52 protein-coding genes and 1 tRNA gene (2 of these 53 cut by a window edge) are annotated in these 57671 nt (G+C 32.4%); 26 read left to right on the top strand and 27 right to left on the bottom strand.

Features of this window, described 5'->3' with window-relative positions; translation table 11 throughout:
• The 7 genes from accC to ABD859_RS03610 form a co-directional block, all read left to right on the top strand.
• Positions 1-671, top strand: partial view of an acetyl-CoA carboxylase biotin carboxylase subunit gene (gene accC, locus ABD859_RS03640; RefSeq protein ID WP_345140392.1) — the 3' end only. Its footprint begins 679 nt before the window's first position; 671 of the gene's 1350 nt are visible here — the last part of the coding sequence; its start codon lies off the left edge, out of view; the stop codon is at positions 669-671.
• 308 nt (positions 672-979) lie between these two features.
• On the top strand, positions 980-1279 hold the full coding sequence (locus ABD859_RS03635; RefSeq protein WP_345140389.1) for a hypothetical protein: 300 nt from the start codon (positions 980-982) through the stop codon (positions 1277-1279).
• Positions 1280-1350: 71 nt separating this feature from the next.
• Entirely contained in the window at positions 1351-1647 is a 297-nt protein-coding gene (locus ABD859_RS03630) for a hypothetical protein (protein ID WP_345140386.1), read from the top strand.
• Between the two features lie 26 nt (positions 1648-1673).
• Entirely contained in the window at positions 1674-1964 is a 291-nt protein-coding gene (locus ABD859_RS03625) for a hypothetical protein (protein ID WP_345140384.1), read from the top strand.
• Between the two features lie 18 nt (positions 1965-1982).
• Positions 1983-2276 carry a PepSY-like domain-containing protein gene (locus tag ABD859_RS03620; RefSeq protein WP_345140382.1) on the top strand — a complete coding sequence of 98 codons (294 nt, stop codon included), beginning with the start codon at positions 1983-1985 and terminating at the stop codon, positions 2274-2276.
• Positions 2277-2292: 16 nt separating this feature from the next.
• Entirely contained in the window at positions 2293-2589 is a 297-nt protein-coding gene (locus ABD859_RS03615) for a PepSY-like domain-containing protein (RefSeq protein WP_345140380.1), read from the top strand.
• 129 nt (positions 2590-2718) lie between these two features.
• A complete protein-coding gene (locus ABD859_RS03610) occupies positions 2719-4083 on the top strand; it encodes a sigma-54-dependent transcriptional regulator (protein WP_345140378.1) in 1365 nt (454 codons plus the stop codon).
• On the opposite strand, the gene ABD859_RS03605 is transcribed toward ABD859_RS03610, so the two are convergent.
• The gene (locus tag ABD859_RS03605) at positions 4080-6521 is read right to left on the bottom strand and encodes an ATP-binding response regulator (RefSeq protein ID WP_345140376.1); all 2442 of its coding nucleotides are present in this window, start codon (positions 6519-6521) and stop codon (positions 4080-4082) included. The two genes, ABD859_RS03610 and ABD859_RS03605, sit on opposite strands and share 4 nt — an antisense overlap.
• Positions 6522-6791: 270 nt before the next feature.
• Here ABD859_RS03605 and ABD859_RS03600 point away from each other — a divergent pair, with 270 nt between their 5' ends.
• From ABD859_RS03600 to ABD859_RS03585, 4 genes are all read left to right on the top strand, one after another.
• Entirely contained in the window at positions 6792-8852 is a 2061-nt protein-coding gene (locus tag ABD859_RS03600; protein ID WP_345140374.1) for a M23 family metallopeptidase, read from the top strand.
• Between the two features lie 43 nt (positions 8853-8895).
• Positions 8896-9657 carry a hypothetical protein gene (locus tag ABD859_RS03595; RefSeq protein WP_345140372.1) on the top strand — a complete coding sequence of 254 codons (762 nt, stop codon included), beginning with the start codon at positions 8896-8898 and terminating at the stop codon, positions 9655-9657.
• Positions 9658-9812: 155 nt separating this feature from the next.
• The gene (locus ABD859_RS03590) at positions 9813-10832 is read left to right on the top strand and encodes a hypothetical protein (RefSeq protein ID WP_345140370.1); all 1020 of its coding nucleotides are present in this window, start codon (positions 9813-9815) and stop codon (positions 10830-10832) included.
• A gap of 58 nt (positions 10833-10890) precedes the next feature.
• Complete coding sequence (locus ABD859_RS03585) at positions 10891-12051, top strand: hypothetical protein (RefSeq protein WP_345140368.1); 1161 nt, start codon at positions 10891-10893, stop codon at positions 12049-12051.
• 115 nt (positions 12052-12166) lie between these two features.
• Here the strand turns inward: ABD859_RS03585 and ABD859_RS03580 are convergent, their stop codons facing one another.
• Positions 12167-14068, bottom strand: a complete 1902-nt coding sequence (locus ABD859_RS03580) for a S9 family peptidase (RefSeq protein ID WP_345140366.1) — start codon at positions 14066-14068, stop codon at positions 12167-12169.
• 288 nt (positions 14069-14356) lie between these two features.
• Here ABD859_RS03580 and ABD859_RS03575 point away from each other — a divergent pair, with 288 nt between their 5' ends.
• The 4 genes from ABD859_RS03575 (at position 14357) to ABD859_RS03560 (ending at position 18490) form a co-directional block, all read left to right on the top strand.
• Positions 14357-15469, top strand: a complete 1113-nt coding sequence (locus ABD859_RS03575; protein ID WP_345143856.1) for an NAD(P)/FAD-dependent oxidoreductase — start codon at positions 14357-14359, stop codon at positions 15467-15469.
• A 4-nt stretch (positions 15470-15473) separates the two neighbouring features.
• Positions 15474-16256 (top strand): monofunctional biosynthetic peptidoglycan transglycosylase, encoded by a 783-nt coding sequence (mtgA, locus tag ABD859_RS03570; protein WP_345140364.1) that lies wholly within the window; start codon positions 15474-15476, stop codon positions 16254-16256.
• Positions 16240-17202: a lipid A deacylase LpxR family protein gene (locus ABD859_RS03565; RefSeq protein ID WP_345140361.1), complete on the top strand. Its 963-nt coding sequence runs from the start codon at positions 16240-16242 to the stop codon at positions 17200-17202. The genes mtgA and ABD859_RS03565 overlap by 17 nt, the downstream gene beginning before the upstream one ends.
• Before the next feature lie 76 nt (positions 17203-17278).
• Positions 17279-18490 (top strand): hypothetical protein, encoded by a 1212-nt coding sequence (locus ABD859_RS03560; protein ID WP_345140359.1) that lies wholly within the window; start codon positions 17279-17281, stop codon positions 18488-18490.
• 331 nt (positions 18491-18821) lie between these two features.
• On the opposite strand, the gene ABD859_RS03555 is transcribed toward ABD859_RS03560, so the two are convergent.
• The 5 genes from ABD859_RS03555 to ABD859_RS03535 all read right to left on the bottom strand — a co-directional run bounded on the left by ABD859_RS03555 (position 18822) and on the right by ABD859_RS03535 (position 23122).
• Positions 18822-19982 (bottom strand): leucine-rich repeat domain-containing protein, encoded by a 1161-nt coding sequence (locus tag ABD859_RS03555; RefSeq protein ID WP_345140357.1) that lies wholly within the window; start codon positions 19980-19982, stop codon positions 18822-18824.
• 30 nt (positions 19983-20012) lie between these two features.
• Positions 20013-20582, bottom strand: a complete 570-nt coding sequence (locus tag ABD859_RS03550; protein ID WP_345140355.1) for a hypothetical protein — start codon at positions 20580-20582, stop codon at positions 20013-20015.
• A gap of 35 nt (positions 20583-20617) precedes the next feature.
• Positions 20618-21646, bottom strand: coding sequence for an oxidoreductase (locus tag ABD859_RS03545; RefSeq protein ID WP_345140354.1), 1029 nt, complete (start codon positions 21644-21646; stop codon positions 20618-20620).
• A gap of 107 nt (positions 21647-21753) precedes the next feature.
• The gene (locus ABD859_RS03540) at positions 21754-22500 is read right to left on the bottom strand and encodes a hypothetical protein (protein WP_345140351.1); all 747 of its coding nucleotides are present in this window, start codon (positions 22498-22500) and stop codon (positions 21754-21756) included.
• A gap of 169 nt (positions 22501-22669) precedes the next feature.
• On the bottom strand, positions 22670-23122 hold the full coding sequence (locus ABD859_RS03535; RefSeq protein ID WP_345140348.1) for a hypothetical protein: 453 nt from the start codon (positions 23120-23122) through the stop codon (positions 22670-22672).
• Positions 23123-23282: 160 nt separating this feature from the next.
• Between ABD859_RS03535 and ABD859_RS03530 the strand changes: the two genes are divergently transcribed.
• Together ABD859_RS03530 and ABD859_RS03525 are read left to right on the top strand one after the other, a co-directional pair.
• Positions 23283-23459 carry a hypothetical protein gene (locus tag ABD859_RS03530; protein WP_345140345.1) on the top strand — a complete coding sequence of 59 codons (177 nt, stop codon included), beginning with the start codon at positions 23283-23285 and terminating at the stop codon, positions 23457-23459.
• Positions 23460-23656: 197 nt separating this feature from the next.
• Positions 23657-24838, top strand: a complete 1182-nt coding sequence (locus tag ABD859_RS03525) for a tyrosine-type recombinase/integrase (RefSeq protein ID WP_345140342.1) — start codon at positions 23657-23659, stop codon at positions 24836-24838.
• A 96-nt stretch (positions 24839-24934) separates the two neighbouring features.
• On the opposite strand, the gene ABD859_RS03520 is transcribed toward ABD859_RS03525, so the two are convergent.
• From ABD859_RS03520 to ABD859_RS03490, 7 genes are all read right to left on the bottom strand, one after another.
• Positions 24935-27952 (bottom strand): type I restriction endonuclease subunit R, encoded by a 3018-nt coding sequence (locus ABD859_RS03520; RefSeq protein WP_345140340.1) that lies wholly within the window; start codon positions 27950-27952, stop codon positions 24935-24937.
• Positions 27953-28468: 516 nt separating this feature from the next.
• A complete protein-coding gene (locus ABD859_RS03515) occupies positions 28469-29992 on the bottom strand; it encodes an RNA-binding domain-containing protein (protein WP_345140337.1) in 1524 nt (507 codons plus the stop codon).
• A 44-nt stretch (positions 29993-30036) separates the two neighbouring features.
• Complete coding sequence (locus ABD859_RS03510; RefSeq protein WP_345140334.1) at positions 30037-31029, bottom strand: AlbA family DNA-binding domain-containing protein; 993 nt, start codon at positions 31027-31029, stop codon at positions 30037-30039.
• 76 nt (positions 31030-31105) lie between these two features.
• Complete coding sequence (locus ABD859_RS03505; RefSeq protein WP_345140331.1) at positions 31106-31612, bottom strand: hypothetical protein; 507 nt, start codon at positions 31610-31612, stop codon at positions 31106-31108.
• 9 nt (positions 31613-31621) lie between these two features.
• The gene (locus ABD859_RS03500; protein ID WP_345140328.1) at positions 31622-32941 is read right to left on the bottom strand and encodes a restriction endonuclease subunit S; all 1320 of its coding nucleotides are present in this window, start codon (positions 32939-32941) and stop codon (positions 31622-31624) included.
• Complete coding sequence (locus ABD859_RS03495; RefSeq protein WP_345140325.1) at positions 32925-34121, bottom strand: PD-(D/E)XK nuclease family protein; 1197 nt, start codon at positions 34119-34121, stop codon at positions 32925-32927. The genes ABD859_RS03500 and ABD859_RS03495 overlap by 17 nt, the downstream gene beginning before the upstream one ends.
• Entirely contained in the window at positions 34121-35848 is a 1728-nt protein-coding gene (locus ABD859_RS03490) for a type I restriction-modification system subunit M (protein WP_345140322.1), read from the bottom strand. The genes ABD859_RS03495 and ABD859_RS03490 overlap by 1 nt, the downstream gene beginning before the upstream one ends.
• Positions 35849-36569: 721 nt before the next feature.
• Here ABD859_RS03490 and ABD859_RS03485 point away from each other — a divergent pair.
• Both ABD859_RS03485 and ABD859_RS03480 read left to right on the top strand, forming a co-directional pair.
• Positions 36570-38231 (top strand): hypothetical protein, encoded by a 1662-nt coding sequence (locus ABD859_RS03485; protein ID WP_345140319.1) that lies wholly within the window; start codon positions 36570-36572, stop codon positions 38229-38231.
• Between the two features lie 12 nt (positions 38232-38243).
• Positions 38244-38729, top strand: coding sequence for a hypothetical protein (locus ABD859_RS03480; RefSeq protein WP_345140316.1), 486 nt, complete (start codon positions 38244-38246; stop codon positions 38727-38729).
• Positions 38730-38854: 125 nt separating this feature from the next.
• Here ABD859_RS03480 and ABD859_RS03475 read toward each other — a convergent pair.
• Positions 38855-38928: transfer RNA gene (locus ABD859_RS03475), tRNA-Ala, on the bottom strand.
• A gap of 106 nt (positions 38929-39034) precedes the next feature.
• Between ABD859_RS03475 and ABD859_RS03470 the strand changes: the two genes are divergently transcribed.
• The 4 genes from ABD859_RS03470 (at position 39035) to ABD859_RS03455 (ending at position 41376) form a co-directional block, all read left to right on the top strand.
• On the top strand, positions 39035-39799 hold the full coding sequence (locus tag ABD859_RS03470; protein WP_345140314.1) for an enoyl-CoA hydratase/isomerase family protein: 765 nt from the start codon (positions 39035-39037) through the stop codon (positions 39797-39799).
• Positions 39800-39901: 102 nt separating this feature from the next.
• The gene (locus ABD859_RS03465) at positions 39902-40078 is read left to right on the top strand and encodes a hypothetical protein (RefSeq protein ID WP_345140311.1); all 177 of its coding nucleotides are present in this window, start codon (positions 39902-39904) and stop codon (positions 40076-40078) included.
• A 32-nt stretch (positions 40079-40110) separates the two neighbouring features.
• Complete coding sequence (locus ABD859_RS03460) at positions 40111-40563, top strand: 6-pyruvoyl trahydropterin synthase family protein (protein ID WP_345140309.1); 453 nt, start codon at positions 40111-40113, stop codon at positions 40561-40563.
• Positions 40564-40632: 69 nt separating this feature from the next.
• Entirely contained in the window at positions 40633-41376 is a 744-nt protein-coding gene (locus ABD859_RS03455) for a UDP-2,3-diacylglucosamine diphosphatase (RefSeq protein WP_345140306.1), read from the top strand.
• Here ABD859_RS03455 and ABD859_RS03450 read toward each other — a convergent pair whose 3' ends face one another.
• The 8 genes from ABD859_RS03450 to ABD859_RS03415 form a co-directional block, all read right to left on the bottom strand.
• Positions 41377-42588 (bottom strand): cytochrome c3 family protein, encoded by a 1212-nt coding sequence (locus tag ABD859_RS03450; protein ID WP_345140303.1) that lies wholly within the window; start codon positions 42586-42588, stop codon positions 41377-41379.
• An 83-nt stretch (positions 42589-42671) separates the two neighbouring features.
• The gene (locus ABD859_RS03445; RefSeq protein WP_345140300.1) at positions 42672-43028 is read right to left on the bottom strand and encodes a hypothetical protein; all 357 of its coding nucleotides are present in this window, start codon (positions 43026-43028) and stop codon (positions 42672-42674) included.
• Between the two features lie 215 nt (positions 43029-43243).
• The gene (locus ABD859_RS03440) at positions 43244-44158 is read right to left on the bottom strand and encodes an alpha/beta fold hydrolase (protein ID WP_345140297.1); all 915 of its coding nucleotides are present in this window, start codon (positions 44156-44158) and stop codon (positions 43244-43246) included.
• Positions 44158-45441 carry an MFS transporter gene (locus ABD859_RS03435; RefSeq protein ID WP_345140293.1) on the bottom strand — a complete coding sequence of 428 codons (1284 nt, stop codon included), beginning with the start codon at positions 45439-45441 and terminating at the stop codon, positions 44158-44160. The genes ABD859_RS03440 and ABD859_RS03435 overlap by 1 nt, the downstream gene beginning before the upstream one ends.
• Positions 45428-47131: a single-stranded-DNA-specific exonuclease RecJ gene (gene recJ / locus ABD859_RS03430; protein ID WP_345140291.1), complete on the bottom strand. Its 1704-nt coding sequence runs from the start codon at positions 47129-47131 to the stop codon at positions 45428-45430. The genes ABD859_RS03435 and recJ overlap by 14 nt, the downstream gene beginning before the upstream one ends.
• 220 nt (positions 47132-47351) lie before the next feature.
• On the bottom strand, positions 47352-47696 hold the full coding sequence (locus ABD859_RS03425; protein WP_035681760.1) for a HopJ type III effector protein: 345 nt from the start codon (positions 47694-47696) through the stop codon (positions 47352-47354).
• A gap of 197 nt (positions 47697-47893) precedes the next feature.
• A complete protein-coding gene (gene rsmI / locus ABD859_RS03420; RefSeq protein WP_345140286.1) occupies positions 47894-48610 on the bottom strand; it encodes a 16S rRNA (cytidine(1402)-2'-O)-methyltransferase in 717 nt (238 codons plus the stop codon).
• Positions 48611-48653: 43 nt separating this feature from the next.
• Positions 48654-49652, bottom strand: coding sequence for a hypothetical protein (locus ABD859_RS03415; protein WP_345140284.1), 999 nt, complete (start codon positions 49650-49652; stop codon positions 48654-48656).
• Between the two features lie 245 nt (positions 49653-49897).
• Here ABD859_RS03415 and ABD859_RS03410 point away from each other — a divergent pair, with 245 nt between their 5' ends.
• Both ABD859_RS03410 and ABD859_RS03405 read left to right on the top strand, forming a co-directional pair.
• Positions 49898-50488 (top strand): thymidine kinase, encoded by a 591-nt coding sequence (locus ABD859_RS03410; protein ID WP_345143853.1) that lies wholly within the window; start codon positions 49898-49900, stop codon positions 50486-50488.
• Between the two features lie 28 nt (positions 50489-50516).
• Positions 50517-50954 (top strand): hypothetical protein, encoded by a 438-nt coding sequence (locus ABD859_RS03405; protein WP_345140281.1) that lies wholly within the window; start codon positions 50517-50519, stop codon positions 50952-50954.
• Between the two features lie 70 nt (positions 50955-51024).
• Here ABD859_RS03405 and rpoN read toward each other — a convergent pair whose 3' ends face one another.
• The 4 genes from rpoN to ABD859_RS03385 all read right to left on the bottom strand — a co-directional run bounded on the left by rpoN (position 51025) and on the right by ABD859_RS03385 (position 57339).
• A complete protein-coding gene (gene rpoN / locus ABD859_RS03400; RefSeq protein WP_345140278.1) occupies positions 51025-52485 on the bottom strand; it encodes an RNA polymerase factor sigma-54 in 1461 nt (486 codons plus the stop codon).
• A gap of 91 nt (positions 52486-52576) precedes the next feature.
• Positions 52577-52972 (bottom strand): GxxExxY protein, encoded by a 396-nt coding sequence (locus tag ABD859_RS03395; RefSeq protein ID WP_345140276.1) that lies wholly within the window; start codon positions 52970-52972, stop codon positions 52577-52579.
• Between the two features lie 215 nt (positions 52973-53187).
• The gene (gene asnS, locus ABD859_RS03390) at positions 53188-54633 is read right to left on the bottom strand and encodes an asparagine--tRNA ligase (RefSeq protein ID WP_345140273.1); all 1446 of its coding nucleotides are present in this window, start codon (positions 54631-54633) and stop codon (positions 53188-53190) included.
• Positions 54634-54972: 339 nt separating this feature from the next.
• Complete coding sequence (locus tag ABD859_RS03385) at positions 54973-57339, bottom strand: efflux RND transporter permease subunit (protein ID WP_345140270.1); 2367 nt, start codon at positions 57337-57339, stop codon at positions 54973-54975.
• Between the two features lie 248 nt (positions 57340-57587).
• Between ABD859_RS03385 and ABD859_RS03380 the strand changes: the two genes are divergently transcribed.
• On the top strand, positions 57588-57671 hold the 5' end (the start) of the coding sequence (locus tag ABD859_RS03380) for a sensor histidine kinase (RefSeq protein WP_345140267.1). 678 nt of this gene lie beyond the right edge of the window; the window shows 84 of its 762 coding nt (coding positions 1-84); the start codon lies at positions 57588-57590; its stop codon lies off the right edge, out of view.

The raw sequence follows: 57671 nt of genomic DNA, 5'->3' as shown, positions 1-57671 counted from the left end.
GAGACTGTTCAGTGCAACGTCGTCACCAAAAACTTACTGAAGAAACACCTTCACCTTTCATGACAGACGAATTACGTACAAGAATGGGAGAAGCTGCTGTAAAAGCTGCTGAATTCATTAAATACGAAGGAGCTGGAACTGTAGAATTTCTTGTAGACAAACACAGAAATTTCTATTTCATGGAAATGAATACACGTATTCAGGTTGAGCACCCAATTACTGAACAGGTAATTGATTACGATTTAATTCGTGAGCAGATTATGGTTGCTGCCGGAATTCCAATTTCTGGAAAAAACTACCTTCCGGAATTACATGCTATTGAATGTCGTATTAATGCCGAAGATCCTTATAACGATTTTCGTCCTTCTCCAGGAAAAATTACTACGCTTCATATGCCAGGAGGACACGGAGTTCGTTTAGATACTCACGTTTACTCTGGTTACAGCATTCCGCCAAACTACGATTCTATGATTGCTAAGTTAATTACAACGGCACAATCTCGTGAAGAAGCTATCAGCAAAATGCGTAGAGCTCTTGACGAATTCGTAATTGAAGGCGTAAAAACTACAATACCTTTCCACAGACAATTAATGGATGATCCAAAATATATTGCAGGAGATTATACAACTGCATTTATGGATACTTTCAAAATGAAGTCAATTGAGGAATAACAATATTAAAGCTGTCGATTTTCGGCAGCTTTTTTTTTATTATAAACCCGACAAGCTTAAAAAGTCTGTCGGGTTTTTTATTTTCAAATCTTTGGTAAACACAATTTGTGTATACTTTTTATACACTTTTTCTGCTGGTTACACACTTTTTTACAATACTCTATTATTTTATTTTTTTGGCACGCCTTACTTAAGTCCTTTAAAAACAAGGCTTTTAGATGAATTGACAAGTTATATTGGCATTTCGGCACAATTGTTTCATTACCTAAAGCGTAAAACAAACTATTAACTATTAAAATATACACATTATGAAAAATTTATTTTTATCAGCCGCGATCGTTTTAGGAGGTTTAACATCATTTGCTTCTACAACTTCAATTACAAATTCAACAATAAAAAAAGTAATTTCAATAGCAGACGATTATACTGAAATTAAATTAGAAGAATTACCTGCACCAATTGTTGAATCTTTGAAAAAAGCATATCCAGATGCAGTAATTACTAAAGCATATAAAAACGAAAAATCAGAGTATAAACTAGACGTAACTGTAGGTGAAAAAGTTGGAAACCTTTTTGCTAATGCAGACGGAACCTGGATTAAAAAGTAATCAATAGATTCTTGTGGAAATCCAGATTAAGAATACTAAAATTAAATTAACAATATTAAAATATCACTATCATGAAAAATTTATTTTTATCAGCCGCAATCGTTTTGGGAGGTTTAACATCATTTGCTTCAACTTTACCAATTTCAAATACAATCGTAAAAGAAGTATCATTTCAAGATGATTACACAGAAGTTAATGTAACTGACGTACCGGCAGCGGTAACAGATGCACTTAAAAAAGCATATCCAGATGCAGTACTTAACAAAGCATACAAAAACAGCGCTTCTCAATACAAATTAGAAGTTACTGTTGGAGACAAAGTTGGTTCTCTTTATGCTAATGCAGACGGAACTTGGGTAAAAAAATAAAAAACTAACCCTAAAAAACTGTTATTATGAAAAAGCTAATATTATCGGCAGCAATCCTTTTAGGAGGGCTGTCAATGCAGGCAGGAAATACTGTTTTAACCACCACTACAGTAAATTCAGTTAACTATCAGGATGATTACAAAGAAGTCGATGCTGTACCAGCAGCGATTAAAAAATCTCTAGATGAAGCTTATCCAGGTGTTAAACTTGATAAAGCTTATGTGAACTCAAAAAAAGAATATAAAATTGAGGTTTCAGTAAGAGGAGAAAAATCTATTGTATATACTGATGCAGCAGGAACTATCCTTAAAAAATAATTATAAAAATTAAGCATTATGAAAAAGTTAATCTTATCAGCAGCAATTATTTTAGGAGGTTTGTCTGTACAGGCAGCTCCGGCACAGGTAAATTCAATAATTGCATCAGTAAATATCCAGGACGGATACACTGAAGTAACTGCAGATGCTGTTCCAGCAGCAGTAAAGTCAACAATTGAAAAATCATTTCCAGGTACAAAACTTGAAAAAGCTTACAAAAACGACAAGAATGAGTACAAACTTGAAATTTCAAGCGGAGACAAAAAGTATACTGTATTTACAGATGCTTCAGGAAATATCATTAAAAAATAATTAAACACAGAGCATTATGAAAAAGTTAGCCATTTCAGCAGCTATTATTTTAGGAAGTTTATCAATTCCTGCATTAGCAGAAATAACTCCCAATAAAGTAAAAACATCTATTTCTGTTCAGGCAGAATATACCGAAGTTTCTACAGATGCTGTGCCGGCGGCTGTAAAAACGGCTCTGCAAACCGCTTATCCAAATGCAAAATTGGTAAAAGCGTATATTAATGATAAAAAAGAATACAAACTAGAAATATCAGTTGGGGACCAAAAGGCTACTGTGTATTCAGATGTCAATGGCAACTGGTTGAAGATATAATTAGGTGAAATTAGATTTATGTTTTTGGTGAAAAAGAGATTGCATCGTGCAATCTCTTTTTTTTTCGCATAATTTTAAGAAATTATAACTTTAATAGTATTATTTTAGCAAAAAAGTCCCAAAAAGCAAATGCCAAAGATATTAGTAATAGAAGATGATATTTCATTCTGTAAATTATTAGAGAAATTTCTAATAAAAAATAAGTATGAAGTATCTGTCGCTTTTTCCGCTTCAGAAGCCAGAGCAATTATCAAAAATGAATCTTTTGATTTGATTTTGACAGATCTTCGTCTGCCTGATTCTGACGGTATCGGACTTATGTCTGAATTTAAAAATGAATACCCGCAGATTCCCGTTATACTTATGACCGGATATTCTGATGTTAATACTGCCGTAAAAGCAATTAAAAACGGTGCTGCCGATTATATTTCGAAACCGTTTAATCCAGATGAAGTTTTATTGGTAATTACAAATGCTCTTAAAGCAGCCCATACTCAAGAGGAAGAAGAAACCGAAACTCCGGTAAAACAAAAAAAAGCGGTAAAAAAGCCAGTTTCAGCAGAAAATGAATTTGTAAGAGGAATTTCTGTTGCTTCAAAAAAACTCTTAGATCATATTCAGTTAGTAAGTCCAACCGATATGTCGGTTTTAATTATTGGTGAAAGTGGAACAGGAAAAGAAATAATAGCCAAAAGCATTCATCAGCAAAGTCAGAGAAAAAGCAATAATTTTATTGCAGTTGACTGTGGTGCAATTCCGAAAGAATTAGCGGCAAGTGAATTCTTCGGTCATTTAAAAGGTTCTTTTACGGGAGCCATTAGTGATAAAATGGGTTATTTTGAAGCTGCAAACGGCGGAACTCTTTTTCTGGACGAAATAGGAAACCTCTCTTATGAAAATCAAATTCAGCTTCTACGTGCACTTCAGGAAAGAAAAATAAAACCTGTTGGAAGCAATAAAGAAATAAACGTAGATATACGCATTATTACAGCTACAAACGAAGATTTACGCGAGGCAGTAAAAAACGGCGATTTTAGAGAAGATTTATACCATAGAATTAACGAATTTTCTATTCAGTCTCCATCTTTAAAAGATCGTGACGAAGATTTAATGGTTTTTGCAGATTATTTTCTAGAAAAAGCCAATCAGCAGTTAAATAAAGATGTTATAGGTTTTTCGCCAGAAGTAGTTTCTATTTTTCAAAATTACAGCTGGCCTGGAAATTTACGCGAACTTCAAAACTGTGTTAAACGTGCTACACTTTTAACTCAGGGCGATTTTATAGAAAGTGATGTACTTCCAATTGAATTTTTTCAGGCAGAAAAACAAAAGACGGGTTTCAGCAGTGCCAGTTTTTCATTATCTGATAATGAAAAAGAAGCCATTATTCAGGCATTAAACAGAACTCAGAATAATAAATCTGAAGCAGCAAAACTTTTAAAAATTACCAGAAAAACACTATACAACAAATTAAAACAATATAATATCGACTAAACGATTTCTTCTTCTAAAGCTGTAAAAAGTTTAGTCGTTTTTGCTTTTAATGCTGTAAAAATATCTTTTAGATCAGTAATTTCAATATTATTCTGTTCCAGCGTTTTTAATATTATTCCAATATCGCGTGCTTCAATCTGCTTGAACATAGGCGCAATTCGGTGTGCGATTGAATTAATTTCGGGAACATTTTCTTCTAAAACAGCATTTTCAAGCAGTTCCAGATTTTCATTACTGCTTATTATAAAAGCCTTTAAAACATCATTCAACGCATCTTTATCATTTCCTAAAAACTCTTTTAAAGTTTCCAGAGAATATAGTTGAGAGGAGGCTGTTTCTTCCTTATCCTTTATGTCGATTTCAGGCAGTGTTTCGTTGTCTAAAATATGCTGAATGGTTTCTAATAACATTTTTGGAGAGTAAGGCTTTTTTACCACAGTTGTAAAACCGGCTCTGGTGTAAATAGCAGAATCTAAATCAGTTCTACCAGTTAAGGCAATAACGGGCTGATTTTTATAAATGCCTTTTTCAGAATTACGAAGTTTTTCCAAAAACATAAATCCATCAATTTCAGGCATTTGAATATCGGTAATTACAAAATCGAAATTAGTATTCTGAATTGCTTCCAAGGCTTTAGACGCACTTGTAAACGACAAAACTTCATGATTTTCCTGCCTTAAAACACCACTTGTTAAATTAAGCAGATTAATATCGTCGTCAATAACTATAAAAGTTTGTTTTTTGGTGTTTCGTACAATATTTCTTTTTATTTCTTCAACCGTAATTTCGCTGTGATCAAAAACCAGCGGAATTTTAATTTCAAAAGTACTTCCCCTTCCAAGTGTACTTTCAAGATTTATTCTGCCTCCCATAAAAGAAATTATCTTCTGGCAGATTGCAAGTCCTAAACCAGTTCCTCCGTATTTCTTTTCAATGCCTTCATTGGCCTGGGCAAACTCTTCAAAAACTAATTTTTGATTGCCTTTTTCAATTCCAATTCCGGTATCTTCAATAGTAATAATAAAGAAGTTTTCATTTTCAGATACATAAGAACTAATTTTAATATGGCCTTCTTCTGTAAATTTATATGCATTACCAATAATATTCGTCAAGATCTGTTTTAAACGAAACGGATCGCCTACTACTCTGGTATTTAGCTTATCATCGACATTAATAATTAAATCAATGTTTTTCTGCTTGTATACGGTTTGAATATTTCGCGCAGTATCTTCAATAACTTCAGGAAGATAAAAAGGTACTTTTTCGATGCTGACTTTTCCGGCTTCGATTCTTGAAAAATCCAATAAATCCTGAACAAGCTGAGTAATGTATTCAGATGAATTTTTGATGTTCTTGATAAAATACGACTGTCTTGTAGTAATATCAGAATTCCCCAAAAGTTCTGAATATCCAACAATAGTGCTTAAAGGTGTTTTTAAGTCGTGGCTTACGGTCGAGATTAGCTGTTCGCGGCTTTTTAATAAATTCTTGGTTTTAAAATTCGCAATTTCGAGCTGTTTTTTATACACCTGCGATTTTGAATAATCGCTTACAATTAAAACAGAAAAAAACAAAGTCAGAATCAAACCTGCAATTGCCGAAGCCGTTACAATTTCGTTGACTTTTTTAAGAGATTTTTCTTTTAAAGAATTGTTTTTGATTGAATTATTAATGATTTCACGTTCGATAATACGAAGTACTTTTCGAAGTTGTTCCGAAATCGCGATTTCATTTTTTAGCAGTTTGTTTTCTTCAAAATTCAGTGTTTCCTTTTTCTTTTCTGCTTTCATTTTTACATTGCTCAGCAGTTTTTTAGAATTTGCCAAAATAGAATCAGAAGCTTTTTTACTCAGCGTATTCGTGCTGTCATCCGGAATATTCTGGTTTAAATAATCAACATATTTTTGAAGAACATTTCGCTGATAACTTCCCAGTTCGTTTGGGTTTTTGGTAAAATCCTGAAGCTCGAGTTTGCGAAGATTAAACTCCATTTTGGTGATTTCATCAATCGCATTGTTTACAGAAACTTCATCTTCGGCTTTATTTTTTATAGTTTTAAGTTGTCTGATATTTTCTGTTTTTTCAGACAATAAATAATTTACACTATCAAGAAGAGTTTTTTGATATTCTGTAGTAACAATTTGTTTTAAAGTATCGATTCTGGCTTTTAAGGAATCTGTTTCAACAAGATAATTTTTAAAATCACTTTCTGAATTGGTCTGAATGGTTTTTCTCGCCAGACTTTCTGTTTTATAAACGTTAGAAAACAATTTACTAACCCTTAAAATTTTGGTTTTTTCGTGTGCAATTTTGTCTTCAAGTTTTTTGTACACCACATTTTCAGAATACAAAAACCATCCTACAGTAACAACGAGAGCCAATAATGCAACATAGCTGAATAAAACCTTTAAGGCCGTGTAACTTTTTTTGCTCTCCATAATATTTATCTGGGGTTGACGAAGTTTTTTAACATTATAAATCCATGCAATTTATTTAAAATTTCCATTTGTGGAAAGTAAAAGCAAGTCAAATATTTACATAATTCAAATGTTTATAAAATAAAGTAACCGCAGATTATGTAAAAAATTCTATTCTGATTATTTAAGATTTATTTTATTGAGAATAAATTATTGTAAGAAATTTATATTTAATTAAATAAATACTACATTTGTTTTTGTAAGATTTTATTTGTAATTAAATGAATAGATATGGCCAAACTAAAAATTTACGGTAAATCAGATCCTTCGGTGGGAATAAAAGAATATTATTCTATTTATGATCTTTTTGGTAGTTCAACTACGGTACAGCTTGCCGGACCTAATTTTCAGAATATACCTGATGATCAAATTAAATGGAGTGTATGGATATTATTGGGCGGTTCATGGATAAAAACAGAAGAAAATAATAAGACGGGAGCAACGGTAGAATATACATTTTCTCCAAAAAGCCTTAAGCGAAAAGGCATTAGAATGCTGGTTGACATCAATGGAGAAAAAGCAGTTTTAGATATTAAAACAAAGCAGGCTGTTGAAAGCAAAATAATGTTTGTAGAACTTCTCGACATCAATAAAAAGAAACCGACCCAATTATTTAGCTATGGGCAGACTATAGTTGCCCGTGTTCACTGCGTTAATATGGAAAAATTTCCCATCTACGTTACTTTATGGGAAGATGACGGAGGCAAGGGCAAAGAAAATGCAACGGATATTAAAATAGATGAAAAAAAAGGAAATATTCTGGACGGAATAGTTGATGTTGAATTTTATCTTGATCCTGCAAGAGCTTGGCTTGCCAATATAAAACCAGATGCAAATGCTTCAAACGAAGGCGCGTTTCATGAATATTATGTAACAGCAGAGTTTTACAAAAAAGTTTCCAAACCAAGCAAAAGTGTTGATGTAATCAATCCTGATTATAAAGATGATCCTTATGCGCAAAAACCTGCGCCTAAACAACAGGAGCCTGAAACTAAAAAAGAAACCCAAACTCCGGCAGAGAAAAAAGGACCTTCTCAAAAAGAACAGAAAGGAATCGCAAAATCAGACAGAAAGGCTTACGATTATGCTGAAAAGAAAGTTGCTGTAAATACTACCGTATCTTTTGATCCTACTCAAAATTTTGTAGACAGTATGATGAAGGTAGGAAGTAAGGATTCTATTTGGAACCGGAAAGATAAACTTGTGATTTTTCCATTGCTTGTTAAACCTGAAAATGATATAGAAAATAAATGGGGTAGAATTAGAAATTGGGCTTCAAAAGCAGGAACGAATATGACGACTTTTAACTCGAATAGAGATAGTGGTACTAGGAAGCATGCTGCAAGAGATTTATATACAAATGCTCTAGAAACTGTAGTAGCAATAGCAGATGGTAAGGTTTTAGAAGTAAGACTTTTTTATTGTGAAACTTATCAAGTTACTATAAGACACACACTTAAAGATGGGAGAGATTTTATTATTAGATATGGAGAATTAGATCCTAAAAGTATTACTGTAAAAGTAGGTGAATCGGTAACTCAAAAGCAAAAACTAGGTAAAACAGGAAAATTACTTAAATATTTAAAAAAGCAAAAAATATATGTTCCACTAATGGAAATTGATGATGTTACTGTTTTTATGTTGCATTTTGAACATTTTAGTAACGGATCAAAATTTGATTTAAAAAGATTTCCTACCACAAATGAATCTAAACCATATAATAGGAGAAATGATTTGATAGATTCTTTAGCTATATTACAAGAAGGTTATAACAATTCTTTCGGGTCTAATTCAGCAGAATATATTCATGAATCAAGAGAGTTTACAGAACATGATGCAAGACTCGCATTGATGAAAATTTATGATATATATGGTAAAGAAATGGCTAAAACTATAGAAAGCATTTATCGATGGGAAGCAGATCATTTTAAATCGGATCAATATAAAATTTGTGGTTCCGCTGGAATGGAAACCTCTGGAAAAAGCTCTGGTCCTAATTATGGTTGGGATGGATCGTTATATATTAAGTATCCCGAATATAAACCAATTGGGATATGGGAATCTTTTGAAAATAAAGGAAAGAGTGGGTTAGGAGGGAATGATCAAGACAAAATCAATAAGAAAAAATACATTAAATTTCCTTCTGTTGAAGCAGCGATGATGTATATAGCAGATTTTATCGATCGTCACGATGGAAACGTTGGAAGATGGCATTCTTTAACACCGAAAGTTCAAGAAGAATATGTGAAATCAATTAAAACAGCGATTCCAAGAATTGTTAATAAATTCTAATATTATGAAAAATTTATATATATACTTTTTTCTTCTAATTTTTATGAATACAAGTTGTAAAAAAGAAGAAACAATAAGTCAAATCAAAGATTTAAAACAATTAAAAAATAATAAATTATCAGAAACAAAAGATGAACTTGATTGTGGGGACGTAGTTTATCAGATTGTAAAATCAAGTAATTTAAACTTAAAAGATTATAATAACAATTATTTCGTCAGACTTGAAAAAATTATAGGAGATTCAATAAACATAAAGGTATATGTCGAAAATAATTTATCAGATGATCCTAAACAAGAGGAGATTGTTGAGAGTACAATTGCCAGACTTTTATTTTTACCTAATAAGGAGAAATTATGGAATATAACAGCAGATCCAGAACATCCAACTGAGGTAAAGTATAAATATAAAGATTTTGCTTCCATCTATAAATTATGTGGTATTTCTAAAAAAGCATCAATTGATGATTCAAAATTAATAAACACTAATAATATAGATTGTAAAACTATTACTGTTGAAATGGGAAAAGGTGAAGAATGTACTCTTAAAAATACAAATATTAATGATGTGTATGATAATATTATTAATAATCAGGAAGTTGATGACTGTAAATATCTTTTACAATCAATTCCTAAAAGTAATAAAGTTATAATAATCAATAAAGATGGATTGATAAATATTGAGTACAAAATTAAGATAGATAGATTAGAGATTACATTTTATTATGATGGAGGAATTACATCAATAAATATTGAAAAATTAAATAACGAGTCTGTCAAAAGGAGTATTATTTACTATGCTAATTAATAGAAATGAATGTCTAAAATATTATGAAAAAATATGCCTTAGTATTACTTTCTGTATTTGTATTTTTTTTAAGCTGTAAAGAAAAAGATACTGATACTTATAAAAAAAACAATAGTGAAAATATGCTCGCAAATAATGATAAAATAAAATCAGTTTTGATAAAACAAGTTGAGGCCGGCAACGATGAAGTTTATGGAGGATTTCAAGATTACGATAAAAGTGATTTAGACGCTCTAATTATAGTTGCTGAATCAATTTTAAAATCAAATGGATATAAAAATCCCGATAATAATAAATTTAATGATATTGTTAAAAAAGTATTTGTTAGAATAATTGATAATCATTCTACAAATGAATATTTAAAGATTGAAATAAACGAGAATAAATGCGATAAAAGTTTAATATATTACCCATATACTGCTGATGCTCAATATTTATATGTAGTAAAAGGTAAGTTTGTTACAAATTTTTATCCTCTACCTACTGTAATTGACTATTTAAAGTTATTTCCTGATGTTGCAAAATTTGAAAAAGAAGATATACTTATTGAAGATAAAATTGAAAATATCCAAACAAGAGCATCTCAATGGAAAGATGATTTAAAATATTTATCTGAAACAAGGGAAAATAATATTCAAACACTTGTTAACCGTAACAAATATTTATTCAACGATAGTAAAGCAAGTTTGGTCTGGCTTAAATTTCATGACGAATACTTTTTAGAATCTTTAGTTAAAGTTTTTGGTTATGTTGGAGATAAAGATTTATTAAAATGGGTTTTAGATCGAAATTTAAATGAAGAAGAATTTACTAAATTGCTATTTACTAAAACCTGCGATAATAAATATATTTTCAATAAAGAGATTTTTGAAGTGATGACTCAGGCAGATGTAAAAAGCCAAGAAAATTACCTTCTTTTTTTAAGAGGAAGAACAGATTTTCCTAAACTGGATGATCTTAGTTTTAGAGATGCGGCTAAAATCAATGCATTGTATTGTTATTATGCAACAAAGTTTACGGCAAGTATAGAACGAGGTGATGTTTATACTTTTTTTCCAAAATTAAACGATCCCAAATTTGAAGAAGAATTTAAGAAAAACAACTATTACAATCTTCCAGATTTTAAAGGATTATATGATGATACTAAGTCTGGCGGCATTGGTTTGCCTGAATAAAAATATGTTTATTAAAGATAATTAATGAAAAACAGATTATTAAGGTCAAAAGAGAAAAATGAAATTAATTTTAATTCCAATTCTACTCTGTTTGTTTTCATGTAGTAACAAACAAAATAATTCTGTAGAGAATAAGGCGAAAATAAGTGAGACTTCAACTACGAAAGAAAATATAGAAATAGAAAAAATATTATTGAGACAACTTAAAGCTGGAGGTTATGCTAGTTATTATGATACTGATTATGCTTATTATAAATATGATAAAAGTGATTTAGAAATAACATTTAAACCTATCAGACAAATATTAATCAAATATGGCTTTATATTCATAGATAAAGATGTTTTTAATAGGAAGGTCAAAACTATTTTTGGAGATATTGGTCGTTACGATGATATTTTTTATATTAATAATTCAAATAAATGTTTTAAACCACAAAAAGTGGACTATTATGATCCAGATGGTTTTAGGAACGATTTGTATTTTAGCATTGAAGACAGAATAATTTTGAATTTATATTCATTACCTGAGATTATTGATTATCAAAATGACTACAAAGAAATTGCTTCTGAAGAAGATAAAATTCCAACAGAAGTAAGTAAGATTGGAGAAACAGAAAAAATATATATAACAAAATGGAAAGATATTAAAGATTTAGCACAGCAACGAGATAATAATATTCAAACACTTGTTAACCGTAACAAATATTTATTCAACGATAGCAAAGCAAGCTTGGTCTGGCTTAAATTTCATGACGAATATTTTTTGGAATCGTTGGTTAAAGTTTTTGGTTATGTTGGAGATAAAGATTTATTAAAATGGGTTTTAGATCGAAATTTAAATGAAGAAGAATTTAGTAAATTGCTATTTACTAAAACCTGCGATAACAGATATATTTTCCATAAAGAGATTTTTGAAGTGATGACTCAGGCAGATGTAAAAAGCCAAGAAAATTACCTTCTTTTTTTAAGAGGAAGAACAGATTTTCCTAAACTGGATGATCTTAGTTTTAGAGATGCGGCCAAAATAAATGCATTGTACTGTTATTATGCAACAAAGTTTACGGCAAGTATAGAACAAGGTGATGTTTATACTTTTTTTCCAAAATTAAACGATCCCAAATTTGAAGAAGAATTCAAGAAAAACAACTATTACAATCTTCCAGATTTTAAAGAATTATATGATGATACTAAGTCTGGCGGCATTGGTTTGCCTGAATAAAGTATATTTATTAGAAATAATTAATTTATAAACAGATATTAGAATGTCTCTAAAATAAAATAACCGCAGATTATGTAAATAATACTGCGGTTATTTTTATTTGAAAGCTTATTGATTATAAAGTCTCGTTTAGCCATTTAAAGAATTCTCCCTGCCAAACCTGAGCATTTTGTGGTTTTAAAACCCAGTGATTTTCGTCTGGGAAATACACAAAGCGGCTTTTGATTCCTCTTAATTGAGCAGCTTGGAAAGCTTCTTGTCCTTGACCAATTGGCACACGGAAATCTTTTCCTCCCTGGAAAATCAAGATTGGTTTATTCCAGTTTTGAACCAAAGTTGCAGGATTAAAAGTAGTATACGCTTTTTGCGCTACAGCATTATCTTTTTCCCAATACGGTCCGCCAAAATCCCAGTTGTTAAAGAAAACTTCTTCTGTAGTTCCTAACATTGAAACGGTATTGAAAACGCCATCGTGAGCAATAAAAGTTTTGAAACGGTTTTTGTGAATTCCTGCTAAATAAAATACAGAATATCCTCCGTAGCTTGCACCAACACATCCTAAACGGCTTTTGTCAACGTAAGATTCTTTCGCAACATCATCAATTGCAGAAAGATAATCGTCCATAACCTGTCCGCCCCAATCTTTACTAATCTGTTCGTTCCACTCAACTCCATGTCCTGGCATTCCACGACGATTTGGAGCAACAACTACATAACCTTTAGCAGCCATTAAAGAGAAATTCCAACGGAAAGAATATGATTGCGTTAACGGAGATTGAGGTCCGCCTTGGCAGAACAATAAAGTTGGATATTTTTTTGAAGCATCAAAGTTTGGAGGCAAGATTACCCAAACCAGCATTTTTTTACCGTCGGTTGTAGTAACGTAACGTTTTTCTGTTTTGCTTAATGCTAAAGTTTTATAAGTATCGGTATTTACATTTGAGATTTGTTTCCAAGTGTTTTTCTTTAAGTTAAAAGAAAAAATCTCACCTGCGTGATTCATGTCAGTTCTTGTAACGATAATATCATCTCCAGAAAAACCAACTAAATCATTAACATCAAAATCTCCGTTTGTCAATTGGCGAACATTGATTGCAATTTTAGTCAACCCAGGAAAATTAACAGAGAAAAGTTGTTTTGTTCCGTCAATTGGTGCGACAAAAAATACTGTTTTTCCGTCTTTGCTCCAGATAAAATTATCTACAGTTCCGTCCCAGTTTGCAGTTAAGTTTGTTTTGATTCCTTTAAACTCAACAATAATATCGTTTTTATCAGACTCGTAACCGTCACGTTTCATTTGTAGCCAAGAAAGATTTCCTGTTGGAGAAAATTGCGGTGCAGTATCGTAGCCTAAATTACCTTCAGTTTTATTAGTTGTTTTTTGAGTTTCTAAGTTGTACTCATAAATGTCTGTGTTGGTAGAAATCGCGTAAGCAGTTCCCGCTTTTTTCTTGCACACATAAAAAATGCTTTTGCTGTCTGGTGACCAGATATAATCTTCGTCACCGCCAAAAGGTTTTTGCGGAGAATCAAAAGTTTCACCTTTTAGAATGTCAATTCCTTTTGCGCCTTCTTTGTTTTCTTTATAAAAAACATGATTAAATTTTCCTTCGTTCCAGGTATCCCAATGGCGGTAATCTAAACCGTCGTAAATTTGAGCGTCAGATTTGCCAAGATTTGGATAGAAATCTTTTCCTAAAACACTTTCGAGTTTTACTTCATCATTATAAACCACAAATTTTCCGTCAGGCGAAATGTTTTTATCAGCAAGAATATCTTTTGTGTCTTTAATTTCAACAGCATTTCCGCCATTTACAGGAATAGTGTAAATTTTAGATGTCGATTTGTTTTCTTCAACAGAAGGAGTAGAAACCTTAAAAACTATATTTTTTGCATCTTTAGAAATTCCAAGCGGCGTTACGCGTCCTAATTTCCATAACAATTCCGGCGACATTACATTCTGCCCAACAGCGTTTAAACCCATCATTATTAAAGTTGTTAATAATACTTTTTTCATAATCTATTTATTCTATTTTTTGTGCGCTAAAAATACAACTTTTAAATCCCAAATTGTTAAATTCCAAATTCCAAAAAATGTTAAAGTTTAAAATATGAAATTCCAATATTTAAAAATTCCAAATCCTAAAAAAAAAGTGGCTTCGAGTCCGCTCAGCCTGACAGCTCCAACAAAAAAATGATTTAGAGTTTTGGAATTTAAGATTTTTAAATATTGGAATTTATCTAAAAATTGTAATTTAACCCAAGATTGGAATTTGGATTTTAAATATTGGAATTTATCAAAATGATGGAACTAAGCTACTGGGAACTAAAAAATTGGTTCGCAAATATAGATTATACTATTGTGGGAAGCGGCATCGTGGGCCTGCATGCAGCATTACGCTTACGCGAAAGATTTCCTGCTGCTAAAATTCTGGTTTTAGAACGTGGTATGCTGCCACAAGGGGCGAGTACCAAAAATGCAGGTTTTGCCTGTTTCGGAAGTTTGTCTGAAATTCTGGAAGATTTAAAAACGCATTCAGAAGATGATGTTGTGACATTAATAGAAAAACGCTGGAAAGGCTTGCAGTTACTTCGAAAAAAACTAGGAGATCAGGCAATTGACTTTAAACCTCATGGCGGATATGAATTATTTTTAAAAGAAGACGAATTTGGATTTAACGAATGTGTTTCGAAAATTCCGTTTATCAATGAAATTTTAAAACCACTTTTTAAAGCCGATGTTTTTTCGAAAGAAGTTGACCGGTTTGGCTTTGGAAATACTAATGAATATTTAATTTTTAATCCGTTTGAAGGACAAATCGATACCGGAAACATGATGCAGGAATTGCTGAAACAAGCAGTTTCGGCAGATATTTTAATATTAAATCAGCAAACCGTAAAATCATATCTTGATGCAGGAAATCATGTTGAAATTGTGGTTAATGATTTTAGCTTTAAAACCCGTAAAATATTTTTTGCTACAAATGGTTTTGCGGGCGAATTAACAAAAGGCGCTGTAAAACCGGCAAGAGCACAAGTGCTTATTACTGAGCCAATTCATAATTTAGATATTAAAGGAACGTTTCATTTAGATCATGGGTATTATTATTTCAGAAATATTAATGACCGCATTTTATTAGGAGGAGGCCGAAACCTTGATTTTGAAGGCGAAACCACAACCGAATTTGGACAAACGAAAATTATTCAAAATAGATTGGAAGATTTACTGAAAAATGTAATTTTACCAAATCAGGATTTTCAGATTGCGCACCGATGGAGCGGCATTATGGGAATTGGAAACAGTAAAAATCCTGTTGTTACTCAAGTGTCTGAAAACGTGTTTTGTGGAGTGCGTTTAGGCGGAATGGGAGTAGCGATAGGCAGTTTAATAGGAACAGAATTAGCAGATTTAATATAGTAGAATGGCAGCAACCAAAAAACCAGCACCAAAAACGACTACAAACAAACCAAAACCTAAAACAGCATCTTCAAAAAAATCGAATCGTTCTTTTGGAGAAAAAGTAAAATGGTTTTTTATAAAAGCTGCTTTGTGGTTTTTTGGCGTTTCGATCGCCTCAGTTATATTTTTCAAATATGTACCCGTACCTTTTACACCTTTAATGGTTATTCGTGCTATCGAAAATAAAATGGCAGGAAAAGAAGTTTATTTTGATCACGACTGGGAACCTATCGAAAAAATTTCCATGAATTTGCAAAAAGCAGTTATTGCCAGTGAAGATGCTACTTTTTTAACACATAATGGTTTTGATTTTAAGGCGCTTCAAAAAGCATATAAAAGCAATGAACGCGGTCGCCGAATTCGTGGGGGAAGCACCATTTCGCAGCAAACAGCCAAAAACGTTTTTTTATGGCAGGGAAAAAGTTATTTCCGTAAAGGTCTTGAAGCTTATTTTACTGTTTTAATTGAAATTATCTGGGGCAAAGAACGTATTATGGAAGTTTACCTAAACAGCATTGAAATGGGCGATGGCGTTTACGGTGCTTATGCTGCAACAGAACATTGGTATCGTCGTGATGCTTCGAGTTTAACGCCAATGCAGGCAGCGGGAATTGCAGCAATTCTGCCTAACCCAAGAAAATTTAAAGCTACAGGTTCGTCAAGTTATATTATTAGAAGAAAAGAAAGAATCGTGCGCGAAATGCGTTACGTTGGAAAAATACATTACAATGGTAAAGAGAAGTAAGAAAGCGCTTTTTGCTTTTCTAATATTGACTACAACGCTCACTTTTGGACAAGGAAAAACTACAGAAATAGGTTTTATAACCGATAATGATTTATATACATCGTCTAAATACGATATGTATTATACCAACGGACTGGAACTTTTTTATAGGTTTTTATCTAAAAACGACAATCAGAAAATCAATAAAAAAATTACCGAGTTTAGAATTGGACAGTATCTTTATAATCCAAGATTTATAAACAAAGAAGCCGTTACGATAAACGACCGTCCTTTTGCAGGTTATCTTTTTGCCGAAGCCGGAAGAAGCTTTTTTTATGAAAGTGAATCAGTTTTAAAAACAGATTTTCAAATTGGATTTATAGGTCCAAATTCGCTTGGAGAAAATTTGCAGAAAAGTTTTCATGATATAATCGGTTATAAAAAAGTCTACGGCTGGGAAAACCAAATTCATAATGCGCTTGGTTTACAGGCACATGTTATGTATTCTAAAAAAATGTTTCCATCAGAACATAATGATTTTGTAGACCTGAATTGGCAGTCAGAAGCTAATTTGGGAACTATCTTTACAGGAGTTTCTACAGGTTTTATGACGCGGTTTGGTTTTAAAAAACTCCTTCCAATTTACGATTCCAATCTTCACGATGCTTCGGTAAGTGCCAATGCACAGCCTAATATTAGAGAGTTTTATTTCTATATTATGCCAAGTGTAAATTATCAGTTTTATGATGCTACGATCGAAGGCAGTATGTTTAACAATACAAGTCCAATAACTTTTGATTTGGTACCGCTTCGATTTAATGGGGAAGCTGGTTTAAAATATCGCCATAATAATTTTAATATTTCCTATTCTTTCATTTACCGTGGAAAAGAATTAAAAGATCCGGGAATTGATACCAATAAAGGATATTTTTATGGATCGATTAGATTGGGATTTTTGCTGAAATAGGTTTTGTGACATAGTCTGAAATTTGATTTTTTGTGCAAGTTTTTTTACGGTAACTATTAATCAATAAATATCAAATATGATAAAAGAGTGGAATAGATTAGCGTCTCCTGTTTTTCTTGTTTCTTTGGTAATTCTTCTTCTCAATGATCTAATATTTAAAACTGTTTTTCATAATTATATCACCGGAAAATTATCTGATTTTGCAGGACTTCTTGCTTTTCCGTTTTTTTGGAGTGTATTATTTCCAAAAAGAGTTAAAGAGATTCATATTGCTGTAGTTTTATTTTTTATTTTTTGGAAAAGTCCTTATTCAGAAGTTTTTGTGAATTTTTTTGGACTTTATCGTGTTATAGATTTTTCAGATTATATAGCTTTAGTTAGTGTTTTTATTTCGTTTCAGTTATTCAAGAAAGAGATCGTTATATATAAAGTTCAACCTATATTTATAAAATTTATATTTCTACTTTCTTGTTTCTCTTTTATGGCCACCACACAGGGGCATGAAGAAGTAGAAACATTTGAGGATGGTTTTTCTTCATATCTGTATCTTAATAATCAAACGGATAAGAAAATAATAGCTGTAATTGATTTTGAATTTTCTGAAAATGAAATTACATTGTTTAAAGAGCAACAAATTAAAAGGCTTTTAGACCATTATAAAAAAAATATCAGTAGTGAAGAAGGAGCTGAACGCAGATTAGTTTATAAACCATCTGATTCGCTTCGAATTGTACAAGAAGTAAATGATGAATGGTTTATACGACAAAAATATAATAGTGTACACTCGATTTTATTAGATAAAGAAGAGGAAAAATATATTGCATTGCCTTTGCATCTTAGTGATACATTAATTGGTTTTCCTAAAAGTTTTAAAATTTTATTTTTAGATGTTAATGGAAATGTATTAAAAAGCTATAATAAGAAAGAATTTTTTAAGAGAAGAAAAAGCAAAAACTTAAATGAATTCTCAAGAGGACAAATTTTTAATTTAACTTTTGGAAAGAAAAAAGAACCTTTACATAAATCTGATTGTTATGGTAAATGGGAATCTGATGGGAAAGGCGATTTTAATAAAATAGAAATCAATTCTAATTATTTTATTAATGATAATAATGGAGAGGTTTACGATTGTCGTTATAGTAATGACAGCATTTTTGTTTATTCTTTAAAGAAAATACATATAGGAATTATTAAAAAAGGAACGAAAGATAGTCTTGTAATTTCCTGGAATAATGAACGAGATTTGATGTATGTTAGGTCTAAAAAACCAAGAGTTTTGGCTCGTTAATTTTAGTTATGTTATTCTACTTTGAATTATTTTTTTAATATTAAGATCAGCCTTCAGGAAATTAAGAAAGTTCCTTTTTTTTAATTGAAAATAAAACTTTTCCCCCCTTGCTGGCGCGAGCGTCCCGCTCGTGAACGAAATCAAAATCAATAAAAATGCTTCAACTTTCTTTTTCGAATATGAGATCATTGAATCGTGATATGCACGAGCGTGACGCTCGCGCCAGCGGGGGAGTTATTCTACTTTGAATTATTTTTTTACTATTAAGATCAGCCTTCAGGAAATTAAGAAAGTTCTTTTTTTTAATTGAAAATAAAACTTTTCATACGATTCAATAAGTTTCATAAATAATTTCATTCTCTATTTTAAATTTTTTATCGAATGAAACATACAAAAACAATTGTCCGGCAGGAGATTCGCCTGCGTCGTAGCCAATTCTAAAAGTCTCTTCGTCATCAAAAATAATATCTGAAGGTTTTAAGCTTTCGACATTTTCATCTGGATGTTTCTGTTGAATAAATGCCAATGCATCTTGATTGATCTGAGCAAAATTTTTATATAGTTTGGTGATAATAGGTTTTAACTTTTGTATGTTTTGAAAGGTTTTGGCTTCTGTAGAAATATAAATTTCCAAACCCTCAAAAATTATATTAGAATCATATTTTGAAGTAGAAACATCATATTTAAAAGCGCCAATTCCATCAATAACATAATCTTCTTCCCGAATCAGGTTATTAGAATAATCGATTCTTTCTAATTTAGGATTATGAGAGAAGTCTAACTGCGAAATTTTATTGTCGGAACAATACAAACTGCGAAGCGCTGTATTTTGACTAATGTTGAGAATACTAATATGGTTGTAAAAACAGCGTAAATCTTCTAGTTCTTTATTCTTTTGTAAGTCTAATGTTTTGATGGTATTATTACTGCATCGCAACGTTTTTAAAGAAAGGCATTGGCTTACATCAAGATCTAATAATCCATTCTGGCTGCATTCCAGATATTGTAAATTAGGTTTACTGCCCAATTCGATCCCGAAAATGTGATTATAGCCAAAATCTAATTCTTCTAAAAGAGAATTGTTCTCTATAGAAAGATCAGTTAATAGATTCCAATGACAAACCAGTTTTTCTAAAAGTGTATTGTTTTTCAGGTTTAACTTTTTAAGTCGGTTAAAAGCACAATTTAGATTTCGGAGCTTTTTATTTTCGGATAAATCGAACGACAGGATTTCATTTTCACTGCAAATCAATTCTTCCAACTGTAAATTGCGACTAATATCAATCGATCTAAGTTTATTATAAGAACAATCTAAACTGGTTAACGAAGTAAAATATTCCAAACCGCCGAGATTCTCTAGTTTTTGTACAGACAAATTCAGCGATGTAACATTTGCGACATCTATAGTTTGAATGGTAGTTTTATCCTCAGAAAAATTATCAAGGATATATTGTTTAAACGAAGGATCAGTAAAAGAACGCGTAATATCCATATTTACAGAAATTGAAATTCATTAATTGCTTTAATCCAAATTATCTAAATCCATTTCTTTTGAAAGTTCATCCCACTTTTTGTTAAGAAAATCTGTTGTTTGCTGCACAAATTTTGAATCAATATCTTTTAAAACCTGCACTTTCGGACTCAAAATTGCTTTTCCGTTTTCAAAATAAATATAAGCATTCACACCATCGTCGCCCCAAAAGAAAGGAAAAACGATTCCAAAATTATCCGGACTTTCGGTTACATATTTTTCCAGGCTGACCATAAATGCAAACATCGGAATCATTTCAACATAATTCTCGCTGAAAAACATCATTCCCCAATGCCATTCTTCGGTAGTTTCATCATAATCAGAAAAAGCCATTGCTTCAGGGTAATCGATCCAGCCGTCTATAACTTCTTTATTATTGTTGTCATTATAAGTACGAAGTAATTCCTTAGTCAAAACCGATTTTGAATACATTTTTCGGCTATCCCAAAAATTTAACCAATTTTCATTGAGCTGAGGTTCTTCGAGCGGACTGTTTAGAAATTTTTCTAATTGTGGTTTTGTAATTTTGACTTTGCAGTATAATGAGCTTAATTCTGACATGATTTTAGATTTTTTTAATTCTATTTTTGAAAATATTAATGGCGGTTATCACACTGGAGATAGATTTCTTCATTCGATTTATCGATAATTGAAATTTCCGGACACCCAAATGATTTGTATAAAAAGCCAAAAACCACAGGAGGTTTATTTTTAAAGAGTTTTCCCGTCCATTGATTTATCACATCGTCACCTTCTTTGTAGTTTAATGGCGTTGGCGAAGTACCTTCACTTGGACTGTATAAATTATCAATTATAATTTCGTTTGTTTTAGCATTAATTACCAAAAGTCTTCTTGCGTAAATAATTTTACGGTTGTCGTTATAGTTTTGCAGGAAATAATGGTAATCATTGGTCTTAAAAGTATAGATATCGGCGGGTGTTGTGCCTTTTAAAATTTTTTGATCTTCATTTTTTATTGCTTTTGAAGGAAATTCTTTGGCTGTAATTTTTTTCCATTTAATAGGAGTCAACGGTTGTTTTGAAAATGGATTTTCTTTGCCAACATAAACCAGGGCGTCCTGATAATATTCGCTAAAACCTTTTAAGTATTTTTTATTGATTTCAAAACCAATCATAAAATCATAATTTTGATAAGGCCAGTCTTCGCCGATAGAATATCCGTTTAACATTGCAGCGGTTTTTAGATTTTTTACTGCAAATGAAACTCGTTTGTTTTTGGCATAATCATACACAAAAACAGAATCAGTTTCTAAAACATTTATTTTAGATAAGAATCTTTTTCGGTAATTTTTTTCGAAGGTAAAATACTGAGCATCATGTTTTCCCATTTTTTCTATATTAGGTAAAGCAAGCGTATCTTGATCATCGCCGGGATAAATATCTGAAAGTGAAACAAAAGCAATGTCACTGCTGTCTTTTGGAGTAAGAATAAACAAATTGATACTCTCTTTTCTTATGCCTTGAGCGTCAGTTGGAAGAGTGTCGCTTTTAACTATAGTGTCTGACGCCTTACTTTGTGGAGCCGATTTAATGGTTTCTTTTTTTCCGCAGGCAGATGATACTACTAAAAAAAAGGCAGATAACAGAAAATATTTTGTTTTCATTGTTCAATTTAAGGTTTTAAGCTGTTTGTAATTTTGTACGAAAGTACTTAATTTGTTTTAATTTGAAATGCTAAAAATTGGTCTTAGCAATTATGTATAATATTTTTCTAATCTGTTATGTGCTTAAATTTTGTAACAGATAAAGGTTTTTTTGTATTTAAATAATTATCAGAAAAATTAAGAGCCTGATTACATTTATAAATAAGCAGATTGTTTTCAATACTTATTTCGCAGTACGGAGCGTGATGATCGCTGTTTTCTGCCGGAAGAATTAATTTTCCGTCTTTTATAAAAGCTTTATAAGCATCGATATTTTCTTTTTTGTCTATATCTCCTGTCCAGCTGTTCACAGTTGCATAATCTAAACCTGTTTCAAAATAAAAAGTGATATATGTTTTATCGGTTTCGCTATACCATGTACCGCCGTATTTTTTGCTAAGCTCATTTATGTCTGGTTTTTGAGCCAAAATTTCTCCTGTTTTTTTGTTGAATGCCAGTGTTTTATTTGGGCCTCCGTAGAAAAGCGTTAATGTGAGCGTGGTATCAGTTTCACTTTTAAAAAGAATATCTTTTGCCCATCTGATTTTTACATCGGGATTGTCATCCAAGATTTGAGAATCAGTGCATTTGAAGATTCTTTTTTCAATCACTCCCTTTTTCTCGATTACTTCAAGCCATGGCGTGGTCATAACACTGTAACCAACAATCTGCGCCCTGTATTTTTCATTGAGATTTTTATCTTTCATTAATCCCATTGGTGTGGTTGAAAGTAATAAACCATAAAAAGGAATCATCATAGGAATAATACTTGCGATTAAAGCCAATATTAAACCTGCCAGAAGAAATTTGGCCATGATTTTTTTCCAAAAAACTACAATTATCACGAAGCTCATAAAAAGCCATAGCCAGAACAGAACGACATCACTGTAATAACCTCTTAAACTTATTTGTCTGAAAAAATACAAAAAACAGTCTAACGCCAAAATCAGACTGAGGATGAAATAAAATCGTAATGTTATTCTTTTATTTGGACTCATATTTTTTTGAAATATAATGTAAAGAAAATACCATGACAAGAGATAAAACCAGAATTGGAAAGAAAGATAAGAAAAGAGTGTGCAGTATTTCTTCTCTAAAAAGATACGTACTCCATGAAGATTCACGATCTACAAATATGCTGTAATTCCAGAAAAACCAAACTAAAATTAAGCATATTAATTCGATTGTTATTTTTAAGTATGCTTTTTTTATTAAAGTAAATAACAGAAATAAAATAGTTAAGATAATAGTAGTAAAGACAGAGATAAAATAAACATCATCAAAAAAGCTGCTGTCGGGATTTCCACTTGACATTCTTTCTGAAAGACTGTTCATTGCCCAATAGATTTCTATAAAAGTAGAAACGAAAATCAGAACAGCAATTATGATGAGGTTTTTTATAAATGAGAATATTTTAGTTTTTAATGTCTGATTCATTTTGACAGTTTGTGATATACAAAAATAGGAAACATTTTTAAAGAAATATCTTGCAAATGTATAAATGTGTAAGATGCGTTTTTATTCAATAATAAAATGCTTAACCTTTTGATAATATGGTGTATAGTTTAAAATTTTACTTTTAATAAAAAATAAAACTATGGACATTAATTGGAATATAATAGGAGTTGTTGTCGTTTTGGCAGTTATTTTGGTTGTGTTGACAAGCAGAAGAAATCAAAAAGAAAAAAAGAAATTTACAGAAAAGCTTAATAACGATTTTAAAAAAACTGAAAAATCAGATGTTGATGCAGACGATTCTGCAAATGAGAAATAGAAAGCATAATTTCAGAAAAAAACAAGCCCTTGTAAAAATATACAAGGGCTTTTCTTTTAGTGGAGAATACCGGATACTCCATTAAATGTTTTAACCTCTTGTATTTGTTGAGTTTATTTTGCTTTTTAAAATTAAAGTGCTAAAATAGTGCTTTTTTACCCAAACAAACCGTATTTTTGTATTACAAAACAAGAATCATGAGTAAGTACACAACACCTAAATTATACACTGGAAAAGCTATCACATCAGTACCAAAAGGGAGTACAAAATTAAAAGAACTGGCTAAAAATATTTGGTACGTGAATTATACTTACGAAGGTAAGCAAATCAGAGTAAAAGGAGATTTAAACAGAATAAAAGATGCTTCCGAAAAAGAATTTTATGCTCAGGCTCTTTTAGAAAGTATCAAACAGGATTTAGCCAATGGTTACAACCCTCTTGATGAAACTCAATGGATAGCAGACCGTGTAAAAGAAACATGTTCTTTATCTAAAGCCATTATTCTGTTTAAAGAATATCATGCTAAACACCAAAGTCGTTCTAAAACGATTGGGACTTATATGAGTAAACTTAATGCTTTAAGTGAGTTTTATCCAAATATTCTACTTTCAGAAATTAAAACTAAAAAACTACAGCAATTTGTACAATCTAAAATTGATGATTCTACTTATAGTCAAGGTAGTGTTAAAAGTGCTAAACGTATTTTTAGTGCTTTCTTTAATGTTTGTATTAAAGAAGAATTAATTAAGGAAAATCCAATGACGGGTTTTGATGCAAAGATTAAGAGCTTGAAACAAGTCGATGAAAAGCATATACCATTTAATGATGAAGATTTGAAAATCATCTTTGAATATTTAGATGCTAACGATAAATATTGTGCGTTTTTTTGTCGAATGATATATTATACTTGCCTTAGACCAAATGAGATAAGAGGAATCAAATTAGAAAATATTGACCTGAGTAAAAATATCATTACAATTCTACCTGATGTAAAAAAGGTAACAACGAATAATGAAAAAGAGACAATTGAAATCAATGAAAGTTTCAAACCTTTTCTGGAACAATTAAATTTGAGCCAATATCCTGTTAATTATTATCTCACGGGAGACAGCAAAAATATAATAGGAGAGAAGCGAGTTGGAGAAAATACGCCTTATAATAAATTAATTTCAGCTCTAAAGAAACTAGAACTTAATGGTAAAGGATACGACCTTTATTCCTTTAAGCATACCTCAAATATTAAAAAATATATGAATGGTTGGACAATAGCTGAAATAATGAAAGCCAATAGACATACCTCGATTTCAACAACTGAAATTTATCTTAAAAATCTTGGACAGTTTTTAGATATTAAAACAAAAGCAATACCAGTAATCTAATAATAAATCCATCCGAGAAGTTGTTCAGGATGGATTTATTTGTTTATGAATAAGTATAGTAGAACTAATACAGGTTTTTTTAAAGAATCTCAAAATCTACACTAATTGATTCAGTCTGTTATAAACCTTTTTCAGCATGTAACTCTTTACAATGCTACCGAATTCCTTGTCATCCATCATTTTCGCAAAAATGTCCTGATTTTGTTCCATGCGTGCAATTAGTTTGTCCATAAACAAATCATCAAATCCGAATTTAAAATTCTCGATTGGATTGTTTTGAGCTTGTTCTTTCAAGCCGTCGTGAATAACTAGTTCTTCTTCAATTTGGTCAAAAAATAATTTGTCGCCAGTGCTAAATTCAGTTCCAAATTTTTTATTCAGAACGTTAATGATTTCAGACAATGCAGTTTCTTCTTCATGATTCATTCGTATTCCAGCAGACCCACCTCCCTCTAATTCATAAACTTCACGGTCTTCCATTACGATATTTTGCTCCGAAATTTTCTGTAATCTGTAATATTCCAAAGAAACCTCATCACCTAATTTAAACTTTTCATTTTCACTGGTTCGAGGTAATTTCTTGATAAGAAATTTAGTGTAAGTAAAAAGTTTTTCCAAATCAACATCAGAAAATGGCATGATTTGAGTTAAAAACGAATAAGTTCTAGTAAATACTTGAAGTGTGTTTTTTAAATCCTCTTGGGTTACTTCTGTACCAATTACATTTTCTTTCGAAGCCTCTTTCGGAAGTGCTTTAAATCTTTCTATGGCTGGGTCAATATAAGAATTTAACTTTCCTTGTTCTGAAACGGACAATGATTTTGCCGATTTAAAATATACATTACAGAAATTATCTACTTCAGACTCCCAAATGATTTTTGAATTTTCAATCTGTGATTTTAAATCATATAAATGATTTGGGTCTGAGTTTTCTTTTATAGATGTTAATTCATAATATGGTTGAAAAGATTCTAAAATTGATTCTGTATCATTGGCAAAATCCAATACAAAAGTATCTTCTTTTCCTGCACACATTCGGTTTAATCTGGATAACGTTTGTACGGCTTTTACTCCTGAGAGTTTTTTATCAACGTACATGGTGTGTAAAAGAGGTTGGTCAAAACCTGTTTGATATTTATCGGCTACTAATAGTAATTGATAGCTGTCGGTAGCAAATTTTTTAGGTAGTTCTTTTTCTGCAAAACCATTTAATTCCACCTCGGTTATCCCTTCGAGTGCGTTAGAATAAATGACTTTACCAGAAAAAGCGACAATTGTTCTAATATCAGTATATCCCTTTTCTTTAATGTATTTATCAAATTCCTCTTTGTATCGTACGGCATGTAATCTAGAACTACTAACCACCATTGCTTTGGCTTTTCCTCCAATTTTTTTTGAAGCGACCTGACGAAAATGCTCTACCATAACTTCCGTTTTTTGAGCTAAATTATGCGGATGCAATGACATAAAACGGCCAATAGCTCGAGAAGCTTTTTTCTTGTTGACTTTCGGGTCATCTTCAATTTCTTTCGATAATTTGAAGTAGGTTTTGTAAGTAGTATAGTTTTTTAATACATCCAAAATGAAGCCTTCTTCTATGGCTTGCTTCATTGAGTATAAATGAAAAGGTTCAGGCTTTCCATTCATTCCTTTGGTTCCAAATACTTCAACTGTTTTCGGTTTTGGAGTCGCTGTAAAACCGAAGAAACTTAAATTATCCTGCTTGCCACGAGCCAACATCGATTTTCTGATTTCATCCTCAGCATCTTCTTCCAAACCTGAATATGCTTCGTCTTTTTCTGCATCTTCTAGTGATTTTGCAGAAAGGACTTCTTTCATTTTTTTCGTTGCTTCACCTCCTTGCGATGAATGAGCTTCATCAATAATAACAGCATATTTTCTGGACGGAATCTCACCAATTTTTTCTAATATAAACGGGAACTTCTGTAAAGTAGTAATGATGATATTAGAGCCAGCTGTAATTGCATCGGCTAATTGTTGAGAGTTTTTATCGATTTTATGAACGACACCTTCTTTGTGTTCAAACTGATATATAGTGTTTTGTAATTGAGAATCTAAGACTTTTCGGTCTGTAATTACAATGACTGAATCAAAAATTCTATTATCATTATTATCATGTAAACTTGACAAACGATAGCTTAACCAAGCGATAGAATTGGATTTTCCAGAACCGGCAGAATGTTGAATCAAATAATTTTTTCCAGCTCCATTTAATCTTGCATCTTCAGTAGCTTTGCGAACTACTTGCATTTGATGAAAACGAGGGAAAATAACTGTTTCTTTTTTCTTTTTAACACCATTCATTTCAAACTCTTCCACGCTTAAATGCAAGAATTTACCAATAATGTCCATAAAGCTATCTTTAGTCCAGACATGTTCCCATAAATAAGAAGTTCTGTAGCCATTTTTATTTGGAGGGTTTCCAGCTCCATTATTAAAACCTAGGTTAAAAGGTAAATAGCGAGTATGCTTACCGTCTAATTTAGTGGTCATGAAAGCTTCATCTGCATCAACTGCGAAATGGACTAAACTTCTTTTTTTGAATAAAAATATAGGTTCATTTGGTTCACGGTCATATACATATTGCTTTTTTGCATTGTCTACAGATTGGCCAGAAAATTGGTTCTTAAGTTCGATTGTTGCAATTGGCAGGCCGTTTAGAGATAGAACCATGTCAATAGAATTTCTTCCATTGCGCTCATAAAATAGCTGTCTGGTAACCGATAAATGATTAGATTGATATAATTCTTCAGCTTCAGGATTTAAAGAGCTTTCGGGTTTGAAATACGCCATCTGGAACTTTACGCCAAAATCAGTAAAACCTTTTCTAATTACATCCAGAATGCCACGTAAATCAATTTCTTTGATTAGTCTTTGAATTACTTTTTGTTCCACATCATCTTTGTGAATATTGACCAGTTTAGTCCAGGCTTTCGGCTGAGAATTTTTCAAAAAATCAGTTATGTAGCTTGGAAACAAACCTGATTGGACATCAAAATCTATAGATTGACCTTTAGTATATCCACCAAATTCTAATAATGATTCTTCTATTGCTCTTTCAAAGGTTAGTTCTGTATGTATTCCTTTTGCCATAGTTTTATTATGCTAAACGTTGCTTAGTTTCTTCTTGGTTACTTTCGTAGTTAGTTTCTTTTATAGTTGCCTTCTCGAGTATGTCTTGCTTTTCGTTGTTCTGTTTCTTCTTAACTATCTTCCTTAGTTACTTCCTTAGTTACTTTCTTAGTTACCTTCGTTAGTTTCTTTTGTGGTTATCTTCTCGAGTATGTTTTGCTTATTGTTGTTGTTGTTTTCTTCTTAGTTACTTTCTTAGTTACCTTCGTTAGTTTCTTTTGTGGTTGTCTTCTCGAGTATGTTTTGCTTATTGTTGCTGTTGTTGTTTCTTCTTGGTTACTTTCTTAGTTACCTTCGTTACTTTCTTTTGTGGTTATCTTCTCGAGTATGTTTTGCTTATTGTTGTTGTTTCTTCCTAACTATCTTTCTTAGTTACTTTCTTAGTTACTTTCTTAGTTGCCTTCGTTAGCTTCTTTATGTTTATCTTCTCGAATATGCTTTGCTTTTCGTTGTTCTGTTTCTTCTTAACTATCTTTCCTATTGATTGTCTTTTTTTAATGAAGATAATAACAAGTTGCCTTTCTCTGTAATGATATACTTTTGATTTCTATCTTTTGGACTTTCTTTAATAGTATATTCAATCAAGTCTTGTTCTAGTAAAGGCAATACATTAGTATTGAAGTTTTTTGTCTGATTAGTAATACCAATATAATCTAATATCTCCGCTCTAGATTTAGGTTCTTTACAATACTCTAATATTTTAATTGCTTGTGGAGTTGCTTTTTCTTCTAAGGTGTCAGAGTCTATTGTAAATGCAGGATGTATAGGTATTTCAATTATAAAATATCGTCTATCTGGTTCATCAGTATCGAATTTTGGTTTTGGTGACCCATTTTCACGTAAAGCTCTGTTAATAGTAGGAATACCTGTAGCTCTTCCTTCTGTTAATCTTAATTCCTTTAGAAACTCACCAATCCTTCTGTTTCTGTATCTTCGGGCTCTTACGATTCCTCTTGTAAAGTCTCTTTGCTTTAATGCTGGGTCAGCACCACTGTAGCTAATTATTTCAATTGCATCAGGTAATATACGTACTTCTATCGGGTCTTGTAATTCGTAATTTCTATGATAAACAGCATTAGATAAAGCCTCTTCTATTGCTTCGTAAGGATAATTATAAACTCTGTCAGATTGTTCTCTATCACTGAATTTTATGATTTTTTCCTTTATGATATTCGATTTAAAATATGATAACACATCAATTAATTGTTGTTGAATTGTGCCTTCAAATGTTATCTCATTAAAGTTTTTACCATCAACTCCTTCAGGAAATTCCACCAAATCAATTTTTGCTCCTTTAAAGTATTTTTGAGGAGTTGAACTAAACATCAATAAGCCTACATTTTTTGGGAATAAATGTTCATTAGCACCTTGACTTAAGTTCATTTGTTGTGCCAGTTCTTCAACACTCATTCTGGCACTCTCATCGAAAAGCCTGCTTTTGGTTTTTTCTAAATGTTCACGCATCAAAGCAAAACTTAAGTCGCTGGTTTTTGCCTGTTGATTTACTCTGTCATCAAAAGGAATTTTTGCGGTAAGTTGTATCAATTCTAACTCCTGCTCTTGACTTGGAACTATAGTGCTGGAATATTGACGTATGCGGTAATGATATGTTTTGGTTCTAGACAAAACATCGTCGGGTACTTTATAAGGACGATTTGTCCCTGCCGAAACCCATATTACCAAAACATGTTTACCGTCAATTTCCTCCAAAGAAAGTACAGGGAAATAAGTAGGTTGAATTTGATTACAATAATTTATCATTTCCTTTTGGACAGTTTCAAATAAATTCGGGTCAAATCCTAGTACTGGACGAACTGGTCTGCCATCTTTTTCTTCAACACCAACGATAATATAACCACTTCCTTCATTTTCGAAGTCATTTGCAAAAGCACAAACAGTTCGCATTATAGGGGTTGGATTCCAACCTTGTTTAAATTCCATGCGAGTACCTTCGACAATGGTTCCCGAAAGTAAATCTTCTATGTTGATTAATAAACTCATACTTAAATTTATTCAAATTATAGTTTTGTTTTTTCTTTACTACCTTATTTTTTAATTCTGTTTGCTTTTAATTGTTTTTGATATTCTGCACAAGCTTCGGAAATGTAACTTGGATAGCGTTCTAATATCTTTTCTACTCTGTTCATCAGAGCATCTGAATATTTATGAGTAGTTGAGTTTTTTCCTGTTTTTATAGGGTCATGATATTTAGGATTATTTTGAATATTAAGTTTGCGTATAAGACACATAACTTGATATCTTGATAATCCAAATTCTGATTCAATGTCAGATGACTGATAGGGATGAGATACAGCGTTAGGTAACACGGCACCGTTATCAAAAATTCCAGAAATTTCGCCAGCAAGAGTTAATGCAGGAGCACCATCCTTTTCTACAAATTCTCCTTCTTTTATGAATTTTATTTGGTCAAGTAAGGATTTGTCAATTAGAATTTTTTCATTTCCTAAGCTAATCTCTCCTTTGTAAGTGTCTAAAAACTGAACATTCTGAGGGCCAATATCTGATATTTTTTGAATATGAGATAACCATAATCTTCGTTCTTTCTCCTTCTCTTTATCTAAGATGTTGGCAAGTTCAGGATATGAAATTTCTTTGGTTTCTCCTCTGTATCTGTAATAAATAGCACCTTCACGAACATATTTTTGTTTAGTTTTTTTGCATACTATAGGTTTGTTATTCGATTCTTTTATTTCGATAATTCCAAATTCCATGCTGTTGAATTCGATTGAAGTTATTTCCCAATCGAATTCATGTGAAAAATATTCAGAAACTACATTGTTTATTTTTGTAGTATCAACATTTGTAAATTTATCATTTGTCAATCCCACGGGTTTTCTTGGTGAATCTTGAATTCCAAAAATTATTTTACCACCTCTGTTATTAGCCATGCCAACCATTGAGCGAGTATATTCAACAAGGGAGTCTCCAAAATGAAAACTTTGTTTGTATTCTAAATCGAACGATTCTCTATTAATTAGAAATCCCCTTGAGTTTATTTGAAATTTGAAATCACTCATTTAATTGATTTTTGTTTCTAATACAGTTCCTATACGTAATCCATTCACTGATTACAGCGATTATTCTATTATCAAATCAACTATACAAACTCGGATTAGTCAAAACATTCGCAATAATATTTGATAAAATATCTTTTCCAAAACCTCCAATTGTTTGAATAATGGTCTTTTTATCAGATTTGCTTTGAACCAATTCTTTTATTATTTCAAGCTGTTCTTCACTCAATTCATGTTTTAAAGCTTCAGTAAAAACAGTATTGTTAATCTGTTCAAAACTAATTTGATGTGAATTCTGATTGAATTGCGAAATAGTATTGACGTTAAAATTATTCACAATTGAGGTAGCTGATTTATCTTCAAATTGATATTCTTCAATTTTACCTTTCCAGGCTAATAATGAATTATAATGCTTGTAAAAAATAGATGTAGGGTTGTATTGATGAATGCTTTTATGATTATCAAGAACACCAAAAGCTTTTAACTTTCTAACGAAAGCTTGCTCATCATCTGGCGAGTCTTTTGTAACCGACACGAATCCATCATTGTTGATATATTCTAATATTTGATTTTCTTTTATATCCATAATGAAAGTTTAATTTAAAACCACATCTCTCACATCAACTTTACCTGTAACAACTTCACTTATCAAAGCTGTTTTGTATTCTTTTAATAACTCAATTTCTTGTTGGGTTTTGGAAATTATGTTTTTGATTTCTATTTCTTTTTTTGAAATAAAATTTGAAATATTAATCTGTTCTTCAATTTTTGGAAACGTGATTTTGAAATTATTTATTTTTTCTTGCGATATAGCTGGAGTACTTCCGCCAGCCGTGTAGACACTAAAATATCCTTGAAAATAATTTGATACCATCATATAATACAAAAACAATTGATTTAGTTTAATGTCTTTAAAAACAACTAACTGAGGGTTTAATGTCATCTCTGGTGTATGAGATGGAATAATCGCAACCTTTCCTATAGTAGAGCCTGTTTTTACTAAAATTATATCATTTTCAAATATTTTAATTTCGGGTGATTCATGATACTTTTCCCATGAAAGATATGTACAATCTTCAATATTTAAAATGTGATTTTTTATATTAGACGGGCTCAAAGAAATAGCTCCTTCACCTTTTTGAACTAAATCTTCAGTTGTATAACCTCTAAATCCAATTCTTCCAATAATTTTAACTACATTTTTTATTCTTGCTTCTTCCCAATGCTCAGGAATTTCTCCCAGCCACTCAATACCTGAATCTTTCATTTTTACTGTTGGGTCTAAACCTTTAGTAACAGCTTGATTAATTACTGCGGTTCTTTCTTCTTGTAATAAAGTAATGAACTGTTCTTTTTTTGCAATTAGATTGTCTATTTGGGTGGTTTTGTGGTCTAGGTAGTTGGCAATTTCAATTTGAATGAATTTATCTGGTAGAGGTATTCTAATTTTTGAAAATTCATCTCTAGATAAATAACTCTGAATTGCTCCAGTTGATATTGAATTCAAATATTGTGTTGACGATAACAAAAAATAATATAAAAAATCAGTATGTAATTTTTCATTTGGTGTTATTCCAATAAATGTTTGATTGGTTATCAATGGTTTTTCGACAATTGCAGTTTTACCCATAGTGCAACTACAAGCTGTTAACACAGTTCCAATCGGATAAACTTTTAAATTCATTTCACTGATAGTTTCTAGACTGACACCTTGTCCACTTTTAGAAGTTGACACATATTTCCCCTCAAAATCTTCGATTCTTAGCCATGGTACTTCTCCTGTTAGTTCTTTAGGTTTGTCTCTCTGTGGAACGGTCAAAATAGAATTATAACCTATTCGAGATATTTTCCAATCCTCAGGAATCTCACCAATCCATTCAATTCCTGAATCTTTATAGTTATTGTATTTTTTCATTATGATGGAAATTAACAAGAGTCTTTAAATTGTCTTTTATATGTTGAACTGTTTTATAAACAATTCCAGTTTCAGAATTCATGAAAAAAATCTCTAACAGTTCAGTAAATTTTTCTTTAAAATTTTCTCCTTCTTTTAAAAAATTATCCTCAGCATATTTAGCAATATGCGTTCTGCTTTTTGAATTATCCGAATTACCGTAGGTTATTTTAGAGTCAGCAATATTAAAATCTCGGTACAAGTCTTTTAATTTTGTTTTGTCAAGCATTTTATCCGTTTGATTTCTGGTTTCAAAACAAAACCAAAGCCTATTGTCTAAAATTATGGTTCTGGAATCGTGCACCCAAAAGTATATATCGGGGTGTAAATCTATATTTCTAAACCATATTCCTTGTTTCTTAAAGCCATAAGATTCGAAAACCTCAATAATTTGAGAGTCAATAAATTCTACAGATTTGTTGAATTTTTCAAGAATTGTCTTTGTGTTTTTTCCTTGTTTAATAATTGCATTTACTATCTCGTTCATCTTCGGTTCATCAATTATAGATTTATAATGAGATTCAATGTTTTTAATATATTCTTTTAAATAAAAAAGACTTGTACTGTTAGTTCTTGTGCCAATAATTAATCTTTCCTGAACTTTACTTATTAGTTCTTTGTGTGTGATGTTGATATATTTAATTACATCATTTACTATACAATCTTTTGTATGGAGTCTTTGAATTGACAAAATTACGCCTATTACATTTGGGGTAAATTTTGCTTCAGCATGTTTCCAATACGTTTCTAATGGATTATTAACTTTATGGTCTATTTTGTTCTCAATAACAATACACCAATTAACTCCTTCTATGCTTATATCAATCCTTTTTTGTTTTTGATTTTCCTCTTCAGATAAGAATGTTTGGTCTTCAGTAATGACCCTGAAGTTTCCTGAAAAATTTTCCAAATCTAAATTTCTTTCCTGTTTTTTTTCTTCAATAAGTTCTTTCAAACAATCAAAAAACAATGCGCCAAATCGATGTTCTTCATCGGAATCCAGAAAATAAGCCAAAATCCTCGAATTGACCGTTTCTTTTCTTTGAACGCCTAAAATATCGTACATGTTTTTTCTTGCCTTTGAAGGTAATTTAGGCAAACGATTAGCTACTTCTTCAATATTTCTTTCAAAATCCAGCATTATTCCAATACTGTTTTAAGTAAACCATCAGTTTCCTGCTCAATAGCCATAATATCTCTACGAATTTCTTCTAGGGAACGTAAAGGTTTATATTGGTAAAAATATTTGGTAAAATTGACTTCGTAACCAATATTAGTCTTGCTTTCGTCTATCCATGCATCTGGAACATGTGGTAAGACTTCTTTTGCCATATAGTCGTTAAAATCCATTTTTAGCGGGATATTTTCTGTATCACGTAAAGAAGAATCAGCTTTTGGATTTCCTTTTTTGTCTTTTATCACTTCGCCTTTTGTATTACGTTCAGGACGTTCTACAGTAACTTTTGCGTAACCAAAATCTTTGTTATCAAAAATCTTCGAAAACTCATTAGGTTCAAAATCACCGTATATTTTGGTGATGTCAGCTATTTGCTTTTTGGTAATTTCATTTCGCTTGTTACCTAGTGATTTACTCATTTTCTTGAAGAAATCAACGGCATTTATCAATTGTACTTTTCCTTTTCGTTCCTTTGGTTTGTGATTAGAAATCACCCAAATGTAGGTTGAAATACCAGTATTATAAAATAATTGGTTTGGCAATGCAATTACAGCTTCTAATAAGTCATTCTCAATAATCCATTGGCGAATACTACTTTCATTTTTAGTTTTACTTGGCGAGCCAGAAAATAATGGTGAACCATTAAAAACAATCGCTAATCGGGAACCGCCATCTTCTGGGCGTTTCATTTTAGACATTAGATGCATCAAAAACAAAAACGAACCATCACTAACTGACGGTATTCCTGCGCCAAATCGCCCCCCATGCCCTAGTTCATCATGTTCTTTTTTGACTGGTTTGGCAAACTTTTCCCATTTAACACCAAATGGAGGATTGGTAATCAGATAATCGAATTTTTCTGTCGAGAGCTGGTCTTCAGAAATGCTATTCCCTTTTTTAATGTTGGAAGGATTTTGACCTTTAATCAATAAATCCGATTTACAGATAGCATACGATTCCGCATTTAATTCCTGTCCAAATACTTCTAAACGGGCATCAGGATTAAGTTCGTTAAGATATTCTTCGGCAACAGACAACATTCCACCAGTACCGGCACAACAATCGTAAATCGTTTTGGTAATTCCTTTTTTGGTCAGGATTTCTCTATCATCTAAAAACAAGATATTAACCATCAATTTAATTACTTCACGAGGCGTAAAATGCTCTCCAGCAGTTTCGTTAGAAATCTCAGCAAATTTTCGAATTAATTCCTCAAACATATAACCCATTTCCATGCTCGAGATTCGGTCAGGATGTAAATCTACTTCCTGAAAACGTTTCACCACCATGAATAATAAATTATTGTCATCCATTTTATTGATTTGATTATCAAACTCAAATTGTTCAATAATTTCTCTCGCATCTTCAGAAAATCCGTTGATGTAATTACGAAGATTAGATGCAATATTATTTGGGTCAGCAATCAACTTGCTAAAATCAAATTTACTATGATTGTGAAACTTAAAACCAGAAGCTTTATTTAAAATAGGGTCTAAATTAGTAACATTGGATGTTTTGAACTGCTCAAATTTCTGTAGAACATCTGCTTTGGTTGGTTCAAGAACGCAATCTAAGCGTCTTAAAACAGTTAGCGGTAAAATGACTTTACCATAGTCGCTTTGTCTATAGTCACCTCGCAAAAGGTCGGCAATTGACCATATAAAATTAGCAGATTCTTTAACGTTTTTCATTTTTTGTTTTGAATTGATATAGGTTTTTGTCACTCAAAATATACATTAATCAATGTATTTAGTGGTGAAAAAGTTCATTAATTAATTTAACTTTTGGCTAAAAGTAGTCAAAATTAATTGTTTGAAAACGGTATTTATACCTGAAAAGCCAGAAAAAAACCAAGAAAATTGATGAACACCATTGATTAAATGGCATGAAATGAAGCAATTTGTTGTAAATAAGCAGTTTTTAATGGTTTTGTCGCTCACTCATACGTGCTTTTGCAGGAGCATAATTGTACCTAAAAGAACATTAATATGCTATACTAGTACCATTAGGAACCATAAAAAGTGTTTTTTTTAGCCAAAAAAATTTTAAAAAATTTTTCGAGCCACTCCGTAGGTAACGATATATGATTATGTACACAAATGGAATTATTAAGGGCGATAACTGAACAGATAAAAAAAATAAAAAATATTTACTCAGAGGGAGGAGGGGGTGGTTGAGGGGGAGGGGAACCCTATTAACTGCCAAAAAAATATTTAATTTAAACTGGACATTTTTTTATAAAAGACTATATTTATAAATGAGGACGTAATTGCCTCAGCAGGGTTCCAGAAAGGTAGCTTTTTCTGGTTCTCTCCCCTGCTTTAATAAACATGAGAGGGATTACAATATAAAGAGAGAATACAATTTATGACCAAGTATACAAAATACAGAACCTTCTGCTTACCAAAAGAAATGGTGGACTTACTTTTCCTGTCTGCTAAAATACAACCAATTGAAAATAATACGGAATCCGAAATAATAGTTGGACTAACTGTTTTAAATGATATTCTTTCAAAGTCAAATCAAAATAGAAATTTAATAGATTACCCTTTTCATTGTATTCCAATGGATTCAAGGTATTTAAAAATTAAATATGGTAATGATTACAATACTTACATCACATGGTTAATCATCAACAATGTCATTTGGCATGACCATTATTTTGACGGGAGAACTACTCATTATTATCTTCAAACTAATGAAACTTATGTTCAAAAGATTAATAGTTTATTAAAGATTAATGATGATAAGATAGAGGATGTGTTATATACCTATTGTTTACGTGATAACATACAAATATCCCTTGAAAGTGCCGATACCAAAGGGATTAATGCTATTCAAAAAAATAGGATTTATGATAAATGGTACAAAATAAAAGTTCCAATCACGAGGACAAATAAGAAGTTTCTAACTAAAGATTATGAAGCCGATTCGGTAACAATAAACAATGCTCCCAAGCACATTAAAAAAATGGGAAGCCATTATAGAATGAATTTAGGGATAAAGTACGAAGAAGCAATAGCCCATGCTGAAAAAAGATATTTAAACGAACTAGAGGACGCTACAACTGAAGAGGAACAAACGAAAAGCTTTAAACGTTATTCGTCCAGAATTTCTTCGATTAATAATATCCAAAACGGCCGAAATAATAAAACATTGAGATTTAAACGGAATCCAACCAATAAAAGATTGGATACCAACCTTACTAACATGGCCAGTGATTTAAGGCCATTTATTGTTGGATACGAAAACATGAGCTACCTTGACCTCAGCAATAGTCAGCCTGTTTTATTTAATATTTTGCTCCGTCAATACCGAGAGAATGCTACTGAATTAGTTTTAAACGAGTTGGACAGGTATCTGGAGGCTACAACTTCTGGCCAATGGTACGAAGAATTGATTCGTGTCTTTGATATTACAAAATATGGAAATCCTGAAACTGCTCTCGTGAATGCACGTGATACTGCCAAAAAAACTTGGATGCTTCTGGCATACTCCAAGAACACCGATTTAAAAGGATTAAAAGAAAGGTTTGCCGAAGAATACCCATTTGTCTCTTCGGTCATGAAATCCATAAAAAAGGAACGATATGAGCAGTTTGCTATATCATTACAAATCATCGAAAGTGAAATCTTTATTGATAAAATATGCAGAATCTTGGTTGATGAAGGAATCATCCCCTACACGCTTCATGATGGTCTGCTTGTTCCTAGTGAATTTGAAAAAAGAACTTTTGATGTAATGAGTGAGGTGCTGTCGAATGAAATTGGAGTGATTCCACAAATTAAAATTGAAGGTTATAAATCTGAAAAGTTGGAACCGATTCGTTTTGCTGAACAGACATTGATTATGCAATCCGAAGCTGGAGACGATGAACTTCAAAAATTAATTAATCTTTTTGATGGATTAGTAATTAAAGATTTGTCGATTAGTGACATTGTTCGTATTACCAATGGAAGGCATCTAAACAAAATAGATGCGAATTACTTCAGTGCTCAATATAAAAAATTAAACAGAGGAGATGTAGATTTAAAAGAATTTATAATAAGTTTGGAAACCAATATGAAGTCTTAAAACGATATAAGCATGACCACCATAAAATTAATTAATTTATTTGAAAGTGTTTTTACAACTTCCTTTAAACACACTGCAAGTAGGTTATATAGTGTAACATTTGAAACAAGTAACGTATCGATAACGAAGAAGAAGTTAATGGAGTTGGAGCACAATTTTACGAATGGGATAAATACTGGAAAACATGTAGGTCTTCAAATAACATTGGATGATATTGTTCTTGTTAAGCAAAGTCTTAATTCTCTTATCATGTCTTATGAATTGATGTATGAGATTCACACTATTCCGTCTAAATTAAAACTCCATGAAATGTTTAAAGAGTTGCGTGAGAACGGAGAAAAAAAAGATGTTGTGGACATCGCCAGAGATGTTCTTGATAAGGTTCTAACACCTGAAAAACCGAATGAAAAACCGAGCAAAAAACAAAAAACACAAGAGTTAGCAGATAAAATTTCAGCCGAAAGACAATTGGCTATGATTAAAAAGCTTGGTAAATAAAGGTTTTGGGTTCCTTTAGTCTCAAAATAGCAGTGCTAAAACAGTGCTAAATTATCTTAAAATTATTCGTTTTTGAGCATAAAAAAGCCCTTTTAAGTCAATAAAAGAGCTGAAAATAGTTATTGTGGAGAATACCGGATTCGAACCGGTCGCCTCTACGCTGCCAGCGTAGCGCTCTAGCCAAATGAGCTAATCCCCCGTAAGTATCTGGCAAATAAAGTCAATTAATTTTCAAAAAACAAATTTCTTACAGTTTCAAAAGAATTATTTTTCAAAACCGTAACTTTACGTTTAAATCTATTTTTATGAGTTTAGAAAACACAAATGGTTCTTTAGAAACCACTTTTCAAAATACTATTGCAGTCGTTCAATTTGGTCATCCGGCTAGTAATTCTTTTCCACGCGAACTGTTAAACAAGTTAACAACTGAAATTAATGATTTAAGCCGAAATGAAAATGTCTCGGTAATTATATTAAAAAGTGAAGGTACGAAAGCATTTTGTTCCGGAGCTTCGTTTGATGAACTTCTGCAGGTTGAGAATGAAGAACAAGGCGTTGAGTTTTTCTCAGGTTTTGCACATTTATTAAATGCAATGCGAAATTGTAATAAACTCATAATTGGTCGTGTTCAGGGAAAAGCTGTTGGAGGCGGAGTTGGAATTATTTCGGCCTGCGATTATGTTTTTGCAACTCCGGAATGCGATATAAAATTATCAGAACTTGCTATAGGAATTGGACCATTTGTTATTGAACCCGCAGTATCGCGTAAAATTGGTAAAACCGCTATGACCGAAATGACGCTTGCAGCACATTTATGGAAATCAGCAGAATGGGCTTTTCAAAAAGGATTATATTCAGTTTTAAGTACAAGCGAAAATCTCGAAGCTGATGTTACAGATTTTGCTCAAAAACTAAGTTCCTATAATCCCGAAGCTTTAAAAGAAATGAAAAAAGTTATCTGGGAAGGAACTGAGCAATGGGAATCACTACTTTTTGAACGTGCCGCCATAACCGGAAAACTAGTTCTGTCAGATTTTACAAAGTCTGCATTACTGCAGTTCAAAAAATAATTTTAGCTAATAAATATCATATTGTAACTCTGGACGGTTATGGATCTTTGCCGAATTCGAAACTTAGATAAAGACATATAATAATTAAATAAAATTTTTCACATGAAACTCATATCATTACTTCAAAAAGTCGATGTGGCAGAAAAAATTAAAGAAGCTCCGGACAGCAGTTATCAAATTGGTGTTATCATTGGATCTTTTATTCCTTTTCTGGTTTTAATAGGTTTAGCTTACTGGATGTATAACAGTGCTAAAAAAAGAGATAAAAACGGTTATTAATTTGTAAATTTGCATCCTTAAATTAAAAATCGATGAGTAATATCAGAATTACAAAACAATTTAGTTTCGAAACCGGACATGCTTTATACGGTTACGACGGAAAATGTAAAAACGTTCACGGGCACAGTTATAAATTATCGGTAACAGTTATTGGTTCGCCAATTACAGATCGATCGAATGTGAAATTCGGAATGGTAATTGACTTTTCTGATCTAAAAAAGATTGTAAAAGAAGAAATCGTCGATCAATTCGATCATGCAACTGTTTTTAATCAGACAACGCCGCATGTTGAATTGGCAAATGAATTGAAAAACCGCGGACATCACGTGATTTTAGTTGATTATCAGCCAACGAGTGAAAATATGGTGGTAGATTTTGCAGAAAGAATTATTGCAAGACTTCCAGAAGGAATTTCTCTTTTCTCATTAAAACTTCAGGAAACAGAATCTTCTTTTGCAGAATGGTACGCTTCTGATAATCTTTAAAATTCCAAAAAGAAATTCCAAATTCCAACTCTTCGACTTTGTTCAGAGGACATAAATCTAAAAATCTAAATGAAAAAAGTATATTTTGCGTCAGATCAGCATTTTGGTGCGCCAACTCCTGAGTTGAGTCTGCCCCGCGAAAAAAAATTCGTGGCATGGTTAGATGAGGTTAAAGAAGATGCCGAAGCTATTTTTCTTTTAGGAGATTTATTTGATTTTTGGTTTGAATACAAAACAGTTGTGCCAAAAGGATTCGTTCGTATTTTAGGCAAACTGGCCGAAATACGCGACAGCGGTATTCCCATTTATTTTTTTGTTGGAAATCATGATCTTTGGATGAATGATTATTTTGAAACCGAACTCAATATTCCTGTTTATCACGATAATAAAGAATTTACTTTTAATGGTAAAACATTTTTAATTGGTCACGGCGACGGAAAAGGTCCTGGAGATAAAGGTTATAAACGAATGAAAAAGGTATTTACAAATCCGTTTTCAAAATGGCTTTTCCGCTGGCTTCACCCAGATGTTGGTGTAAGTCTGGCACAATACTTATCGGTTAAAAACAAATTGATTTCCGGCGACGAAGATGTTAAATTCCTTGGTGAAGAAAATGAATGGCTGGTTTTGTATGCCAAACGAAAACTTGAAACTAAACATTATAACTATTTTATTTTCGGACACCGACATCTGCCTATGATTATTCCTGTAGGCGAAAATTCTAACTATGTAAATCTAGGCGACTGGATTGGTTATTTTACCTACGGCGTTTTTGACGGAGAAAACTTCGAACTTAAAAAGTTTGAAAACTAATTACTTTTTAGGCACAGGATAAATTCCAATTTTGTGTGTTCTTAATGAATAACTCGTAACAGGCGCAGTGTTTGACTGCTGAAAGCGGATTGCTTTTGAATCTTGTTTCGGCATATGACATTCAACACAATTATTAGCCATAATTGTTTTAGATGTGTTTTTTATGGTTTCAGGCTTGTGTTTTGATTCCTGATGACAGCTCACGCAAATTTTAGAATAAACAACCATGCTTTTATAAGAATCCTGATGTGGATTATGGCACGACATACAATCCATTTTTTCGCTTTTTATAAAACATTTACTCTGCGAAAGTAATCCAAGCTGGTTGCCGTGTACATCAAAATTGAGATCTTCTTTTAATTGAAGATTTTTTCTAAAATAAGAATTCAGACTTTCTCCGGGTTTGTATTGAAATCTTGATTTTAATTTTACCTGATCATTTCCTGAATGACATAAGGCACAGGCATCAATTCTTTGCTGACGAGTTAGGTTTTTAAAGGAAACAATGTTTTGGGCTTGTTTTAAATCAGGAAATTTTAAATGCGTCTGGACATGTTTTTTTGCCGGACCATGACAGCGTTCGCAATCAATTCCATAAACAAGGGTATTTTTATTCATGAAATCCTCAATTTCCATCGTCAGGAAATTAAGGCTGTCAGAGCTGGTAGTAATATATTGGCTGGCAATATTTGAGCTGTGGCAGGCATAACATTCTTTGTCTATTTTTCGTTCGAAATTAAGTGTCGTTGCAGAATAGCCCGGACTTGTTCCCCAGCTGTTTATTAATTTATAATAGGATATAGGAAGTTCATACGTATAATGATTTTTCCAGTATGCACTTGTCTGGGCGTGTTTTGTTCCAAAAAGAATTTCGAAAGGGTAAGCTTCAACTTCTTTACCATCTTTATAAACAACCTGATAGAGAGAATCATTTCGATTTTCCATAACCAGTTTAATGTTTTTAGAATAAACAAAAGTGTTTTTGCCATTAACAAAATGACCTAAAATATTCTCTTTTGTTCCGGGAGAAGTTGCTTTAAAATGTGAAGTATGGATTGCATCGTTATGCTGAGATTGATGACATTGAATACAACTTTCTGAACCAGCGTAGTCAGTACCGCGCGGATCAATATATTCATCAGATTTATTATTACAGCTTGTTAATAAAACTGCAAACGCAATAAAAGTAAAAACAATGCAGATATTTTTCATTGTTGTAAATATACTTTATTTTGAATACAATCAAAATATATTTCAATAATGAAAAAATGTTGTTAATTTATTTGGAATAATTCTTAATTCAGTCCAGGGCCATAAATATATTCATCTAACTCAATTTTAAAAAGAGAACCTTCCACTAAATCTTTAATCGATTTTAATTCGGTCATAGAAACGGCAAGATCTATTGAATTACATGGTGTTTTCAGTAAAAATTTATGGCAGGAATATTTCATTTCGCAGGCTTCACAACAAGTATTTTCAATCATGCTGTCTTCAATTAAATCACAAAACTGATTCAATTCTTCAACAGTAAAATAAAAACCGGTTTCTTTAAAAACCAACTGCACTTTATCAAGAAGTGTTTGACTGTTTTGTTTCCAGTAAAAGGCAATTCCAAAATTGTTATGATATATTTGTTCTATTTCTCTCATCGTAAATCCTTTTATTCCAACAAATATAAATATTATTTATATTAATTCTAAATAAAAAAATCATAAAAATTTGAAAAATGTTTTTTCGGCGAATGGTTCACATAAGTTTAATTATCTCAATGAAATAAAGTCGAAAATCGGCAATAAAAAAAGCTCCAGTTTAAAACTGAAGCTGATTTTAGAATAAATTCATATTACTTATATGATTTAATAATTTATTTAAACCATTTTTTTATGTTTGAAAGAAAATCATTCTGCTGATCTACAAATAAATAATGCGAACAATTATCCAGAAAAGCAAAATGGTTTTCGCCGGCAATTGATTTGATTGAAGTTATTTGTGCCGATGAAAAAATGCCGTCATCTTTGCCGTAAATTCCATAAATAGGAACGCTGGCAGTTTTAATATTCTTTAAGAAAGGTCTGCTGTCAATATTATTTTGCTTTTCATTTTGATAAAAAAGCAACGGCGCATTTTTATTTCGAATGTTGGTTTTGTAAAATTCTCCTGATTCGTAATCAATGTATAGCTTTTTTGATGCTTTAGTTGGCTTTGGCATTTTAAAATAATTTTCATCACTTGCCAAATCGTAGCAATGTTTTCTGTATCCAGCAGAATTCTTATCAAGTTTTTCTATGTAAGCTATTTTATTGAGAGTTTTTGAGTCTCCATAGTGAGCTTTTTTTGTGGAGTTTAAAATATGATCGTAAGTTTCCTGCTGCGAAAACAAAGCGCCGGCTAAAACTAAAGCACTCACATTTTGCGGATATTTATTGCAGTAAAGCGTTCCGACTAAACCACCAAAACTATGACAAAGGAGAATAGCCTTTTTTAAATGGTACTTTTTATAAATCGAATTCAAATCCTGAAATGCTTCTTCATAAGTAAATTTTGCATCAGGATCTGCAGATCTTCCTTCACCTCTTCGGTCATAAGCAATTACATAAAATCCAAGATCAGCGAGATTCTTTGCCGTTGTTCCTTCAAACAAAGTTGCGTTGCCGCTTGGACCGCCGTGAATAAAGATTATCGTTTTATCTTTTTTATTTCCGTAGGTTTTAATATAAAGATCTTGTCCTTTTGCGAAAAAGGATAACAATAAAAATAAAGCGGCTAAAGATGATTTCATTATTCTAATTTATGATGCTCATCCATATCTCTTTTTAAATCCAGATTTCTAAAAGTCGGCGATTTTAATGCAGTAAAAATTACAGTTAAAAGCGTAACACTTCCTCCAAAAACAACTGATGTTACAGCTCCCATTAATTTGGCAGTTGCACCGCTTTCAAAAGCGCCCAATTCGTTTGAAGATCCAACAAAAATTGAGTTTACAGCCCCAACGCGTCCACGCATATGATCTGGGGTTTTTAACTGCAAAATGGTCTGACGGATTACTACCGAAATTCCATCGGCTAATCCGCTTAAAAATAAGGCGAAAACCGAAAGCCAGAAGTAGGTCGAAAGTCCAAATAAAATAATCGATAATCCAAAGACAAAAATGGCTATTAAAAGTTTCTTTCCGGCATTTTCATACAAAGGCACATAAGCAGAAACAAGCATGGTTATAAAAGCACCCACAGCAGGGGCGGCTCTTAAAATGCCAAAACCTTCTGAACCTACTTTTAAGATATCCTGAGCAAAAACAGGCAGTAATGCGACAGCGCCTCCAAAAAGTACCGCAATCATGTCAAGCGACAGTGCTCCGAGAACAATTTTATTTTTAAAAACAAAAGTTATGCCCTCCATAAGACTGTCTTTCATAGATTCTCCCATCTTTGGATTTATGATTGGTTTTTGACTGATTTGTGATAAAGCAATTAAAGAAAGAATTGAAAATCCAAAAACAAGACACATTGACCAGTGAACGCCAATCCAGTTAATCGAGAAACCTGCAAGTGCCGGGCCCATAACGGCTCCAATCTGCCAGACAGAACTGCTCCAGGTTGCAGCATTGGGATATACTTTTTTAGGAATGATTAGCGATAAAAGCGAGAAAATAGTCGGCCCCATAAATGAACGTACGATTCCGCCAAAAAATACTAAAGCGTAAATTGAATATAAAATAAGATGTGTAGACCAGCCTCCAACTACTTTTGGCCAAGTCAATAAGAAAAGCCCAAAACTAATTACAGAAAAGCCTAAAATACATTTTACCAATAAACTCTTTTTTTCTCTTTGATCTACAATATGTCCCGCAAATAAAGACATCGATACGGCAGGAATAATTTCCATTAAACCAATAATTCCTAACGAAAGCGGATTTTTAGTTAAGCTGTAAACTTCCCATTCGATTACAATAAACTGCATTGACCAGGCAAAAACCATTGCAAAACGCAATAATAAAAATACGTTGAATTCTTTATAACGCAACGCCTGATACGGATCAGGTTTGTTTGATTTAATCTCTTCCATCTGTTCTAATGTCTTTGAGTATAAGCTGTGTTGAAATATTTCCGTTCCATTCGTTTTCAGCAATGCTGTAAGCCAGTTGAAACAGATTTTGATTTTGTGCTATGTTTAATTTTTTTCCTAATCCAAAACCAATTGCGGCAATTCCTTCGGAGCTAGATTGTTTTACAAAAAGTCGTAAATGTTCTTCTTCAGATCCTAAAGTTTTGGCATATCCGGTATCTTTTACATTTGAAGTCATAAAAACCGGAGTCATATTCTGCGGTCCAAAAGGTTCAAATTGTTTTAAAATCCGGATTAATTTAGGCGTGATGTCTGTGAAATCAATTTCGGCATCAATTTCAATTTCAGGAATTCGCATTTCGGGTAAAATGGTTTCTTGTACACATTTCTCAAAAGCTTCTTTAAAAAGCGCGTAATTTTCGGCTTTTAAAGTCATTCCTGCGGCATACATATGTCCTCCAAATTGCTCTAAATGTTCTGAGCAGGCATCGAGTGCATTGTAAACATCAAATCCTTTTACAGATCGGGCAGAAGCTGCATACTTATCGCCGCTTTTAGTAAAAACTAAAGTAGGACGATAATAGGTTTCAATTAATCTTGAAGCCACAATTCCTATAACGCCTTTATGCCAGTCTTCCTGAAAAACCACCGTTGAGAAACGTTCTTCTTCTTTATTTTCCAAAATCTGCTGAAAAGCTTCTTTGGTGATTTTTTTATCTAAATCTTTTCGGTCGGCATTATATTGTTCAATTTCCGATGCAAATTGCTGCGCCTGTTCAAAGTCGAATTCGGTTAATAATTCAACAGCATGATTGCCATGTTTGATTCTTCCGGCAGCATTAATTCTAGGCGAAATAATAAAAACAACATCGCTGATATCTAAAGTTTTCTTTTTTACCTGATGTACTAAAGCTTTAATTCCCGGTCTGGGATTATTATTAATAACTTTTAAACCAAAGTAAGCCAGAACACGATTTTCTCCTGTAATAGGTACGATATCGGCAGCGATCGCAGTAGCAGCTAAATCAAGATAAGAAACAAGATCTTCTACCGTTTCATTTCGGTTTTGACCTAAAGCCTGAATTAGTTTGAAACCAACGCCGCAACCGCATAATTCGTCATAAGGATAAGAGCAGTCTTCTCTTTTTGGATCAAGAATTGCAACAGCATCCGGAAGAATTTCTCCGGGTCTGTGGTGATCGCAGATAATAAAATCGATGTTTTTTGCTTTTGCATAAGCGATATGATCGATTGATTTAATACCGCAGTCAAGAGCAATAATTAAAGAAATTCCGTTGTCATCAGCGTAGTCAATTCCTTTATACGATATTCCGTAACCTTCATCATAACGATCCGGAATATAAGTCGCAACATGCGGATAATGTGATTTTAAATACGAAGAAACCAAAGAAACTGCTGTTGTTCCGTCGACATCATAATCGCCAAAAACTAAAATGTTTTCCTGATTTTGTATTGCCAGTTCTATTCGGGCAACGGCTTTGTCCATATCTTTCATTAGATAAGGATCGTGTAAATGTCCTAAAGATGGGCGAAAGAAGTTTTTAGCCTCATCAAAAGTTTCAATTCCTCGCTGAATTAAAAGTGCTGCGACAAAATCTTCTACATTTAATGCCTGTGCCAAATGTTTGATTTTATCTTCAGAAGGTTTTGGTTTTAAAGTCCAGCGCATTTTTTATTGTAGATTATTGATTTTAGATTTTAGATTGTTGGAATCTAAAATCGTTTAATCTTGATGTGTATTTTTTGTGCCACAGATTAAAAGGATTAAAATGATTTTTTAATCTGTGTATTTTTTGCCACAAATTTCACGAATTAGCACGAATCTGAATTAGCAGAAATTCGTAGCAACTTTTAATCTGTGTTAATCTTTTTAATCTGTGGCAAAAAGCTTATTTCGCTTCTAAAGCATTTCCTTCAAACTTAATTCCGTCCCAGCCTAAGTTGATGAAATTTCTAATGTTTTGGTGATTGGTCCCGTTTGGATCGCCTAAAACTTCTTCAAAATAAAAAGCGCCAAAACAAGCTAATGTTTCTTCTTTGCTTAAATTTTGCAGTTTTGCAAAAGAAAACAATTTGCAAGAACCAGAATTTTCGCCGGCTGCGTTATGTTGTGTTCCGTTTTGAAAAGCAGTTGGCGTAAAGTTGTAATTCTCTTCGATTACTGCAATCGTTTCAGGAAATGTGATTTGTGTTGGAGTTTGTTTTACTTTTTCTAAAAAGGCTTGAATGCTCATGATATTATATTTGGTAATTTTTAATTTTTTATGCCACAGATTAAGAGGATTAAAATGATTTTTCTAATCTGTGTATTTTTTTGCAACGACCCGAGCTATAGTGAGCCGGCGGAGCAATTACAGAAATTTCCACAAATTTGAATTCTTGGAACTAATTTTTAATCTGTGTGAATCCTTTTAATCTGTGGCGAAAAATTTTATTCTTCGTCTTTCGAATATTTACTTTTCTTCGCTTCTTTTTCTATTGTTTTTCCGGCAACGACAACTACGATTTCTCCTTTTGGAGCTGTTTTTTCAAAATGTGCTAAAACTTCTTTTGCTGTGCCGCGAACATTTTCTTCATGTAGTTTTGATAATTCGCGAGAAACACAAACTTGTCTGTCTTCTCCAAAATACTGAATAAACTCGGCTAAAGTTTTAACTAATTTATGCGGCGAAACATATAAAATCATCGTTCGTGTTTCTTCGGCTAAAGCCAAAAAACGAGTCTGACGTCCTTTTTTATCAGGCAGAAAACCTTCAAAAACAAATTTATCATTTGGTAATCCGCTGTTTACAAGAGCGGGAACAAAAGCTGTTGCGCCCGGAAGACATTCTACTTCGATTTTATTTTCAACGCAGGCACGGGTCAGTAAAAATCCAGGATCTGAAATTGCTGGCGTTCCTGCATCAGAAATTAAAGCGATGGTTTCGCCGGCTTTTAAACGCGCAATTAAATTCTCGGTTGTTTTATGCTCGTTGTGCATATGATGACTGTGCATGTGTGTGCCAATTTCAAAATGCTTTAAGAGTTTTCCGCTTGTGCGTGTATCTTCCGCCAAAATTAAATCGACTTCTTTTAAAACCCGAATGGCTCTAAAAGTCATGTCTTCAAGATTGCCAATTGGCGTTGGAACGATATATAATTTTGACATATTTTTTTATTCGTGAAATGTGAAATGTATGAGACAGAAAATGTTATGAGAATTTCTTCTCGATAATCCCTAGAAAACGTTCTGCATAATCGTCTTTTCCTTCCCAGTTATTATAGTCCGGTTTTACCATGCTTTCGATAAAGTCTTTTGCTTCTGTGAATGAATCAAAAGTTAAAAGCTGATTTAAAACACGGCTGTAATCTTCGGTACTGTTTCCAAAAAGATTCTTTGTAAAAGCAATTCGGTCGTTTAAATCAATATGAAATCCTTTTGCTAATTTATCATTTAAAGAAACTGATTTTGGTTCTTTTGGAGTCTCTATAACAGGAATTTCAATATTTTTTTTCTCTTTTAAATCATTATTTAAAGATGATGCAGATTCAAGACTGTCTACTTTTACAAACTGTGCATCGGCATAATTAATTCCGAAATCTTCAAACGTAATAGGAATTGGAGTTCCTTGTGATTCTGGTTTTGGTTCTTCTTTGATTTCTTCCTTAATTTCTTCCAGATCTAATTCAAAAGCAGGTTTAAAATCAGGAATTGGTTTTAAATCACTTACAGTTGTAAACGAAAGTTCTTCGATGTTATTTTTAGGTTCAGCCGCATTTTCTGTTTCTTCAATAACTTCAGGTTCAGTAATTTGAGGTACAGTTGGTTCTTCAATAATCTGCTCTGCTGGCTGTGGAGTTTCTTCGGCTGGAATTTCGGCTTTTATTTCTTCAACAACAGCAGCTGGTTCTGGTGCTTCTTCAATTTTAACTTCTTCAACAGGAATTGCTGTTTCGGTTACCGTTTCAGCAGGAGCTATTTCTTCGGTAACAGGCTTGTTATCAAAAATAGTTTCAATTTCTGTTGTGATTTCGCTGTGGCTGATTGTTGGTTTTACTTCGTTGAAATTTTCATCTACGAATTTTAAAATCGCTAATTTCTCATATAATTTCTGAGTTTCAAGATATAATTGATTGATATCGGATTTGTTCTTAAGCTTTAAAATTCGATGTGCAATGCTGATTAAATCGGCTTCCAATTTTTTTTTCATAACTGTTGAAATTATAGTGAATAAGGTATTTTAGTGTATTTAATGCTTGAATGTCTTTATTCTTAAATAAATCCGAAAGATATTTTAAAGATATTTTTAATTTCTGTTAATAAGCGTTTGCCAATCTCCCGTTTGATAAAAATTTTCTACTTTTGAAAAAATGTAAAACAGTACATTTTTACGTCGATTTATTACAAGTACAAAGTAATAAAAACTATTCATTTTTAAAGGCAGAAAAATACAAAATGTTTCTCGAAAATACAGTAAATCACAAAGAACAATTTGGTTGGATTGAAGTTATTTGTGGATCAATGTTTTCGGGTAAAACCGAAGAATTAATCCGCAGATTAAAGCGCGCGCAGTTTGCCAAACAAAGAGTCGAAATTTTTAAACCCGCGATCGATACCCGTTATCATGATGAAATGGTCGTGTCACACGATGCTAATGAAATCCGTTCTACGCCAGTTCCGGCTGCGGCCAATATTTCTATTTTGGCACAAGGATGCGATGTTGTTGGCATTGATGAAGCTCAGTTTTTTGATGATGAAATTGTAACGGTTTGCAATGATCTTGCTAATCGCGGTGTTCGTGTAATTGTTGCCGGACTTGATATGGACTTTAAAGGAAATCCTTTTGGGCCAATGCCGGCACTTATGGCAACTGCCGAATATGTTACCAAAGTACATGCAGTTTGTACCAGAACAGGAAATCTGGCTAATTACAGTTTTAGAAAAACAGATAATGATAAACTGGTTATGCTGGGCGAAACAGAAGAATATGAGCCTCTTAGCCGTGCAGCGTATTTTAATGCCATGAAAAAAAGCCAGGAAAAATAGTTTTTATCCATTTAAATTTCAATGAACAATGCAGGAAAAGCAAAGTAAAAAAAAGCAAAATGTTTTATTATTAGTTGTAATTGGAATTGCGCTGGCTCTGGCGGTTTTTTTTCAATTTTTTCTTTCTGAAAAATCAAACGAAGTAAAAACAGAAGTAACTCAAGTTGTTGAAAAATACAATAAAAGCTGTCCGCTTAAAATTCAGGAAGGTATTCGCTTAGAAAATGTAAGTCTGCCGGAAGAAAGAGTTGTTCAATATAATTTGACATTGACCAATGTGGAAAAAGCCACGGCTGAAACGAATGTAATACAGGAAGAAATTCGAAAAAGTCTGTTAAGTACTGCAAAAGCAAATCCGGGACTACAGGTTTTTAGAGATAATGATTATACATTGATTTACAGTTACAGTGACAAAAAACAAGAGTTTTTGTTTACGGTAAAGATTTTACCTGACGAGTATAAATAAACCTGAAAATATAAAAGAATAAAACCCGACAAATTTCAAATCTGTCGGGTTTTTTATTTTGTATGAAAAATTAAATCTTCTTTCTCATTCTCGCTACCGGAATATCTAATTGTTCACGGTATTTTGCAATCGTTCTTCTCGCAATTGGATAGCCTTTTTCTTTTAAGATTTCGGCTAATTGATCGTCTGGAAGTGGTTTTCTTTTATCTTCTTCTTCAATTGTGTTCTTAAGAATTTTTTTGATTTCTAAAGTTGAAACATCTTCTCCCTGATCATTTTTCATTGCTTCAGAAAAGAATTCTTTGATAAGCTTTGTTCCGTATGGCGTTTCAACATATTTGCTGTTGGCAACACGAGAAATCGTCGAAATATCTAAACCAACCATATCCGCAATGTCTTTTAAGATCATTGGTTTTAGTTTGGTTTCGTCGCCGTCTAAGAAATATTCTTCCTGATAATGCATAATCGCATTCATCGTCACAAAAAGTGTTTCCTGACGCTGTCTAATCGCATCAATAAACCATTTTGCAGAATCCAGTTTCTGTTTAATAAACTGAACAGCATCTTTCTGTGCAGTCGATTTATCGCGCGAATCCTTGTAAGTCTGCATCATTTCCTGATAATCTTTAGAAACGTGCAGGGAAGGAGCATTTCTTCCGTTAAGCGTTAATTCCAATTCACCGTCAACAATTCTGATAGCAAAATCCGGAACTACGTTTTCTGTAACTTTATTGTTTCCTGCGTAAGACCCGCCCGGTTTTGGGTTTAATCTTTCAATTTCGTGAATCGCTTTTTTAAGCTGTTCGTTCGAAACGCTGTATTTCTGTAAAAGTTTATCGTAATGTTTTTTCGTAAAAGCATCAAACTGATTTTCGATAATGTCAATCGCTAAATCAACATATTCCGTTGGTGTTTTATGCTTTAATTGTAATAATAAACATTCTTGTAAATCACGCGCTCCAACTCCAGAAGGTTCTAGTTCGTGAATTACATGAAGCATTTTTTCGACCATCGCTTCATCAGTATAAATTCCCTGAGTAAAAGCCATATCGTCTACAATATCCGGAATGCTTCTGCGAATGTATCCCATGTCGTCAATACTGCCAACTAAGAATTCGGCAATTTCACGCTCTTCGTCATTCAGAATAAAAGTATTGAGCTGATTAATTAAATCCTGATGAAAACTAATTGGAGAAGCAAAAGGCGTTTCGCGTTCTTCGTCTTCGCTGTAATTGTTTACCTGAGTTTTGTAATCAGGCGTATCATCGTCGCTTAAGTATTCGTCAATGTTAATGTCGTCAGCTTCGATTCTGTCTGATTCGTTGTCATCATAATCGTCGTAGTCGTCATTAGCAAATTCATCAGCTTCGTATTCGTCTTCTTTTCCAGCTTCAAGCGCTGGATTTTCGTTCATTTCTTCTAATAAACGTTGTTCAAAAGCTTGCGTAGGCAATTGAATTAACTTCATCAGCTGAATTTGCTGTGGAGATAATTTTTGAGATAATTTTAAATTTAAAAATTGCTTTAACATTGTAAGGCGCTATTTTTTTAGCCACTAAGGCGCTAAGGCACAAAGTTTTTATTTTATATTTTGCCTTAAAGGCGCTAACTTTTTATTACAATTAATACAGTTTGTTTGTATTAATGAATCTTTTGATTCCGCTCTTAATCAAAGGAACATTGAAATTAATTAGAAAACCTAAATCTTTATTTGAGAGCTTCAAATGACTTATGATTTGTGCATTCCAAACGGGATTTACTTGTTCTACTGCTTTAATTTCTATAATTATAGAATCTTCGACTAGTAAATCTAAACACAAGCCTTCGCTAAATTCAATTTCATCATAAACAATCGGAATTTCAACTTGTCGTTTTACATCTAAACCTGTCTTAGCAATTTCATGCGCTAAACAAACCTCGTAAACTCTTTCTAATAATCCTGGTCCAAGCTGTTTATGAACTTTGAATGCAGCATTTACAATAATCTTTCCAATTTCTTCTGTTCTTTCAGAGAGCATATTTTTATGGGTTTGCCACGAAGGCACAAAGTCGCAAAGATATTTTTGAAAAGTTTTCAAATAAGTAATACTTCTGAATTTGTGTCTTCGTGGTATTATTTATTTAAATCTAATTATAAAAACTTCGTGACTTAGCGTCTTTGTGGCAACCAACTTCGCCAGTAAAGCAAACAAAAACTTAGTGCCTTTGTGCCTTCGTGGCAAAAACTTATTTCTTAGAATTCTGCACTTCCCGGAGTTCTTGGGAAAGGAATTACGTCTCTAATGTTTGTCATTCCTGTTACAAACAATACTAGACGCTCAAATCCTAAACCAAAACCTGCGTGTGTAGCAGAACCAAATCTTCTGGTGTCTAAATACCAGTATAATTCTTCTTTGTCAATTCCTAAAGCTTCCATTTTCTGAACCAGAACATCGTAACGCTCTTCTCTTTCAGAACCACCAACGATTTCTCCAATTCCAGGGAAAAGGATATCCATTGCACGAACGGTTTCTCTTCCTGGTTCTGTGTTGTCATTCAAACGCATGTAAAATGCTTTAATGTTTGCTGGGTAATCATATAAAATTACTGGGCATTTAAAGTGTTTTTCAACTAAATAACGCTCGTGTTCAGACTGTAAATCTGCTCCCCATTCGTTGATTAGGTAACTGAATTTTTTCTTTTTATTTGGAGTTGAATCTCTTAAAATGTCAATTGCTTCCGTATAAGAAACACGTTTGAAGTTGTTTTCTAAAACAAAGTTTAGTTTTTCTAACAAGCTCATTTCGCTTCTGTCTGCCTGTGGTTTTGATTTTTCTTCTTCCAGAAGTCTTCCTTCTAAGAATTTCAAATCATCTCCACAATTATCTAAAGCGTATTTAATTACATACTGAATAAAATCTTCAGCCAAATCCATGTTGTCGTCCAAATCGTTGAAAGCAACTTCTGGCTCGATCATCCAGAATTCTGCCAAGTGACGAGAAGTGTTTGAGTTTTCTGCTCTAAACGTTGGTCCAAAAGTATAAATCTGACCTAAAGCCATTGCAAAAGTTTCTCCTTCTAATTGTCCAGAAACCGTCAAATTAGTATGTTTCCCGAAGAAATCTTGTTTGAAATCAATGTTTCCTTCTTCATTTTTTGGAAGATTGTCAAGCGGTAAAGAAGTTACTTGGAACATTTCTCCAGCACCTTCAGCATCAGCTCCAGTAATAATTGGCGTGTTTACATAAACGAAACCTTTATCCTGAAAATATTTGTGAACAGCATAAGACAATACCGAACGCACACGCATAATCGCACCAAAAGCATTTGTACGTACACGTAAGTGAGCGTTTTCACGTAAAAATTCTAAAGAGTGTTTTTTAGGCTGCATTGGGAATTTCTCAGCATCAGAATCTCCAAGGATTTCTAATTTAGAAACCTGAATTTCGTATTTCTGACCCGCACCTTTACTTTCAACCAAAGTTCCAATTACAGAAACAGAAGCACCAGTCGTGATTCTTTTAAGAGTTTCTTCCGGAGTATTTTCAAAATCAACAACACATTGTATATTATTAATTGTAGAACCGTCATTAAGCGCGATGAACTGATTATTTCTAAAAGTTCTCACCCATCCTTTTGCATTCACTTCCTGTAGCGTCGTCGTACTGTTTAATAAGTCTTTAACCTTTGTGTGTTTCATTGTTATTTAAGATTTTTAGATTGCTGATTTTACATTAAATAGAATCAGTGTTTTTTATATCGAATTGCAAATATAAACGATAATAATTAATTTTTGAAGCTGTTTCCTGCTATCCGCTATATCTTTTTCTTGCTAAAGGAGCAAGAAAAAGGATGTCGCTCCTATCAGGGCTAGGGCAGTCGGTTTTACGACAGCATTTTTTGTCATTTCGACGAAGGAGAAATCTCCGTAAGAAACTCTACAAAGTTAATTTCTGTGCGGAGCAGCTTACGGAGATTTCTCCTTCGTCGAAATGACAAGATTGTGATAAATCGTAGTCAGATATTTGAAAAATAAAGCTTATTTCTCCAAATTCTCCAATTCCTCTCTCTTAGTTTTCTTCTTTTCAAAAGTCAAAACCAAAGAAGGTAATACTACCAAATTAGCAAACATGGCAAAAACCAAAGTACAAGAAATTAATCCTCCTAAAGCTATGGTGCCGCTGAAACTTGATAAAGTGAAAGTCGCAAAACCTAAAATTAAAACTACAGAAGTATAGAAAGTACTTACTCCGGTTTCTCTCAAGGCGCTGAAAACAGATTTCTTCACTTTTCCTTTATTTTGAATAAGATCGTGTTTGTATTTCGCCATAAACTGAATAGCATTATCAACCGAGATTCCGAAAGCGATACTGAATACCAAAATCGTTGAAGGTTTTAACGGAATTCCGAAATAACCCATTAATCCCGAAGTAATACAAAGCGGTAAAATATTTGTAATCAATGACGCAGCTACCATTTTGAAAGATCTAAATAAGTACAGCATCAAAATTGCGATAGTTGCTATAGCAAAAAGAAGCGACTCGATTAAGTTATGCGCCAGATACGTTGTTCCTTTTTGGAAAACTAATGCTTTTCCTGTAATCGTAACTTCAAAACGATCTTTTGGGAAAATCTCGTCAATTTTTTTGCGAAGTTTTCCTTCTACTTTCGCCATTTCATCTGTCCCGATATCTTTCATGAAAGTCGTGATTCGGGCATATTGTCCAGTCGAATCTACGTAAGCTTTCATTAGATTTTCTTTGCTGTTTTTAGTCGCATTTTTAGCATAACTTAAAATGAAAGTTTGCTCTTGCGAAGTCGGCAATTGGTAATATTCCGGGTTTCCATTATAGAAAGCCTGTTTCGAATATTTCACCAAATTTACTACAGAAACCGGTTTTGCCAATTCTGGAATTTCAGAAATTGTATTCTGCAATTCATCCATTTTACGAATCGTCGAAGCTTTCATAACACCTTTTTTCTTTTTGGTGTCAATCATGATTTCGAGTGGCATTACACCATTAAATTCTTTTTCGTAAAACAAAATATCCTTAAAGAAAGAAGCGCTTTTTGGCATTTCACCAATCAAACTTCCAGAAACTTTCATTTGTCTCACACCATTCAAACTCACAACAAAAAGCACCGCATAAATAATGTAAACAATAGTTTTTTTGCCTTTAACAACAGTGGCAACAGAATTTAATAAAGTCGAAATATACGTTTTATCTAAATGGTATAAGTGTTTAGCTTTTGGCAACGGCATAAAACTGTAAATAATTGGCACAATAAAAAGTGTCAAAGTATAAACAGAAAGTACGTTAATAGAAGTTACTAAACCGAATTCAAAAAGAAGTTCGTTTCCTGTAATCATTAGCGTTGCAAAACCAATCGCAGCGGTTAAATTGGTCATCAAAGTAGAAGATCCAATTTTTGAAATAACGCGCTGTAAAGCTTTCGCCTGATTGTTGTGTATTTTGATTTCCTGCTGGTATTTATTAATCAGGAAAATACAGTTTGTAATTCCGATTACGATAATCAGCGGTGGAATAATTGCTGTTAAAATGGTGATTTTATACCCAAATAATCCTAACGTTCCAAATGACCATGTTACACCGACAATTAAAATACAAATTGAAATAAACGTAGCTCTAAATGAACGGAAAAAGAAAAAGAAAATCAAAGAAACCGTCAATAATGATGCTCCAATGAAAAGTCCGATTTCGCCTTTCATATTATCAGCATTAATTGTTCTGATGTACGGCATTCCCGAAACTTTAAGATCAATTCCGGTAGTTTTTTCGAATTTATCGATTTTCGGAACCAGATTTTGAAGAATAAAAGTCTTTCTTTCAGCTGTATTTACCAAGGCTTTGTTCATGTAAATTGCCGAACGTACACTTCCGCTTTTCTTGTTGAATAAAAGACCTTCGTAAAAAGGCAGGTTATTAAACAATTCGTTTTGGGCGTTTTTTAAATAAGCAGGATCTAGAACTTTACTCTGATCGATAAAAGGCGTTAAAACAAATTTTTCGTTTACAGTATCTTTTTCCAGTTTTTTCAAATCATTTAAAGAAACGACCAAATCAACTTCTTTCGATTTTTTTAATCCCGTCATTAACTCGTTCCAGGCTGCAAAGTTTTTTGGAGTAAAAAAGTTTTTATCCTGAAAACCAATTACGATAAGGTTGCCTTCTTCACCAAACTTGTCAAGAAATTTTTGATAATCTTTATTTGCAATATGATCTTTAGGAAGCAGGTTTGCTTCAGTATAAGTCATAGAAAGGTTTTTCCATTGATATCCAAGGAAAACAGTTAAAACAGATAGAATAACTAGAATTGAAATTCTGTTTTTAAGTATGATTCGGGCTAGTTTTTCCCAAAATCCAACTTGAATTGTGTTTTTCATAAAATCTTTAAAAATGGATGCAAATGTAGTGAAAAGTGCTCAAAATCATCATGAATCGACAGTATTTTACTTAATGTTAACATAAATTTGAACACAGTTTATTTGTGATATATTTCTTTCGATTTGGTGTTTAATCCTCAGCTTTTCTCATATTTGCAATAATTAAAAACTGACGGAAATATTTTTTAGCTTTGATCTGTTGATTTTAGATTGGACACAATTAATAATAAATAAGAAAAAACAGAACAATGCAGGATAACAATACCACAACATTTATTTTTTTAGCGATTCTTTTGTTATTGATTGTGATAATCTGTTTTATGATTTATCAG

Source organism: Flavobacterium ginsengiterrae (assembly GCF_039539785.1).
Classification (GTDB): domain Bacteria; phylum Bacteroidota; class Bacteroidia; order Flavobacteriales; family Flavobacteriaceae; genus Flavobacterium; species Flavobacterium ginsengiterrae.
This window is presented reverse-complemented; position numbering and strand designations above follow the sequence as displayed.

Coding starts and splice junctions, on each gene's coding strand:
- ABD859_RS03395 (WP_345140276.1), bottom strand. CDS start 52,972: ATGCTCTCTGAAAGAACAGAAGAAATTGGAAAGATTATTGTAAATGCT.
- ABD859_RS03530 (WP_345140345.1), top strand. CDS start 23,283: ATGGACATTAATTGGAATATAATAGGAGTTGTTGTCGTTTTGGCAGTT.
- ABD859_RS03580 (WP_345140366.1), bottom strand. CDS start 14,068: ATGAAAAAAGTATTATTAACAACTTTAATAATGATGGGTTTAAACGCT.
- ABD859_RS03480 (WP_345140316.1), top strand. CDS start 38,244: ATGACCACCATAAAATTAATTAATTTATTTGAAAGTGTTTTTACAACT.
- rsmI (WP_345140286.1), bottom strand. CDS start 48,610: ATGTCAAAATTATATATCGTTCCAACGCCAATTGGCAATCTTGAAGAC.
- ABD859_RS03435 (WP_345140293.1), bottom strand. CDS start 45,441: ATGGAAGAGATTAAATCAAACAAACCTGATCCGTATCAGGCGTTGCGT.
- ABD859_RS03485 (WP_345140319.1), top strand. CDS start 36,570: ATGGTGGACTTACTTTTCCTGTCTGCTAAAATACAACCAATTGAAAAT.
- ABD859_RS03555 (WP_345140357.1), bottom strand. CDS start 19,982: ATGGATATTACGCGTTCTTTTACTGATCCTTCGTTTAAACAATATATC.
- ABD859_RS03445 (WP_345140300.1), bottom strand. CDS start 43,028: ATGAGAGAAATAGAACAAATATATCATAACAATTTTGGAATTGCCTTT.
- ABD859_RS03415 (WP_345140284.1), bottom strand. CDS start 49,652: ATGAAAAAAAAATTGGAAGCCGATTTAATCAGCATTGCACATCGAATT.
- ABD859_RS03630 (WP_345140386.1), top strand. CDS start 1,351: ATGAAAAATTTATTTTTATCAGCCGCAATCGTTTTGGGAGGTTTAACA.
- ABD859_RS03455 (WP_345140306.1), top strand. CDS start 40,633: ATGAAAAAAGTATATTTTGCGTCAGATCAGCATTTTGGTGCGCCAACT.
- ABD859_RS03535 (WP_345140348.1), bottom strand. CDS start 23,122: ATGAATCAGACATTAAAAACTAAAATATTCTCATTTATAAAAAACCTC.
- mtgA (WP_345140364.1), top strand. CDS start 15,474: ATGGCAGCAACCAAAAAACCAGCACCAAAAACGACTACAAACAAACCA.
- ABD859_RS03560 (WP_345140359.1), top strand. CDS start 17,279: ATGATAAAAGAGTGGAATAGATTAGCGTCTCCTGTTTTTCTTGTTTCT.
- ABD859_RS03540 (WP_345140351.1), bottom strand. CDS start 22,500: ATGGCCAAATTTCTTCTGGCAGGTTTAATATTGGCTTTAATCGCAAGT.
- ABD859_RS03595 (WP_345140372.1), top strand. CDS start 8,896: ATGAATACAAGTTGTAAAAAAGAAGAAACAATAAGTCAAATCAAAGAT.
- ABD859_RS03510 (WP_345140334.1), bottom strand. CDS start 31,029: ATGAGTGATTTCAAATTTCAAATAAACTCAAGGGGATTTCTAATTAAT.
- ABD859_RS03440 (WP_345140297.1), bottom strand. CDS start 44,158: ATGAAATCATCTTTAGCCGCTTTATTTTTATTGTTATCCTTTTTCGCA.
- ABD859_RS03425 (WP_035681760.1), bottom strand. CDS start 47,696: ATGAGCATTCAAGCCTTTTTAGAAAAAGTAAAACAAACTCCAACACAA.
- ABD859_RS03545 (WP_345140354.1), bottom strand. CDS start 21,646: ATGAAAACAAAATATTTTCTGTTATCTGCCTTTTTTTTAGTAGTATCA.
- ABD859_RS03600 (WP_345140374.1), top strand. CDS start 6,792: ATGGCCAAACTAAAAATTTACGGTAAATCAGATCCTTCGGTGGGAATA.
- ABD859_RS03525 (WP_345140342.1), top strand. CDS start 23,657: ATGAGTAAGTACACAACACCTAAATTATACACTGGAAAAGCTATCACA.
- ABD859_RS03460 (WP_345140309.1), top strand. CDS start 40,111: ATGAGTAATATCAGAATTACAAAACAATTTAGTTTCGAAACCGGACAT.
- ABD859_RS03615 (WP_345140380.1), top strand. CDS start 2,293: ATGAAAAAGTTAGCCATTTCAGCAGCTATTATTTTAGGAAGTTTATCA.
- ABD859_RS03610 (WP_345140378.1), top strand. CDS start 2,719: ATGCCAAAGATATTAGTAATAGAAGATGATATTTCATTCTGTAAATTA.
- ABD859_RS03550 (WP_345140355.1), bottom strand. CDS start 20,582: ATGTCAGAATTAAGCTCATTATACTGCAAAGTCAAAATTACAAAACCA.
- asnS (WP_345140273.1), bottom strand. CDS start 54,633: ATGAAACACACAAAGGTTAAAGACTTATTAAACAGTACGACGACGCTA.
- ABD859_RS03520 (WP_345140340.1), bottom strand. CDS start 27,952: ATGGCAAAAGGAATACATACAGAACTAACCTTTGAAAGAGCAATAGAA.
- ABD859_RS03465 (WP_345140311.1), top strand. CDS start 39,902: ATGAAACTCATATCATTACTTCAAAAAGTCGATGTGGCAGAAAAAATT.
- ABD859_RS03620 (WP_345140382.1), top strand. CDS start 1,983: ATGAAAAAGTTAATCTTATCAGCAGCAATTATTTTAGGAGGTTTGTCT.
- ABD859_RS03505 (WP_345140331.1), bottom strand. CDS start 31,612: ATGGATATAAAAGAAAATCAAATATTAGAATATATCAACAATGATGGA.
- ABD859_RS03635 (WP_345140389.1), top strand. CDS start 980: ATGAAAAATTTATTTTTATCAGCCGCGATCGTTTTAGGAGGTTTAACA.
- ABD859_RS03515 (WP_345140337.1), bottom strand. CDS start 29,992: ATGAGTTTATTAATCAACATAGAAGATTTACTTTCGGGAACCATTGTC.
- recJ (WP_345140291.1), bottom strand. CDS start 47,131: ATGCGCTGGACTTTAAAACCAAAACCTTCTGAAGATAAAATCAAACAT.
- ABD859_RS03490 (WP_345140322.1), bottom strand. CDS start 35,848: ATGAAAAACGTTAAAGAATCTGCTAATTTTATATGGTCAATTGCCGAC.
- ABD859_RS03495 (WP_345140325.1), bottom strand. CDS start 34,121: ATGCTGGATTTTGAAAGAAATATTGAAGAAGTAGCTAATCGTTTGCCT.
- ABD859_RS03575 (WP_345143856.1), top strand. CDS start 14,357: ATGGAACTAAGCTACTGGGAACTAAAAAATTGGTTCGCAAATATAGAT.
- ABD859_RS03385 (WP_345140270.1), bottom strand. CDS start 57,339: ATGAAAAACACAATTCAAGTTGGATTTTGGGAAAAACTAGCCCGAATC.
- ABD859_RS03405 (WP_345140281.1), top strand. CDS start 50,517: ATGCAGGAAAAGCAAAGTAAAAAAAAGCAAAATGTTTTATTATTAGTT.
- ABD859_RS03500 (WP_345140328.1), bottom strand. CDS start 32,941: ATGAAAAAATACAATAACTATAAAGATTCAGGAATTGAATGGATTGGT.
- ABD859_RS03410 (WP_345143853.1), top strand. CDS start 49,898: ATGTTTCTCGAAAATACAGTAAATCACAAAGAACAATTTGGTTGGATT.
- rpoN (WP_345140278.1), bottom strand. CDS start 52,485: ATGTTAAAGCAATTTTTAAATTTAAAATTATCTCAAAAATTATCTCCA.
- ABD859_RS03625 (WP_345140384.1), top strand. CDS start 1,674: ATGAAAAAGCTAATATTATCGGCAGCAATCCTTTTAGGAGGGCTGTCA.
- ABD859_RS03470 (WP_345140314.1), top strand. CDS start 39,035: ATGAGTTTAGAAAACACAAATGGTTCTTTAGAAACCACTTTTCAAAAT.
- ABD859_RS03585 (WP_345140368.1), top strand. CDS start 10,891: ATGAAATTAATTTTAATTCCAATTCTACTCTGTTTGTTTTCATGTAGT.
- ABD859_RS03565 (WP_345140361.1), top strand. CDS start 16,240: ATGGTAAAGAGAAGTAAGAAAGCGCTTTTTGCTTTTCTAATATTGACT.
- ABD859_RS03605 (WP_345140376.1), bottom strand. CDS start 6,521: ATGGAGAGCAAAAAAAGTTACACGGCCTTAAAGGTTTTATTCAGCTAT.
- ABD859_RS03450 (WP_345140303.1), bottom strand. CDS start 42,588: ATGAAAAATATCTGCATTGTTTTTACTTTTATTGCGTTTGCAGTTTTA.